This is a genomic window from Micromonospora sp. NBC_01655, from assembly GCF_026339755.1.
Classification (GTDB): Bacteria; Actinomycetota; Actinomycetes; order Mycobacteriales; family Micromonosporaceae; genus Micromonospora.
Genome location: NZ_JAPEQF010000001.1, coordinates 794186 through 850971, shown reverse-complemented (window position 1 = coordinate 850971; position 56786 = coordinate 794186). Strand labels below are relative to the sequence as shown.

Sequence of the window (56786 nt, the reverse complement as noted above, 5' to 3'; positions counted from 1 at the left end):
GCCAGGTTGTCCAGGCCCCAGAGCACCCGGGCGTGTGCGGCCCCGCAGGCCCGGGCGGCGATCGGGGCCGGCGGGCAGAGCGGGTCCCACAGGACCAGGTCGGGGCCCCAGGAGCGGGCGAAGGCCACCAGCTCGTCGGCCATCGCCCACCGCTCACCGCTGTCCGCGGCCACCGGCGGGTAGTACAGCGACAACAGGCCGATCACGTACGACCTGGTGCGCTCCCAGTCGCCGCCGGCGGCGGGATCGAGCGCCAGGGTCGGCCGGTTCGTCTGGTCGGCGGCGGCGTTGACCCTGGCCAACGCGGCCAGCTCGGTCCCGGGCCCGAGCGGGACGGGGGTCAGCCCGGTGGCGGCGATCGTCGCCGTCATGTCAGGCTCGACCACGCCACTGTGGCTGGCCACCCGCACCTCGTGGCCGGCGGCCTGGAGGGCCCAGGCCAGCGGCACGATCGGGAAGAGGTGCGCGGTGGCGGGAAAGGTCACGAACAAGACCCGCAACGGGATCCTCCTCCTCGGATCAGGCCCGCCGGCCACCCGGGGGCAGGCCGGCCAGCGCGACGAGGAAGCCGATCGCGCCGACTGCGGCGATGACGAGCAGAGCGGGCTGGTAGCCGCCGGCGGTGAGGGCCGGCGACGGTGTCGGTGCGCCGCCTGCGGCGACCAGCAGTCCCGCCACCAGGGCGACCGTCAGCGCGCCGGTGAGCTGCACTGCGGTCTGGTACGTGGCGGTGGCCCGCTCCCGCAGGGCGACGGGCACCCCCTCGGTGGCCCGCACGTGCAGGGCCGCGAAGCTGAGGACGAACCCGAGCGACACCAGCAGCAGTGTCGGCAGGACGGCCGTCAGGTAGCCGGACGCCGGATCCAGCCGGAGGGCGAGCAGGTAACCGAGCAGCGGCAGCGCCGCGCCCAGCGCCACCAGCCGGGCGGCTCCGATCCGGCGCACGACCCGGCCCGCCCAGGGGGCGGACAACGCGAGCGGCACGCTCGCCGGCAGCAGCGCCACCGCCGTGCCCAGCGGCGTGCCGCCCCGGACGGCCTGTAGGTGCAGGGTGAGCACCAGCAGCAGCCCCCAGTAGGAGCCGTTGAGGGCGCCCGCGCCGATCGCGGCCTGCGCCAGCGAGCGGTGGGCGCGCAGCAGGGGCGCGACGGTGGCTCCCCCGACGTACCGGAACAGGATCAGCAGGGCCCCGCCCAGCAGCAACGCGCCCGCCGCCCACGGGTCGGTCCAGCCCCGCACCGGCCCGCTCACCAGCCCGTACGCGAGCAGCACCGCTCCGGCGAGGAACACGGGCGCGCTCGCGGCCAGGTGTGCCCCGCCTCCCGTCGGCCGGGGCGGGTCGCGGGGCACGTGCCGGCGGGCGGCCAGCAGGAGCCCGAGCGCGACGGGCGCCGGGAAGAGCAGGGTCCACCGCCAGCTCACCGAGGTGAGCAGTCCCGACAGCACCAGGCCCACGGAGAAGCCGCTCGCCCCGAGCAGGGTGTACACCGACAGCGCCCGGTCCCGGGCCCGCCCGGCCGGGAAGGCCGTGCTGATCATCGCCAGCCCCGTGGTGGCGGTCAGCGCGGCACAGAAGCCCTTGACCAGCCGGGCGGCGACCAGGGCGACGACCGCCGAGGCCAGCCCCGCCACCGCCGAGGCGAGGGCGAAGCCGGCCATCGCGAGCAGGTACGCCCGTCGCCGGCCGAGCAGGTCGACGATCCGCCGGCCGAACAGCAGCGAGCCGCCGAAGCCGAGGGCGAAGCCGCTGACCAGCCACTGGGCCTGCACCAGCGGGAGAGCCAGGTCCGCGGCGATCGTCGGCAGCGCCACGATCAGGACGGCGACCTCCAGGGCGTCCAGCAGCATGTTCCCGGAGAGCACCAGGAGCAGCCCCCAGGGATGCCGTGCCTGGTCGGTGTCGGTGGCCGAGGCGGGTGCCGCGGTCACCGTGCCGCGGCAGCGCGGGCCTGCTGCGCCTGCGCCGTCAGCCGCTCCAGCACCGGCACGGTCTCGACCGGGCTGGGCGTGGCGAGCATGTCCTCGTACAGGGCGTCGGCGCCGCGCTGGAAGGACGGCTCGTCCAGCAGACGCAGCAGGTTCCGGCGGAACTCGGCGACGGAGAAGTCCTGCCCGTCCATCGCCAGCCCGGCGCCCCGGGAGACCACGTGTCGGGCGGTGTTCTCCTCGTCCCACTTCGGGACGGGGATGATGAGGTGGGGCACCCGCTGCTCCACGGCGGCGGCGGTGGTGCCGCCACCGCCGTGGTGCACGATCGCCGAGCAGGTCGGCAGGAGCAGCCGCAGCGGCACGTAGTCGACGGTCCGCACGTTGTCCGGCACCTTGCGGACCTCGGCGAGCTGGGACCGGTTGAGCGTCGCCACCAGTTCGATGTCGAGGTCCGCGATATGGTCGAAGAGCTCCGCGATCGGGAAGCCCCGGTACTTGTTGTAGACCGTCCGCGAGCTGACCCCCAGGGTCAGGCAGACCCGGGGCCTGCCGGGCGGCTCGCGCAGCCAGTCGGGCACCGTGCTGGCTCCCGAGTACGCCACCCGGCGGACCGGGACGTACCGCAGGTCCAGGGGGAGCCGCATCCGGGACGGCACCAGGTCGAGGGTCCACTGGCCGGTGATCGCCTCCTCGTCGAACGCGCACCCGTACTTGTTCAGCAACGGCTCCAGCCAGCACACCAGCGGGTCATCGTAGAGCTGGCCGCCCGGCTGCTCGCGGAACTTCCGGCTGAGCCAGGCCACGTTGTCCAGCCCCCAGAGCAGTCGGGCGTGCGCCGCCCCGGAGGCCTTCGCCGCCACCATCCCGACCGGGTTCAACGTGTCCCAGACGACCAGGTCGGGCTGCCAGCCACGGGCGAAGGCGACCAGGTCGTCGGCCATGGACGCGTGGTCGGCCCCGGGCTCGGGATCGGGGAAGGTGCGGATGAACAGGCCGGTGAGGTAACGGGCGACGGTCCGCCAGGCCGTCTCGTGCGAGTGGTCGAGCACCAGCACGTCCGTCGGGCGCTCCAGCCGTTCCTCCTCCTCGCTGGCCAGTTGGACCGGCCCCCCGGCCGGCACCGCGGTCAGGCCGGCGGCCTCGATGGTGCCGGCGATGTTCGGCGAGGTCGCGACCCTGACCTCGTGCCCCGCGGCCTGCAACGCCCAGGCCAACGGGGTGATCGGGTAGAGGTGGGCGGCAGCCGGAAAGATCGCGAACAGAATTCTCATCAGGTTTCCGTTTCTGGGATCAGGTCCGGCGCCCGCCCGCCGGATCACGAAACGTACGGTCGACGCTCACGCCCCTCGCGCAGCGTCGTGGCCCACCAGCCGAGCTGGTCGAGCATGTACTTGGCGGCCGTGTTGCAGCCCTCGGGATCGATCGGCTCACCGTCCGGGCCGAACTGCTCCCACGCGCCGTGGAAGCTGACCGTCGCCCGGACGGTGGCCGCGTGCAGCTCGGCGAAGACCAGGCGGAGCGCCTCGACGGCCCGCAGGCCCCCGGAGAGCCCGCCGTACGAGACGAAGCCCACAGGCTTGGCGTGCCACTGGGTGGAGTGCCAGTCGATGGCGTTCTTCAGCGACGCCGGGAAGCTGTGGTTGTACTCGGGCGTGACGATCACGAAGGCGTCCGCGGCCTCGATGCGGGGCATGACCTCGCCCAGGGCCTTCCCTCCCTCGGGGGTCGGCTGGGTGGTGATCACGGTGGGCAGGTCGTGCTCGGCGAGGTCGACGACGTCGACCTCGAAGTCGTCCCGCTGCTTCGCCTGGTTGAGGAACCATCGGGCGACAGTCGGGCCGAATCGCCCCTCCCGGGTGCTGCCGATGATCAGGGCGAGGCGGATCGGTTCGGTCGACATGATTGTCCTCTCAGCGTCGATGCAGGCCAGCCGCGGTGTGGAGTACCGGCGGCAACACCGACGCTATGACCTCAACCTATGTTGTGGTCAAGGCATCGTCGCCCTTACATGAGGAGGGTTCCGCCGCTGACGTCCAGCACGCAGCCGGTGAGCCAGCGGCCGTCCGCGGAGGCCAGGAAGGCCACCGCGTCGGCGATGTCCGCCGGCTCGCCCATTCGGCCGAACGCGTTCGTCTTCGCCATCGCCTCGCGCACCTCGGGGACCTGGAGCATCTCGCTGCCGTTGTCCGTGATGCCGGGCGCGACGGTGTTGACGGTGATGCCGCGGGGCGCCAGGTGGCGACCCAGGTGCAGGCCGAGCATCTCCAGCGCGGCCTTGGACATCGCGTACGCCAGCTCCTGTGGCAGCGCCATCCGGGTCAGCGCCGACGAGACGTTGATGACCCGGCCCCCCTCCGGCAGGAGCGGCAGCGCCCGCTGGACGATGAACAGCGGCGCCGTGGCGTTCACCGCCAGCAGGCGGTTGACCTGCTCGGGGGTGATCTCCTCGGGCGCGGTCCCGCCCATGATGCCGGCGTTGTTCACCACGATGTCCAGCGTGCTGCCGCCCGTGTGCTCCTTGAGCCCCGCCTGTAGGCCCTCGAAAAGGGTGTCCACGTCGCCGGGCACGCCCAGCTCGGCGCGGACCGGGAAGGCCCGGCCGCCCGTCGCCCCGATGGCCGCCACCACCTGCTCCGCCGCGTCCTGGTTGCTCTGGTAGTGCACGGCCACCAGAGCGCCGTCCCGCCCGAGGCGCTCGGCGATGCCGCGACCGATCCCCCGGCTCGCGCCGGTCACCAGAGCCGTCTTGCCGGCCAGCTTCTGCACTGTCTTCCTCCAGTTGGTCGATCTCGAATGGGTCTTGGCGTCAGTCCACCGGCAGCGGCCCGGTCCCGGGCGCGCCGAACCAGCGGTGCAGGGCGACCAGGAGCCGGCCACCGCCGGCCGCGCTCCAGGCCACGTGCCCGTCCGGGCGGAGCAGGACCGCCCGCTCCTCGTGCAGCGTGCTGCTGCGGTCGGTCCGGGCGGTCAGCACCCGTACCCGGCCGGCCCAGCCCGCCGCCGCGTCCCGGAGCCGGTCGGCCTGCCGCCGGCCGGCCGCGACGCAGACGAGCACGCCGCGCGCCGGCTGGAGCAGCGCCGTCGTGCTCGACCAGCCACCGGCGGTGAGCAGCACACAGTGCGAGATCCGGTGGCCGACCAGCGGGTGGGGCTGCCGGCCGATCGGGTACCGCACGTCGAGGCCGCTGATCGCGGCGGCCAGGTGCCGCCGCGCGTCGGGGGTGCCCAGCAGCTCGGTCAGCACCCCGCGCATCGCGTCCACCTCGGGACCGCCGAAGAGCAGCAGCGACTGGGCCCGGACGTCCCTGAGCGTGCGGGCGCCGACCGGGTGCCGCTCGTCGTGGTAGCTGTCCAGCAGCCCCGGGGAGGCCCACCCCCGCACCTGGGCGGCGAGCTTCCAGCCGAGGTTGGCGGCGTCCTGGAGCCCCAGGTTGATGGCCTGGCCGCCGACCGGCATCTGCACGTGCGCGGCGTCGCCCGCGAGCAGCACCCGGCCCCGGCGGTACCGGGTGACCTGGCGACTCGCGTCGTCGAACGAGTCGAGCCACACCGGCCGGCCCCCGGCGACGTCCTCGCCGGTGACCCGGCGCCAGACCGCCGCCACCTCGTCGAAGGAGGGGCGTCGCCCGACACGTGCCGGCGGGCGGCCGAACTCGTGCACCATGATCCGGGTGGTGCCGTCGTCCCGGCGCGCCGCGGTGGCCAGCCCCTGCGGGTAGCGGCGCAGCCGCCGCTCGCCGAGGTCGACGCCCGCCAGGTCCGCCCGGTAGAGCAGCCGGTCGGCGGCCGAACCGGCCAGCTCGAAGCCGGCCAGCCGGCGGACCGTGCTCTCCTCGCCGTCGCAGCCGACCAGATAGTCCGCCCGCAGCCGGAGCGGCCCGGACGGGCCGTCCACCTCGGCCAGCACGGCGGACCGGGTGACGGTCATGTCGCGCAGCTCGTGCCCGCGCCGGACCTCGGCGCCGAGTTCCCTGGCCCACTCCTCCAGCACCGACTCGACGAGTGGCTGCCGGACCCGCCAGAGCCCGGCATGCCGGCTGGGCAGGTGGCCGAGGTCCACCGGGACGCCTCCGAAGTGGCTCGTCCGGTCGCACTCGACCGGGCCCAGCCGGCCGAGCAGCCCGCGCTGGTCCAGCACCTCCATGGTCCGGGCGTTCAGGTGCGTCGCCCGCGACTCGCCGGTGGGCGCCCCGAGCCGTTCCAGGACGACCACCCGCGCCCCGCCGAGCCGCAGCTCCCCGGCGAGCAGCAGGCCCACCGGCCCGGCGCCGACCACGATCACGTCGGCGTCCCGCCGGTCCCGGTCCGGGGCGCGCCCGCCCCAGGGGCCACCGCCCGCCGCCGGCTCAGCCATCGCGCTCGGCGTGCTCCTTGGCGTGCCGCAGGGTGGCCAGGCTGTTCGTGCTCAACGCGTTGCGCACGAAGCTCCGGGCCTCCGCGACCCCCGCCTCCGGGCCGAGCACCCGGGCGATGTTCGCCTCGTTGATCACGACGGTGTGCCGGGAGGTGACGGCCACGCCGCCCGGCACGCTCTCGAACAGCCAGTGCCCGGTGTGCAGGGTCATCAGGGCGGGCACCTGGATCTGCTTGTAGACGATCCGCTCGTGCGGGAAGCACACCCGCACCGAGGTGGTGGTGTGGGTGGACCCGTCCTTCGTCAGGGTCTCCATCTCCAGCAGTTGGAGACCGGGGGTGTCCTCACGCAACGACACCCGGGCGACGTGCGGCAGCCGGTCCGACCAGCGGTCGGCCTCGTTGACGAAGTCGTAGACCGCCTTGGCCGGCGCGTCGATCCGGACGGTGTCGTCGAAGACGAGCAGCCGTCCGGTGCCGTCCTCGACCAGCTCCGCGTTCGCCTTCAGCGCGGCGAGCTCGGCCGTGCTGTTCCGGTCGACCGCCCGGTCGATCCAGGCCAGCTTCTCGGGGTCGTCGTCGACGGCCCGGTAGTCGTGCAGCAGCCGGACCCGGCACCGGTCCCCGCCGACCGGCTCGATCAGCCAGGCGCCGCCCATCGCGCCCACCGGCGGCGTCGACACCTCCTGGCGGAAGTCGACCCGCAGGTTGTCGGGGTCCAACCGACGGCGCGAGGTCCAACTCTTCGGCTCGCCGTTCGCCGTGGCCCAGATCCGGATCCGTTCCTCCCGGTCGGACCGCTCGACGTGGTCGACGTGCACGGTCGGCGGGAAGAGCCGGGGCCAGTTCTCCACGTCGACGATCAGCCGGTACGCCACGGCGGCGGGGACCGCAATCTCGATCTCGTGCTCGACCGTCCTCTGGTGCTGTTCAGGCATGCTCGTTCTCCTCGGTCGCGGCGGTGCGGGACGGCGCCCGGCCCGTCAGAAGTTGCCCAGGCCACCGCAGACGTTGATGGCCTGGGCGGTGATCGAAGCGGCGGTCTCCGAGGCCAGGTAGCCGACCATGCCGGCGACCTCCTCGGGGGTCGAGTAGCGGCCCAGCGGGATCTTGGCCTGGAACCGCTTCATGACGTCGTCCTCGGAGACGTTCCAGGCGCCCGCGTAGCCCTGCCGGACCCGCTGGGCCATCGGCGTCTCGACGTAGCCGGGACAGACCGCGTTGACGGTGATGCCGGTGGGTGCCAACTCGTTGCCGAGCGCCTTGGTGAACCCGACGACGCCGTGCTTGGACGCCGAGTACGGGGCACCCAGCACGACGCCCTGCTTCCCGGCGGTCGAGGCGATGTTGATGATGCGGCCCCACCCGCCGTCCCGCATGCGGCCGGTGTTGAGCACCGCGCGGGACATGAGGAAGACGCTGTTCAGGTTCGTGTTGATCACGTCCATCCAGAGGTCGTCGGCGATGTCGGCGGTCACCCCGCCGCCGCTGCGGCCGGCGTTGTTCACCAGGATCCCGACCGTCCCGTAGCGGCTGACGGCGGTGCCGACGAAGTCCTCGATCTCGGCGCCGGACCGGACGTCGCAGGCCGTCCCGTCGACGTCGAAGCCCCGCTGGCGCAGTTCCTTGGCGGTGGACGCGACCTTGTCCGCGTTCCGGGCGCAGATGAACACCTGGTGCCCGGCGGCGGCCAACTGCTCGGTGACCGCGAGGCCGATGCCGCTGGTCGCGCCGGTCACCAGCGCCACCCGTCCGCGGCGCTGCGCCGACTCCTCCTCCCGGGCGGTCACTTGACCAGCCGCTTCTCGATCGACAGCCGGGCGTTGACGGCGGCGAGCAGGACCCGCGGGGTACGTGCCTCGATGACGGTGCTGTCGTCGAGCGAGATGCCGTACTCCCGCTCGATCCGGCTGCCGGTCTCGAGCAGGGCGAGCGAGTCGTACCCCAGCTCGTCGAACGCGGCGTCGTGGATGTCGGTGGTTAGGTGGGTGCCCTCGTCGGCACCGGCCGCGGCGCGCAGGATGCGCCGCAGGTCTTCGATCGTGAACTCGTCGGCCATCGGGTCGTCCTCTCTGAACGGGTGCTACTGCGGATGCGGACTGCGAACGACCACCGCGGAGTTGAAGCCGCCGTAGCCGCGGGCCAGCACCAGTGCGGCCCGGACCGGCAGCCGCCGGGGGCGTTCGGTCACCAGGTCGAGGCCGTGCTCCGCGGCGGGCGTGACGTGCACGGTGGGTGGGACCACGCTGTCCCGGACGGCGAGCAACGCGGTCACGACGTCCAGCGCGCCCGCCCCGGAGCAGAGCCGGCCGGTCATCGTCTTGGGGGCCGTCACCGGCACCCCGAGCGGCCCGAACACCGCCGCGATCGCGGCGGCCTCGATCCGGTCCTGCTCCGGCACGCCGGCCGCGTCGGCGAACACGACGTCGACGTCGTCGGGAGCCAGCCCGGCGTCGGCCAGCGCCAGCTCGATCGCCCGCCGCATCCCCGGCTCCCGGCCGCTGTCCGGGTGCGGGTCGAAGGTGGTGCCGTACCCGGCGATCTCGCCGTAGACGGTGGCCGCCCCCCGGTCGCGGGCCGAGTCGGCGTCCTCCACGACGAGCAGCGCACCGCCCTCGGCCGGCACGTGCCCGCAGGCCCCGGCGTCGAACGGCAGGTACGCGCGGTCCGGCTGCTCGCTCGTGCTCAGTCGCCGGCTGGCGAGCTGGGCCACCCAGCCCCACGGACAGATCGAGGCGTCGACCCCGCCGGTGATCATCAACCGGGTGCCCTGTCGGACGTGCCGGCGCGCCTGAGCCACCGCGTCCAACCCGCCCGCCTGGTCGCTGACCAGCGCGCCGCACGGCCCACGCATCCCGTTGCGGATGGAGATCTGGCCCGTGTTCACCGCGTAGAACCACGCGAACGACTGGTACGCGCTGACATACTGGCTGCCCTGGCTCCACAGGTTGCGCAGCTCGCCCTGCCCGAACTCGAAGCCGCCCGACGAGCTGGCGGTCACCACGCCCATGTCGTACTCGGGCAGGTCGCCCGCGCGAACCCCGGCGTCGGCCAGCGCCCAGTCGGTGGCGACCAGCGCCAGCTGGGTCATCCGGTCGGTCTGCGGCAGCAGCCGGCCGGGCAGGTGTTCCGCGGCGGAGAACCCGCGGATCTCCCCCGCCAGCCGGGCCGGGTACCGGTCGGGGGTGAAGCGGGAGACCGGGCGGATGGCGCTCTCGCCGCGCAGGGTGGCCGCCCAGTACGCGGCGGTCCCGAGCCCGTTCGGCGCGGTGACGCCGATCCCGGTCACCACCGCCCGGGCGGTCACCTCCGGCTCCGGCCGGGCCGGGTCAGCACCATCGCGCTCTGGAACCCGCCGAAGCCGCTGCCGACGGTCAGCACGGTGTCGGTGCGCTGCGACCGGGCGACGCGGGGCACGTAGTCGAGGTCGCACTCGGGGTCGGGTTCGTGCAGGTTGGCGGTGGGCGGGACGACCCCGGTCTCGATCGCCAGCGCGGAGGCCGCGATCTCGATCGAGCCGACGGCGCCCAGCGAGTGGCCGATCATCGACTTGATCGAACTCACCGGGGTCCGGTACGCGTGGTGGCCCAGGCTCAGCTTGAACGCGGCCGTCTCGTGCCGGTCGTTCTGCTTGGTGCCGGAGCCGTGCGCGTTGACGTAGTCGATGTCGCCGGGGTTGACCCGGGCCTCGGCCAGCGCAGCCCGGATCGCCTCGGCCATCTCCCGCCCGTCGGGGCGCAGGCCGGTCATGTGGAACGCGTTGCACCGGGACGCGAAGCCGGCGATCTCCGCGTAGATGTGCGCCCTGCGCCGGCGGGCGTGCTGGTACTCCTCCAGCACGAAGATGGCCGAGCCCTCGCCGAGCACGAAGCCGTTGCGGGTGGCGTCGAAGGGGCGCGACGCGTGCTCGGCGTCGTCGTTGCGCGGGCTGGTCGCCTTGATCGCGTCGAAGCAGGCGAGGGTGATGGGGGAGATCGGGGCGTCCGTGGCACCGGCGATCATCACGTCGGCGGCGCCCTCCCGGATCAGCTCGCAGGCGTGACCGACGGAGTCGAGCCCGGAGGTGCAGCCGGTGGAGACCACGGTGGTCGGCCCCTCCGCGCCCACCGCCCACGCCACCTCGGCCGCGAACGAGCTGGGCACGAAGTGGTTGTAGAGGTGCGGCGGGGCGTACTCGTGGTCGACCAGGTCCAGCCGACCGCCGTCGCTCACCACCCGGTACTCCTGGTCGAGCCCCATCGTGGCACCGACCGCGCTGCCGACGGTCACCCCCACCCGGTGCGGGTTCAGCTCCGCCACGCCGAGCCCGCTGTCCGCGACCGCCTCGCGGGCGGCGACCAGCGCGAGCTGCGCCGCCCGGTCCATCCGCCGCACCTCCTGAGGCGTCAGCCCGCTCAGGTACGGGTCGAAGTCGATCTCCGCAGCGATCTGGGAGCGGAACTGCGCGGGGTCGAAGAGCGAGATCCGCCGGGTTGCCGTCCGGCCGTCGCCCAGGAGGGCCCAGAATTCCTTGACGCCGATCCCACCCGGTGCAAGAACCCCGATACCGGTGATCACTACCCGAGGTCTCACGTGTTTTCCCTCCAGTGGTAGAAGCGAGTCGCCATGGCGTCCTTCGGCGAGCGCCAGGTCGCCGGGTCATAGGCTCCGATGAACGGCTTGAGATCCTCACTGATCGCGACGAACAACGGGTCCGACTTCGCCTGCTCCACGGCTTCGCCGCCGGTTTCCGAATCGAAGTCCTGGAGATGGAAATACAGTCCCCGGTACGCGAAGAGTTCGCGCCGCCGGGTGCCCATGCGGTGCGGCAGGTCGGTCTTGTCGAACTCCTCGAAGAGCCGGCCGACCGCAGACGCCGACTCCGGCGCCATGCGGGCCACGATCAGGGTGCTGTACATGCCTCTTCCTTCCTGCGGTGGCGGCTGGTCAGGCGGGGCCGAACCATCGGTCCAGCGCCGCGGGCAGCTCTCCCGGGCCGGAGTGTTCGCCCGCCGTCCAGGCGACGTGCCCGTCCGGCCGGATCAGGACGGCCGCGGTGCCGCTCAGGGGGCTGCGGGCGTCGGCGTCGTGCGGCACGGCGGTCACGATCTGCACCCGGTCCGCCCAGCCGGCCGCGGCGGCCCGCAGCTCCGCGTCGTCGGCGAGGTCGAGCAGCACGCCCCGGGCCGGGTGCAGCAGCTCCGTGGTGCTGGTCTTGCCGGCCTCGCCGACCAGCTCCTGGTGGGGCATCCGCCGGCCGAGCAGGGGATGGTCGCCCTCGCCGAACGCGTACTGGATGGCGAGGCCGCTCACCATGCCCGCCAGGTGCCGGCTCACGCTGTCGTACGCGATCAGCTCGGTCAGCACGTCGCGCAGCGGCTGCATCTCCTCCCCGCGCAGGAAGAGCAGCCCCTGGGCCCGGGTGTTCATCAGCAGCCGCGCACCGACCGGGTGGCGCTCGGCGTGGTAGGTGTCGAGCAGCTCCGGCGGGGCGGAGCCGCGGACCACGGCGGCCAGCTTCCACCCGAGGTTCACCGAGTCCTGGACGCTGACGTTGAGCCCCTGCCCGCCGGCGGGCAGGTGGATGTGGGCGGCGTCGCCGGCGATCAGCACCCGGCCCCGGCGGTACTGCGTGACCTGCCGGGTGGCGTCACCAAAGGCGCTGACCCACAGGCCGGTGCCGTGGTGGATGCTCTCCCCGGTCAGCCGCTGCCAGGCGTCGGCGACCTCGGCGAAGCTCGGCGGCGTCGTCCGCCGGGCCGGCGGGGTGCCCCGCTCGCAGACGATGATGCGGTCCACGCCGTCGCCCAGCGGGCCGGCCATCACCATGCCGCCCGGGAAGGACTCCCCGATCGGGCGCGGTCGCAGGTCGCAGCCCTGCACGTCGGCGAGGAACATCTCCATGGTCGCCGCGGTGCCGGGGAAGTCGAACCGGGCCGCCTTCCGGACGGTGCTCCGGCCGCCGTCGCAGCCCACCAGGTACTGCGCGCGCAGGGCCGTCGGTCCGGCCGGGGTCCGCACCTGCACCTCGACGCCCCCGTCGTGCTCGGTGAACCCGACGAACTCCCAGCCGCGCCGGATGTCGGCACCCAGCTCGACGGCCCACTCGGTGAGCACGGCCTCGGTGCGCGCCTGTGGCACTCCCTTGGCGCCGAAGTGCGCGCCGTCGAGCACGCTGAAGTCCACCGGCAGCCCGCCGAAGTGGCCCACCGGGCTCGTCTCGATCGGCCCGAACCGGGGCAGCAGGCCGCGCTGGTCGAACACCTCCATCGTCCGGGCGGTGAAGCCCAGGCCCCGGGACTCACCGGTCGGTCGGTCCAGCCGGTCGAGGACGACCACCGGCACGCCGCCGAGTCGCAGCTCCCCGGCGAGCATCAGGCCGGCCGGGCCGGCCCCCACCACAATGACCGCAGCATCCATCGATTCTCCTTCATCGACAGTCAGATCCTCGGACAGGAATTGCCGGGCCCCATTTGGCCGGCGCGGTTGAGGATCAGATATCCGGAAACCGGATTTCGCATCGCCGTGATTCGTCGAATTCGGCCACGCCGCCCGGGGTGCGGGTAATTGGCGGATCCTCGACTCTCCGTCGGGTCAACGGCCAATGCGGCGGATGCTGGGATACAGCTTCTTCGGTTCACCGTCGGACGTCAAGAGACGTCCAATCAATCAATGCACACCGGCGTTACCGTGCCGTCCGGTCCGCACTTCGCCGGGCACGCCGGTCGAACGTCCTGGTCACGTCGGCCGCTAGGTACGTGGTCCGGCCCGCCCGGCTGCGGCGGCCCCACCGCTCCTCGCTGGCGAGCCGGTAGACCGTGCCGGACGGGACCCGCCAGAGCCGGGCGATGTCCGCGGCCGTGAACCAGCGCGCCCCCGGGACGGCGGTGGCCGCCGCGCCGGGGGCGGCGTCTCCCGCGACGGGCCGGCGCATCCGCCGGTGGAGCTCCAGCCACTGGTGGTCGGCCCACCGGTGCCGGGGGTCCTCCCGACACCGGATCTCCGCCGGTGACGGCTCGTGCGGGCGCAGGTGGGCCACGAGCTGGCCGGTGCAGCCGACCTCCACGCAGGACCCGAGCCGCACCTGACGTAGCTGTGCCGGGTACGCCGCTCGGCGCGCCGAGCGGACGAGCTGCGCCACCTCCTCGCTGAACTCGGCCGCCGCCGGGTGCGCCGCCACCCAGCGGAGGTGTCGCAGGAGGAACCGGGCCAGCGGGGTGGCCGACCGGGACGGTGGGTCGACCCGGCGCTCGGTGACGACCAGTCCGGCCCACGATCCGAGCACCCCGACGATGGTCGCCCGGGCCTCGGCGACGACCGGGTTGAACGGCATCGACGGCACCGTCCCGCCGCCGGAGGTGCGCTCGTGCTGCACGCCGGATCCGCCGCCCAGCGCCTGCCCGCAGTCGTCGTACAGGGCGGGGAGCAGGCGCAGGTCCCGCTCGGCGTTCGCCAGGCACGACGGGCACAGCCGGGAGCCCGCCTCGGCCAGCCCCGCCGGCCGGCCGGCGCCCTCGCGCGACCGGCAACCCGCCCCGACGCACACCGCGTCCAGGATCCCGGGTATCTCGCACTCTCGATTCATCTCGGCATCTCTCCTGAATTCCCCGCCCTCGTGGGGCGGATGGTCGACGGGCGTGCTTCTCCGCCGTCGGGACGCCGACGCGCCGACGCGCCGGCTGACCGGGCGGGTCGGGGCGGCCGGCATCCGGCCGGCTGTCACCGGACCGGGGCGAGCCGCCGGTCCGGCCGAAGGACCACGACCGGGGCTACGGGAGCCGGGTGGCCGACGACGAGACCTGCGTCGTGGTCGCCCGCGCCGCCGGCCCGGTGGTACGGATCCTGCGCTCGATGTGTTCCGCGAACTCCCGCCACGTCTCCGCGCAGGCGTCGGCCGCTCCGTGGACGAGAAGCATGGAGTGCGGAGGGATCGTGTCGATCAGCTCGTTCCACTGCTCTCCGCTGATGTTCAGCGCCGCGAGCATCCGGAGCAGGAGCCGGCCCTTCTCGTTGAAGCGGAGGGACGGGTCGTTGCGGAGGCTCGCCGAGATCGCGTTGCGGTCGCGTCGGCTCCGGACCGTGGTCGCGGTGACGTCCCGCGCCTCCGTGCCGTCCGCCGGTTGCCGCTTCGGGCTCCGCCGCGGGGGCGGCACCGGATCGTCGCCGCGGCTCATCCTGCGGCGTACGTCGCGGACGGTGGTCGGGGAGATGCCCGCCGCCCGGGCGATGGTACGCAGCGACGCGTCCGGCTGCTTCGCGATCAGCTCGCTCGCCCGCCGCCGGCCCTCGGCGCTGTCCAGGGGCCGGACCCGGCCGTCCCGGCCGAGGCGCGTGTGCAACTGCGTGCTTTCCCCGGTTGCACGACGCCGGATGGACCCCACCGTCTTCGCCGCGAGCCCGGTGGTGGCGGCGATGACCCGGTCCGACCACTGCGGGTGGGAGGCGATGATGCGGTAGGCGGCGGCCGTCCGGTCGGCCAGCGAGAGCGGCAGCCCGTGCGCGATGTTGAGTTCCACCGCGAGGACGAAGGCCTCCTTCGCGTCGCCCTCGAAGAACTGGACGTCGATGTGCGTGTCGCCCCGTGACACCGCCGCGCGCACCCGGTGCATCCCGTCGACGACCCGCAGGGTCGGCCGGTGTACCAGGATCGGCGGGAACCTCGTCTCCGACTCCACGAGTACGCGCACGTAGTCCGGATTCTCGCCCTCCACCCGTGGGGAGTCCGAGGCGACCAGCAGGTCCAGCGCGACCCGCTCGACCGACTGCGAGACGGGCAGCCGGTCCAGGACCGGCGAGACCCACTCGACCAACTCCGAACCCCGGTTCGGCGATAAGGCAGACTTGTCCGTCACACTGGCCCCCGTAACTGCATTAACTGGATATCGAGATATCAGAACCGGAGCGGCGCGCCTGACGCCATTGCCAGAAAATTACTTAATCGACAGGCAGGCGCCACCGGTTTTGCGGGAATCGCCCTCGATCCCCACCGTCACTGAAGCTCGCACCGTCACTCACCGTCAACCGAAAGGCGACGCGGACAACTGTAAGTAGACCACCGGTAGCTGTAAAGGAGGACGAGGGTGCACACCGGACGCCACCGCAGTGTCGTGATATTGACGCAACATTAGCGGCAACCAATACCTAACGCGCTCTTAACGCGGGCTTGAGCAGCGCATCGACCAGACCTTCCGGTGGGCCCGGCACCGCTCCGACAGGCCGGCGCAGCCGGCCCCGCGCCTGCGGGCCTCCGCCCCACTCCCCTCGCCCGGGCACCTTTCGGCCGCCGTGCCGACGCCCTGGACCGCGCGTTCAGCAGGGACAACGCGGCACGTCGAGCGACCGGGCCAAACGTCTTGGGATTCCCATTCGGCACAAATCGAGAGGAGCGGGAATACGAAAGGCGTCCTAAACCTGCACCGTGACGCTTATCACAGCACCCGGGTGGGGTTGCCGTGACGCTTCCACCCGGATACGAAGGCTCGCAGCCACGCCACGGTGGTGACGGATGCGGCGGCGGATGCCCACTCCGGGAGCCCCCGGTGGACAGCGGGGGCGGCGGCTGATCGGTACCGTCAACGTTCGACCTCTTCGCCGCCCCCGATCGAGAGAAGCCCGCCCGTGTCGCACGTCGAGAAGATCACCGGTGAGCTGCGGGCGCTGACCACCGGCGTCGAACGCGCACAGGGGCTGGCCGCCGCCGCCCACAAGCAGGCGCAGGAGGTGGCCCTGCGCGCCGCCGGTGCCGGCTTCGCCGCCGTCGCGGCCGGCATGACCCGGGTGCAGGCCGCGGTCTCGGAGATCCAGGGCACCCTGAACGGGCTGGCCACGTCCCTGGGCGAAGCGACGAAGACCACGGCGGCGGTCCCCCACCAGGCCACCCCGCAGGAGACCATCGCCGGGCTCACCCCCGTTCGGAGCAGCGTCGACGGTGTCCGCGACACCACGACCAGGACCATCGGTCAGCTCGGCGAGACCCGGCAGCTCGCCACCCTGGTGCTCCAGGGCGGGCAACCTGGCCCGATGCTGTCGACGCTGGAGAGCATCAGGCAGGTCCTGACGCTGGTCGTCCAGCGCACCGCTGTCGCCCGCCAGTCCGTCGAGGCGGCCATCGCCGAGGCACGACAGCTCGGTTCCTCGGAAAACTGACCGGATCTGGCCGCCGGGCCGCTCAACCCCCCAGCAGGCGGTAGCCGAAGTGCACGATCCGGACATCGGGATCCGGGAAGTCCGCCGGCCGCTGCTGCCGCACCGCCACCAGGCGAAGCCAGTGCGCCTGCGGCGTGCCGCGCAGGTTCCTGGGGCCGTCGAGCCGCAGGGTCGTGATGAGCCCGTACGGCTCACCGGGGGCCTGCTGCCACATGTCCTCGTACTTCGACTCGGCGAACATCTCCAGCGGACCGGTCCCGTCCAGGTCGAGAATCGCCACGGACGACCCGAGGTAGTCGTTGGGTTCCGGGCGATCGTTCATCACGCCGGCACCGGCCCTGCGGATCGATCCCACGGCGTTCTGGGTGTAGACGAACGAGCCGGCCCCGGTCGGTCCCGCCGGCGTGCCGGGAATCAGCGTCACCGAACCGGCGTCCTGCACCGTTCCCACGGTCATCGTCATCGCGCCGACCAGCAGGTCCGGTATGCCGTCGCCGGTGGCGTCGCCGGTCGCGAGCGAGTAGCCGAAGAGGCCGCCGGTCGGGTCGTCGTCCACTTCACCGGGAACCCCCGGGGTTTCCTGGTCGATCACCCGGTGCCCAGCCCAGGTGAGCCCGGAGCTTGCCCCACGGAGATAGATGACCAGGCCACCCGATGTCCGGGGAACCCCGAGGACGAGGTCCGCACGCCCGTCCTGGTCCAGGTCCGACAGCACCATCACGTCGACCTGAAGGGTGTGACCGGGGGTGTCCCGCTGGCCCTCGATCTTCGTGACACCGGCGACGCTCGGCCCGCCCACCGATCCGGGAAAGAGCGTCACGATGCCGTGCCGGTCGGATTCGGTCGTCCCGCGCCGGAACCCGCTCACAACGAGGTCGTCGTAGCCGTCGCCGGTGAAGTCACCGATCACCAACTGGGTGCCGAACTCCTCCTCCACCAGGCCCTGCCAGCGGGGCACCACCTGACGAAGCTCCACCGCACCGTTCCTGGTGAGACCGTCCTCGGTGCCCGACAGCACCGTCACCGAACCCCGGAACGGGCCGTCGCGGTCCGGCGTCGCGCCACCGTCACTGACGGCGAGGTCGTCCCGACCGGATCTTCACGCAGTTCCCTCGTCAGGGGTGGTCGGGGGAGATGAGGCTAGTGGATCCCCGAACCGCTGTCACCACGCTGCCGGGCGCAGGCGCAGCCGCGGGCACCGCCTCGATGTGATGCTGTCCCATCGTCCTCCGGAAGGGACCCGCCGGGTTGACGGTCCTGGCATCATGTTCCCGGCTGGGCGACCACGGGGAGAAGATCATGGGCATTCGGGTGCGCTGGTGCACGGTTTCCGCCTGCGTCGCGGCGCTCGTGGGCCTGCTGTCCACGGCGGCCGCCGGAGCGCCGCCGAAGCCCCGCCCGGCCAAGGTCACCCGGGACAGCGCCGGAATCGTCGTCCAGCGCGTCGGCACCTCGGGCAAGGTCGCCACGAAACTCGCGGTCACCGCCGCGGCCTCGTCTCTCGACCTCGACCGCGACGGCAAGGACGAGATGGTCGTGGGGGGCTACCTGTACCGGGGCGGTTACGGGGTCGTCGTCACCTACTCCGGCCTGCCGCAGCGTGACTACATCTCCGCACCGGTCACGTCCCCCACCCGGCCCAACTTCGGCGACACGTTGACGTCCGGCGACTTCAACGGCGACGGTTACGCCGACCTCGTGGTCGGCAACCGCGGTGAGGTGGCTCCCTCCGGCGTCGCCTTCGGCGGTGGTGTCTGGATCTTCTACGGGGGTGCCACGGGCCTCCGCCTCGACCAGCCGCAGCACCTCACCCAGGACACCGACGGCGTACCGGGCGACATGGCCGGGTACGACAGGTTCGGGGCCGCGCTCGCCACCGGGGACGTCAACGGCGACGGCCGGGACGACCTCGCCGTCGGCTCCCCGGGTGAGACGGTCAACGGGGCGGCGTCAGCGGGCTCGGTCACCGTTCTGTACGGCAGCCCGACGGGGCTCACGACCGTCGGCGCCCAACTGCTCACCCAGGACACCCCCGACGTTCCGAGTGAGGCCGAGTCGACTGACATGTTCGGCTCCGCGGTCGCCATCGGCGACATGACCGGCGACGGGTACGACGACCTCGCCGTCAGCGCGCCGGAGGAGGGCGAGTCCGGCGGCCCGATCGAGGGCGGTCTCGTCATGCTGCTGCCGGGCGGTCCCGGCGGGGTCACGACCACCGCGGTGACCTCCTTCACCGGTGCCGGCCTGGGCATCGGCGCCCTGGGCGACGAACTGTCCATCGCCGACATCGACGGGGACGGGGACGGCGATCTGGTCGCGGGTGCCCCCCGTAGCTGGGTGGGCTACATCGTCTACGTTCCGGGCAGCCCCGCCGGGCTGGACCTCGCGCGGTCGAGGACGGTCAGCATGCAGACCCCGGGAGTCCCCGGCGATCCGCTGGTCCACGTCGAGGGCGACTCGCCGCACTCGCACTTCGGCGGCGGCCTGTCGACCGGGGACGTGACCGGCGACGGGCGCGCCGACGTGCTCACCGGGGCGATGCAGTACGACGTGGGCGCAGTGGTGGACGCGGGGGCGGTACTGCTCCTCCCCGGCACCGCCCAGGGGCTGACGGGCGCCGGCTCGGTCATGCTGACGCAGGCTCCGTCGTGGCGGCTCATGCGGGTGACCAGTCTCGGCCCGGTGGCGGCGTACGACTATTTCGGCGAGTCGACCGCGATCCTCAATCTCGACGGCACCGGCCCGCTCGACATGCTCACCGGAACCAGCCGCGACGGCGACAGCGGGCTGGTGGTCGAACTGGACCTCCACTACGGCGCACGCCGGCCCGCCGCCGGATCGGCGGCCACCGCTCTGCGGCCGGTCGGTCGGTGGACCGGCACGGACCTCGGGGCGTACACCGTCGGCCACACGCTTCTGCACCGCTGACGGGAGTTGGCGGACCGGCGGGACCGGCCGCTGCGCCCGGGATCACCGGACCGTTCTGCCATGATTTCAGCCATTCCCCGGCGGCGACGGGACGGCGGCCGGTGCCGTGAGCGGGTCGGGCCGCCGGCGACGACCGTGCCGACCGTTTCGAGAATCCCGGCCGAGATCTGAAACCACACCTCCGGTCCAGGCGTCCCGAGAGTGAATCGCTCGCCGGTCACGGCTACCGCGACGGATGAGCGAGGCGGCCATCCCGGCCGGCCGGACAATCGACCGAAGGAGTGGGACATGTCGATCAACCAGTGGCTAGCCCGTGCTGGGCTGGTGGTACTGACCGGTGCTCTGGGGGCGTGCGGGGCGGGCACTTCGCCCGTTGCGGTGAGCGGGTCGGCGGCCACGTCGGAGCCGGGCGCGGCGACCCCGGCGTCCAGCGCTTCGGTGGCCGACTTCGGGTCGCAGCCGGCGGCGGCGAAGAGTTCCACCCCGCCGGTGCTGACGGGCAAGCGTCAGGTCACGATGGTACGGGTCGGCTCGTTCGAGTCGGGGTTGTCGCTGACCGACGCCGGCCGGCTGGCCGAGGTCGACGACGACAGCGGCCGGCAGCTCTTCGTGCCGACCCCGCTGGGCGGGCAGAAGTTCCTGATCAAGGCGTACGCCAGGACCAGCACCGGGCCACTCTGCTGGCGGGCGCACAACCCGGGCAACCAGCAGCCGCTGATCGTCCGGGCCGCCGCCTGCAAGGCGGAGGACGCCCGCCAGCAGTTCGAGATCCTCGCCACGAACACCGGTGGCACGCAGTCCTACCTGATCAGCATTGGCGGGGCGTACCTGCGGCATTCGTCGCGGTCCGGCCTGATCCTGGAGGAGTTGGGCGACGCGCCGCCGACGAGCAGCTTCCGGTTCATCGACAACGGGCCCGCGCCTGCCGCCCGGTGACCGTACGGCCCGGTCGGGGCCCGACGGGCAGCGCCGACCCGATCCGACCGGGCCGGCGGCGGCTGCCCGGCAGGTGAGGCGGGAACGGATGCGACCGGGCGGGTGGAGAGCTTGATCAATGCGTGACGCCGAGGAGTTCGACGCCTTCTACACCTCGTCGGCCCAGCGGGTGCTGGGGCAGGTGTACGCGATGATCGGCAATCGCACCGAGGCCGAGGACGCGGTGGCCGAGGCCTACGCCAGGGCCTGGGACCGGTGGAGCGCCGTGCGGGAGTACGACAGCCCGGAGGCCTGGGTACGCAAGGTCGCCTACCGGGTCGCGGTGAGCGCGTGGCGCAAGGCGATCAACCGCCTGCGGGCCCACCGCCGTGAGGCGGTCGAGCAACACGTCGACGCGATCTCTGTCGATCACGTCGCGCTCATCGACGCGCTACGGCGCATCCCCGCCGAGCAGCGCCGGGTCGTCGTGCTGCACCATCTGGTCGGCCTCAGCGTGGCCGAGATCGCCACGGAGGCCCGCGCGAACCCGAACACCGTCAAGACATGGCTTGCCCGCGGACGCCGGGCCCTGGCCGCCCACCTGACCGGAGCCGGGCATCAGACAACGGGCGGGAGGAGCTATGAGGCCTGACCACCACACTCTCGAGGAGGCTCTGCGGGAGTTGGCCCAGCATGCCCGGCAGGTCAGTCGGCTCGCCGCCGTCTCCGAGGTCCGTCGGCGCGGCGACACGCTTCGGCGGCGCCGGCAGATCGCGACTGCCGCGCTCGGTGTCAGCCTGCTGGGCATGCTGGGGGTGGGTGCCGCCGCGGCCCACCTCACCAGGGCACCACACGCCACTCTGCCCGTCGGGCCGCCCGGTCCGACCGGGAGCGCCCCCGCGCACTCCCCGGACGTCAGGCCGACAGGCCCGACCCCGAGTCCGCCCACGCACTCCCCGGACATGCAGCCGGCGGGCACGGACCCGAGTTCGCCCGCCGACCCGCCAGAGGCCGCGCCGACGGACATCACCCCGAGCGCGCCGGTGACTTCCGCGAGCGCCGATCCGCTGCGGCTCGGACAGCGCCAGTTCGCCGTCGTACGGTCGTCGGCATGGGAGTCAGCGGTGTCCCTGCTCGACGACGGTCGTCTCGCCGAGGTCGACGGCGACGACGGCCGCAGCCTGTTCGTGTTCGTGCCGCAGGCATCCGGCACCCACCTGGTCCGCACCGCCGAGCCGGACGCCGACGGAACCAGGCACTGCTGGCAGGTCCAGGCGGCGGGCAGTGGCCCCCTCGCCATCGTGGCGGCGCCGTGCTCGCCGGCAGATCCGAGACAGCAGTTCTCGATCGAGCCCCGTGGACAGGACGGTGACAAACCGACCTACGCCATCAGCAACCGGTCCGCCTATCTCCAGCACTCCAGCCAACGGGGCCTGATCCTCGAAGAACTCGGCGACGCGCCCCTGACCACGGTGTTCCGGTTCGTCGACAACGGCCCCGCGCCACACTGATCGGTGACTTCGACGGCGACGGCCACGGCGGCCTGCTCGGCATCGACAGCACCGGGGCCATGTACCTCAGCAACGGCAACAAGGGCTGGAGCGGCCGGGTCAAGCTCGGCTCCGGCTGGAACATGTACAAGGTCATCGTCTGAACCGACCCGCCGAACGCCCCCGGCCGCCGTGACGGCGCCGGGGGCGTTCGGCATTCCGGAGCACGGCGGCATCGCGGGGCTCAGTCGTGTGCGGCGAGGGCCCCGATGTGGGTCAGCAGGGTGCGCACGGCGCCGGCGGGCGGTGTACGGCCGCCCGTCCAGACGGCCCGCAGTTCCCGGTGCAGGTCGAGCCCCGCCAGCGCGACTTGCCGCAGCCGGCCCGACCGCAGGTCGTCGCCGACGGCGAGGCGGCTGATCACCGCCGGGCCGGCCCCGGCCAGAACCGCCGCGCGCACCGCGGCTGTGGTCGACAACTCCAGCGCAGGCGGCGCCTGTCGCCTGGTTCCGCCGAGCACCTGCCGTAGCGCGGTGGCCAGGGACTCCCGCGTGCCGGAACCGACCTCCCGCGTGACGAGCGGGGTCTCACACAGCTCGTCAGCCTCGATCCTGGACGCCCGCCGGGCCCAGCGATGATCCGGCGGCACCACCAGCACCAACTCGTCATGCGCGACGATCCGGCTACCCAACCCCCTGGGCACGCCCGGCCCCTCGACGAAACCCAGATCGGCGCAACCGGAACGGACCTGCTCGATGACGTGGTCGCTGTTGGTGGCCTCAAGCACCACCTGCACCGGCGTCTGGCCGCGACGATGAGTGTCGGCCCGCAGGCTGACCAGCCAACTCGGCAGCAACTGCTCGGCCACCGTCAGGCTGGCGCTGACCCGGATCCGGCTGCGGGTGTCCTCGCGTAACGACGCGAGACCGGCATCGACCTCCTGGGCGACCCTGACCAGGCGGTCGGCCCACTGCGCGACGACGACCCCGGCCGGGGTCAGATCGGCACCGCGGGTCGTGCGGACGGCCAGCCGCACCCCGGTCTGCGCCTCCAACGCGGCCATCCGAGCGGACACCGCCTGCTGGGTCAACCCGATCTCCCGGCCGGCCGCGCTCAAACTCCCGGTGCGGGCCACCGCGAGCAGCACCTCCAACGCCATCAGGTCCGGCATCCGCGCACTCAACACCACAGACCCAGATTGTACCCGCCCACAAGCTTTGCTTGTGGGTTCACAACATCAACCCCGCTACCGGCCGGGCCTGGCCAGCACGATCGTGGTGACATGACCACTTCGACGTTGCCCAGACCGGCCGAGGCCGACAACGCCCCGCGGCGTCCACGACCGCACCCGTTCGCCCGCTTCGGACTGCTGCGCAGCCTGGACCATCCCCGCGACGTGCTGGCGAACCTCACACCGAACTGGTACGCGTCGATCATGGGTACCGGCATCGTGGCCACGGCCGCGGCGTCACTGCCCCTGCGGCTCCCCGGCCTACGGCTGTTCGCCACCGTCGTCTGGGCGCTCGCCGCGCTGCTGCTGCTCGGGTTGACCGTCGCCACGGTGGCGCACTGGCTGCGCCACCCTCGGGCTGCTCGCGGTCACCACGCCGACCCGGTCATGGCCCACTTCTACGGCGCCCCGCCGATGGCGATGCTCACCGTCGGCGCCGGCACCCTGCTGCTGGGCCGCGACGTCATCGGCCTGAACGCCGCGGTCGGCATCGGCTGGGTGCTGTGGTTCGCCGGCACCATCACCGGGCTGGTCACCGCCGCGGCGGTGCCCTACCTACAGTTCACCCGCCACGAAGGCGTCGACCAGCGCAGCGCGTTCGGCGGATGGCTGATGCCCGTGGTGCCACCGATGGTGTCGGCCTCGGTCGGCGCTCTGCTCGTGCCCTACGCCCCCGCCGGGCAAGCTCGGATGACCCTGGTGCTGGCCTGCTACGCCATGTTCGGGCTCAGTCTGATCGCCTCGCTCATCGTGATCACGCTGATCTGGAACCGGCTCATCCTGCACAAGATCGGACCGGCGCGGATGGTGCCGACCCTGTGGATCGTGCTCGGGCCGCTCGGCCAGTCGATCACCGCGGCGAACCTGCTCGGCGGCGTCGCCGCTCAGGCCCTGCCCGGACCGTACGCCCACGCCCTGCAGGCGTTCGGCGTCGTCTACGGCATACCCGTCTGGGGTTTCGCCCTGCTCTGGGCCGGCCTGGCCGCCGCCATCACCATCAAGACCGCCCGCGATCACCTGCCGTTCTCGCTGACCTGGTGGTCGTTCACCTTCCCCGTCGGCACCTGCGTCACCGGCACCTCGGGCCTCGCCCTGCACACCGGCTCGACGATGTTCCGCACCGCCGCCGTCATCTTCTACGCCGGTCTGCTCACCGCCTGGGCCGCCGTCGCCGTCCGCACCGCCACAGGCAGCCTCCGCGGGACCCTGTTCGCCCGCGTTCCAGATGCTCGTACGGTGTGACGACGGCACCTACCGGACCGGGCCGTGGTTGCGGCCGGTTCTTCGCCATTGATGTGTATGGCAGCGGCGCAACTGCGGCTAGCATCCCTACTGTCGATGATGGTCGATTGCCTGCCTCGGCAGGCCAGTCGGAGGTGAGTTCCCTGCGCCGCATAACGCAGACCCTGGTCGCCGCCATGGTTACCTGTCTGGCCATAGCCCTGTCCGCTGTACCGGCACATGCCGCCGCCCAGGTCAGGGTGCATGTGCCCAGCGGGCTCCCGCTCAATATCCGTAACGCCCCGGCGTTGAGCGGGGCGGTGATCGGCAGTGTGCCCAACGGCAGCGTCGTCACCATCACCTGTCACGTTCGAGGGGACGCCGTCCAGGGCTTTGCCGGTGTCACCAACATCTGGAACCGGCTCTCGAGCGGCGGGTGGCTCACCGACGGGTTCCTGGAGACCGGCTCGAACGGTCCCGTCGTCCCACTCTGCGGGAGCAGCTCCGCCCAGTTCAAGCTGCCGTTCCCCGCCGGACGTGCCTACACGATCACCCAGGCGGCGGGCAGCAGCTTCTCCCACAACGATGCCTACAACCGGCACGCCATCGACTTCGGCATGCCGGTCGGCGTACCGATCCTCGCGTCCGCTGCGGGCACCATCCGCTTCGAGGGCTGGGCGACCGGCGGCGGGATCATGGCACTCGTCGACCACGGCAACAACCGATGCTCACAGTACGCACACCTGAGCGCCACGATCATCAATACCGGTGACCGGGTAGCGCAGGGGCAGCGGATCGGAACTTCCGGAGCGACCGGCAACGTGACCGGCCCTCACCTGCACTGGAACATCGTCAACTGCGACTCACACACCAGCCGCGAGATCCCCAACAGCGTCGAGGTTGGCACCAACTACGTGGTGGGCCGCGCTCCGGTCAGCCAGAACGGCTGACCGGCCCCGACCGGTCAGCGGGCGGGGATTCGATGATGTGATGGACGAGGGTGGGTGGACCCCGGTGCGGGCTCGGACTCCAGATAGGACGGTGTCCCAGCCCGCGCCGGGTAGCAGGTCGTGGTGGTCCCAGGGCGTGGGTGACGTCGGCGGCGGCGTCCGGCCGCCTCTCGTCGTCGTCGCGTCGGGTGTCAAGACTGTGGTTGCGCCGTCGGCAATCTGGCCCCCCGGCCAAGCGACGCCCAATAGTCTCCTGTCGGGTCATGAGCTGTCAGCCATCGTTCCAGCGAATCGATCGACGACCGGTGGGACTCCGAACTGACCTCGTGCCACCTGAGCAACAGCAACTCGTGTATCCGGACAGCCCGGCGGGCGAAACCGAGCACCCACGCGTCCACAGCCCGAGCGGCGGCGATCTCTTCGGCATGTCCGCGCAGCAGTGCGGTGCAGTCGATATCCGTAGCGATCTGGAATCCGTTACCGACCGCGAGGATGGCGAACTCGACGGTTCGATCACCCGAGTCGACGTCGACCGTCTGTGCGAAACCTATGACTTCGTCCGTTATGGGCCGAGGCATTCCGTTGCCGGCCGCGCCGGAAGGAACAACGTAGTGCACCCAGAACGTCATGGCCCGGATGCTATCCACCGCCGGGCCCTACGGGTTGACGTCCCGCCGCCGCGAGGTGGGCCACTGGCGTAGCCGCGCGGTGTACAGGGGTGACGAGATCGAGGTCGAGGGCCTGCTCAAGGGGCTCGCCGGTCCCGCCGTCGTCTCCCCGGGGGGCCGCCGTGCAGTACGGTCGCGCCCTCGACACGACGCTGGACGTCCGGACGCACCGCTTCGTCCCGGACCGGGGCGACGTGCGGATCTCCGGGACGTTGCGGATCGGCCGACGGGCCGTGGCGGACAGCCAGACCATCCGGCCTGGCCGAGACGTTATGCTCCGTACTTCGGACCACCTGATCGAACTACTGGGAAGAGACGGACAAGCGGTGCTTGACCTCGCGCAGTTGCTGACAGACACGGAAGCGGTAGCCGACCGGCTGGCGACCAAGGGGGTCGAGAAGTCCCTCGTACTGTCTGCCCGGGATGCGGTGGAACGCCGCCGCGCCGTACGGCTGGAACTCGACGGCCTGCGCGAGGAGATGAACCGTCGTTCCAAGGAGTCCGGCAGGATCATAGCCCGGGGTGGCGACGAGGCGGAGAAGATCCGCCAAGAGCTGATCACCCTGAAGCGGGACGTCGCGGACGCCGAGGTCCGGTTCCGTGAGGCGGAGCAGCATGAGCGGCAACTGCTGCTGGTGCTGCCCAACCTGCCCGCTCCGGAGGCCCCGGTCGGCAACGACGAGAGCCACAATGTCGTCCTTCGGTACGGCGGACCGGAAGCCAAGCCCGTCCCGGGTGCCCGGGCCCACTGGGACGTGGCCAGCGACCTGGGCATCTTCGAGCCGGAGCGGGCGGCCAAGCTGAGCGGCTCCGGCTTCTCGGTGCTGCGCGGTGACGGGGCACGCCTGCTCCGGGCCCTGGTACAGCTCGGTCTCGACCTCAACCGGGACACCTACGAGGAAACCGTCGTACCGCACTTCGTCCGCACCGCCACGATGGTGGGCACCGGTCACCTGCCGAAGTTCCAGGACGACGCGTACTCGACGGTCGATGACCTGTGGGCGGTGCCGACGGGCGAGGTGCCGCTGACCGGGCTGCACCGCGACGAACTGCTCGACGAGGCCCAGCTCCCGCTGCGGTACATGACGCACACCGCCTGCTTCCGGCGGGAGGCCGGCAGCGCGGGCAAGGACACCCGGGGGATGCAGCGCCTGCACGAGTTCCACAAGGTGGAACTCGTCCGGATCTGCCGCCCGGAGGAGGTGGCCGACGAGTTCGCCGCCCTCCTCGCGGACGCCGAGAAGACCCTGCTCGCCCTGGAGCTGCCCTACCGGGTGGTGGATCTGTGCACCGGCGATCTGACGTTCTCGTCGGCCCGGATCTTCGACCTGGAGGTCTACTCGCCGGGCGTCGACAAGTGGCTCGAGGTCTCCTCGGTCGGCGACTTCACCGACTTCCAGGCGCGGCGCAGCAACATCCGGTACCGGGCCGACAACAGCCGGCCACGATTCGCCTGCACCCTGAACGGCTCGGCGTTGGCGACCCCCCGGGTCTGGGCGGCTCTGATCGAGCACGGTCAGACCCCCGACGGGCAGGTCCGGCTGCCCGAGGCGCTCTGGCCGTACATGGGTGGCGAGTTCCTGAGGCCGTCGCCGCGACGGTGAGTCCCGGGCGAGCCGGGATGGTGCCCCGCCGGACGCTCTGCCGCCCGGCGGGGTTCCCCCTCGGTGCCGGCCGTCTCAGCTGGCCAGGTGGGTCATGAAGTGGCCGGGCGGCACCGTGCCGGTACCACTACACGTGTCACCGGGGACGTTCGCGGGCGTGGGTGGCGAGCATCGCGCGCAGTTGCGCCGGGTCGGCCTCGACCAGCCCGCGTTTCGGCAGCACCACTGACACTGCGCCGATGCCCTTCGACGCCAGCAGGACGAACGACCGGTTGGTCTCGATGTAGTAGGGATAGTGCGACCAGGCGGTCGTGGCGTCCCCGGTGCTGGTGCGGAGATGTACGCCGGTGTCGGTCGCCGTGGCGCGGACGGGCTGGGACAGCCAGGGGTTCCCGCGTACGAGGAGTCGAGCCTGCCAGCGATAGATCGCTGCGGTGAGAAGGCGGATCAGCAGGAGGGCGATCCCTGCGATGACGGCCGCCACCAGCAGCCCGATGGCCACCGCAATCGCGGCGGCACCCGCTGACAGTTCCCAGACCTCGGCGGAGACGAATCCCGATATGGCGGCGCCCAGTGCGGCGACCCCGAGCAGGGGAACCAGCCAACGACCCCACAGGCGGCGCTGCTGAGCGGCGACACTGTCGCGCAGATCGTCACGCGTCAGGGTGTAGGCAAGCTCAATCGGGCGGGTCTTGGCGACCTCGGACAACATGGATCAGAACCTTAGCGTGACGGGTCGTGTCGTGGCTCGCGCTGCCCGGAGCGAGTCCGCGCCCGACAGAGACGGCCGGACGGCCGCCCGACCCCGTGGTCCGGGCGGGCGTCCGGCGCTGTGGCGGTGTCACTCGCAGAACACCTGGACCTTGGTCCCGGGCTGGTCGACGTCGACGGTGACGTCGTCGAGTTGCTCGATGAGCTCCTCGATGTGCTGCGGCTTGAGCTGGGTGAGGTCGATCGGCACCCCTGATTTGTTCAGCTCCGCGTTGACCTGGGTGAGCGCCTGCGGAGGGATAAGGCTCGTGAGCCGGACCCCGGCACGCAGCAGCTGTAGCGGGACCCGGATGTTGACCCGGCCTGGCCCCTCGCCGCCGAGGTTGTCCTCCGAGTTCACCAGCACGCGCAGGTACTTGGGTCGGGGTTTCGGGCGGGGCGTGGCTCCCGGCGGCGACTCGGGCTGTTCTCGTTCGAGGGCGTCGATCAGCCGCTCGGCCTCGTCCGCGGTGATCTTCCCCTCGGCAAGCATCTGCAGGATCTGGCGGCGCTGCTCGTTCATTGCTGCTCCCCTCACTGACTCATCTGACGCTTACCAGCACGGCCGTTCGGCCCTGCTCAACCTCGATCCGGGTGCCGGGCAGCGCCCACAGCAGTTGCCCGGTGCCGCGCAGCGCGCCCACCGGGCTCACCCGGGTGGCGAGGCATGCGACCAGTCCGACCAGCACGACGAGCAGCAGCAGCGGTGACAGCACCAGCAGTACCGGCAGGACCGGGACGTACAGCCGCAGCCAGCGGCCGTCGGGACGGCGATGGCCCACCGTCACCAGATGCGGGATCATCGGGACCTCTCCAGCTCGGCCAGGGCCTCCTGGACGCTGATCTCCCCCCGCCGCAGGCGGTCGACGACGTCGGCGCCGGTGGGCGCCGGGTCGGTGTCGACGAAGTCGAGGTGCTCGGCGATCCGGTTCAGCCGGGACTTGATCGTCGGGTAGCTCACCCCGAAGATCCGCTCCATCTCCTTGATCGAACCGTGGGACCGTACGAACGCGGCAACGAACACCTGGTCGTCGATGCTGAGCTGAGCCAGCTGCGGCGGCTCGAACTGACCCTCGACCACGACGCCGCTGCCGGCGAGGCGGACCCGCTCGACCACGAACGGCTGTCCGTGCGTCAGGTCCGTCAGTTCCTGCCAGTCCACCCTCGGCTCCCTTGCGCTCGGCGACGCACCTACCATTCATTTGTATCTTGATTTTCTTAAGGCGTCAACGCGTAAATCTTGATTTTTCTAATTTGATCTTCAATTCTCGGCCGCCGACTCCTGCGTGCGGGCCGACGATCCCCTGGAATCGATCTTCTAGGCCGCTGCCGTCCCGTCCCCCGACTGGACCCGACGCCACCACTGCCTCTTGTCCGTGTCGCGTACGACGACACCGAGCTTGGCGAGTTCCTCGCGCAACTCCGCAACGTTCTTCTTGTCGTCCTTCTCCAGCGCCCGCTCCCGCGCTTTGAAGAGGGCGTTACTGCCGACGGGCTGGCCCGGCATGTCCTCGACCCATCGCTTGTAGTCGCCCTCGTAGGGGTCGCCGCCAGGGAGCCACGGATACCCGTGCGCCCGGAACGCATCCGCGAGCAACCGGTTCCCGGGCAGGTCGGCACCCTCGCTCTTGTTCTGTACGGCCAGTTCCTCGCCTCGCGCGCCAAGCACCACCAGCCGCTTGGCGTCGGCGAACACCCCGTGCACGGCGGTCCTCGGCACCCGCTGCGTGGAGTTGCCGCGGGCGACCGTCACCCGATCGTGCTCGATGGTGACGGTCACGTAGTCGTGTTCGGCCAGGAAGACGATCACGATCCCGGCCGTCAGTCCCACCAGCAGGCTGACGACCGTCACCCACGGCTCGGGGGCGTTGTTGATCAGGTCGACTGGCCCCTCCCACGGAACCCAGGGCCACGAGGCAGCCCAGTTGGCCAGCAGCTTCACCAGCCATCCGGCCAGCGCGCCCAGCAGGGGGAAACCTACTGCCACCAGCAGCCGGTCGGACCTCTTGTGCCGTACGACGGTCACGTCGCCCACCTCACGCACCTCTCTTCCTGCCGCGTCTCATCCACCTCAATAAACTATCACTTTCAAACCTATCGTACCTGATACGATAGGAGCGATGATCTAAGGTTTCGGCGGAGCGAGGGCGGGTCAATGGGCAAGTCGGGAGGCCCGATGCCGGGTGGTGCACGCGTGGAGCTGCGGCGCGGGGTTCCGTCGGGTAGCGAGGCGCGGGTGGCGGAGCTGTACTGGGAGGCGTTCGGGCGCAAGCTCGGTGCCGCACTCGGGCCGCCGGACAGGGCGCGGGCCTTCCTCGCGGCCCACGTTCATGCCGACCGGGGCCTCGTCGCCCTCGTGGGCGGAGAGGTCGCCGGAGTGGCGGGCTACCGGCTCGGCGGACACGCTCTGATCGGTGGTGGCGCACGGGACGTGCTGTCCGCGTACGGAACCGTCCGCGGGCTGCCACGGGTCGCCCTGCTCGCACTCATGGAACGTCGCGGCGCCCCCGGCGAACTCCTGATGGACGGCATCGCCGTCGATGCCGGGCAGCGCGGGGCGGGGATCGGCGGCCTGCTGCTGCGGGAGGTCGCGGCGGTAGCGGCCGACGCCGCCTGCCACCACGTCCGGCTCGACGTCATCGACGTCAACCCGCGCGCCCGCGCCCTGTACGAACGGCACGGCTACACCGCCGTACGTACCCAACGAACTCCATGGCTGCGCCGCCTCATGGGCTTCGGCGCCGTCACCACCATGCACCGGCCCGTCACCCCGGCCGACTCCGCCCGACGTGTGCAGGAGGCACCATGAACAGCCCCGCCCCGGCTGCGGACGCGGCCCAACCGCCCGTTCCCACCCGGATGTTGGTGCACGCCCTGATCCGTGCGGACGGCACCGTCGACGCCGGCCAGCTCTACACGGTCGCCGGGGTGCTCGGGATGTCCGACCAGCAGGTCCGGCTCTGCCTCAAACGCCTCGTCGCCGAGGGCCTGTTCACCCACGAGGGCCGTGGCCGCAAGGCCCTGCTCCACGCAGCCCCGGACGCCACCGGCATGGTCGTCCCGGAAGTCGGGTACGTCCGCCACGCCTACCGGCAGGACCTCGGACTCGCCCCCTGGGACGGCACCTGGCGGCTGTTCGCCTTCGCCGTGCCGGAGGCCAGCAGGACTGCACGCGACGCCTTGCGCGACAGCCTCCTGCGGCTCGGCGCGGCACCGATCCAGGGCGGCCTCTACGTCAGCGCGAACCCCATCGGCGACCTCGTCGAGCCCCAGGCCCGCCACCTGGGGGTCGCCGCGTCGGTGACCTACTTCACCAGCAACGACCTCCGCATGGGCGACCTGAGCGACCCGCCCTCCCTGGCCGCCGCGCTATGGCCGCTAGCCGACATCGCAGCCAGGTACCAGCAACTCGCCCACCTGGCACGCCACCTCCTGGATGCGCTGACCCGGCTCGACTCCGCTGTCCCGGACCGCGTCGACGGCCCTGGCGGTCATGCCGGTTCTGAGAGGCTCGCCATGACCGTCCGCCTCGCTGCGGCGTTCACCCACGCGATGGAGCCCGACCCCCTCCTGCCCCCCGAACTGCTGCCCCAGCCCTGGCCGGGCACGACCGCCCGCCGGCTCGCCGCGGACTGCTGGTCCGCACTCGCCGAGTCCGACCGCCGGAACACCGAGAGCGGCCCGCCCCCACGCCTCTTCACCCTGTACGAGGACCTGGTGCCCCGTTAGGCGGTGGGCCTCACCTCCCAGGGCAGCCAGCATTCGGTGCCGCCTGTTACCGGCCAGGCCAGTCGACTCCCTCTCTCGGGTTACCGAGCCACGCCGCTCATCCCCCCACTCGGTGATTGCGGCGCGGGCGGCCCGCTGGTCGGCCAGAGTCGGAGTGAGCACTGACCGGGTGCTGGGCGGGAGCGGATCGGGCGATCATGGCGAGGCCGGCCGAGAGCAGCCACGACGGGCGCCTGCGCGGCGGGCCGGGGCGGGTGGTCGCGCGAGCGACGGCTCGACTGCTCGGCGGGCCGGGCCGCGCCCGCGTCGTGTTGCTGCTGGGTGCGGCGCTGGCGCTGAACAGTGCGGACACCGGCACGCTCGGAGCGGCCGCGAACCAGTTGGAAGCGGACCTCGATATCAACCACGCCCAGCTCGGCCTGTTGGCCTCCGCGTCCTCCGGGGTCGGGGCCATCGCCTCCGTGCCGCTGGGCGTGCTCGCCGACCGGACCAACCGGGTGCGCCTGCTGGTGATCACCACCGCGCTCTGGGCAGCCGCCATGGTCCTCGGCGGTCTCGCGCCCAGCTACGAGTGGCTGCTATTGTCCAGGCTGCTGCTCGGCGCTGCCCTGGCCGCGGCCGGGCCCGTGGTGGTCTCGCTGATCGGCGACTTCGTCCCACCAGCCGAGCGCGCCGGGGTGCTCGGCTGGATCCTCACCGGCGAGCTCGTCGGCGCTGGCACCGGTCTGCTGGTCGGCGGCGAGATCGCGGCGGCGTACTCCTGGCGGTACGCGTTCTTCCTACTCGCGGTGGCGAGTGCGGGCCTGTCGGTGGCGCTGTGGCGGCGGCTGCCCGAACCCGCCCGGGTTGGCGCCGGCTGGCTGCCCGCCAACCGGAGCGCGTCCGAGCCCGGACCGCGACCGGATTCCGGGCAGCAGCCGACCGACCGGGCACGGGCGGCGGTGTCCGCCCGTGGGGTCGTGCCGGCGAGCGATCGGGTGCTGACCGGTGATCCGAGCGGACAGTCCCTGGCCCGCGCGGCCGGGTACCTGCTCTCGATCCCCACGAACCGACTGCTGATCGTGGCCTCGGCGATGGGCTACTTCTTCTTCGCGGGTATGCGCACGTTCATCGTCGTCTTCGCCGTTCGTCACTTCGGTATCTCGCAGACGGCGCTCGGCGCCCTCGTGCCGGTCATCGGGGTGGTGGCCGTGACCGGCACGGTGCTCGCCGGCCGGCTCACCGACCGTGCGCTGGCCCGCGGACACACCAACGTCCGCGTCGTTGTGCCGGCCGCCGGCTTCGTCGCCGCCGCACTCCTGTTCGTGCCCGGAGTGTGGTTCACCTCGGTGGCGGTGGCGCTTCCGCTGATCGCGCTCGGAGCTGGCGCGCTCGCGGTGTCCAACCCGCCGCTGGACGCTGCCCGGCTGGACATCGTCCCCGGCCGGTTGTGGGGGCGGGCGGAGAGCCTCCGGACAGTCCTGCGGCTCGCCGCCGAGGCGACCGCCCCGGCCACCTTCGGCTGGCTGGCCGACCAGCTCGGCGGCGCGGCGGGACGATCCAGCGGCGTCGGCCTGCGCAACGCCTTCCTGATCATGCTGGTCCCGTTGGCGGCCAACGGCCTGATCATGATCGCCGCACGGCGCAGCTATCCGGTTGACGTGGCCACGGCGGCGGAGTTGGACCGGGTACCGAACGGCTGATCGGAGGCCACCAGCCAGCCGACACCGCCGCCCGGTCGGGGTGAGGCATAAATGCGATTTCAAGCGGTAGAGGGTGATTAGCCTGGTTATGCTCGTTTTGCAGATGTTCCAGGTAGCTCCATCGTCCACGGCGCCGCCCGCACCACCCTCGGTCGGATCCACCGCATCGCGGCAGACAGTGCAACGTTCCGCTGTCAGGGGTGCCGCACGGCGACCGGGCCGATCTGTCCGCCGAGTACGGCCTGGACGCCCACGGCAGTTGCGCGGACGCGCTGCGCCGGTTGTCGTGGCCCGGCACCGGCAGCCGGGTTGCGGCGCGGCGGGTACGGGCGAGCGTCTGGGGCGGGCTGACCCAGCTCGCCGGTCGAGCTTCCGCTGTTCACGCCCAGAGGAACGAAGGAGAGAACCACGGATGGGTCCACCAGCCATCGCCCCTGACATACGTCGGGTGGAGCAGGCCCGGGCGCGGGAGAACTTTCCGGTCGCCATGCGGGTGCTGCCGGCACGGTACCGTCGTCACCTCGTCGCACTGTACGGCTACGCCCGCCACGTCGACGACCTCGGCGACGAACCGCTGGACGGCGGGCACGACCGGCTCGCCGCCCTGGACCATGTCGAGGCCGAGCTTCGCAGCCTCTACGCGGGCGCCGACGTGCACCACCCGGTGCTGCGCGCCCTCGCACCCACCGTGGCCGAGTGCCGGTTGCCGCTGGACACACTCGTCCGGCTGATCGAGGCGAACCGGGTCGACCAGCACGTCACCCGCTACGCCACCTTCGAGCAGCTCGTCGGCTACTGCACCTTGTCGGCCAATCCGGTCGGCGAGCTGGTCCTGCACGTCTTCGGGCAGGGCACCCCGGCGGCCGTCGCGTTGTCCGATCGGATCTGCACCGCCCTGCAGCTCATCGAGCACCTGCAGGACGTGGCCGAGGACCACCGCCGTGGCCGGGTCTACCTGCCGGCGGCCGACCTGGAGCGGTTCGAGGTTACCGAGGCGGACCTCGCCCGCCCCAGCGCCGGACGCCAACTGCGGGAGCTGATCGGATTCGAGGCGGAACGGGCTCGCGCCTGGCTCGACGCCGGGGCTCCGCTGGTGTCGGCGCTGCACGGCTGGGGCCGGCGCGCGGTCGGCGGCTACCTGGCCGGCGGCCGGGCCACGCTCGACGCGCTGGCCGCCGCCGACCACGACCCGTTGGCGGTCACGGTCCGGCCCCGCCGCCGGCGCATCCTCGGCAACTGGCTGGCCGCCACCGTCCGGGGTGCCGGATGACCACGACGACCACCCGGACCGAGGCCGCGTACCGGCACTGTGAGCTGATCACCCGAGCCCAGGCGGCCAACTTCGCGTACGGCATCCGGCTGCTGCCTGCGCCGAAACGGCGGGCGCTGTCGGCAATCTATGCCGCCGCCCGCCGCGTCGACGATATCGGGGACGGCACACTGCCTCCCGACGAGAAGCTGGACGCGTTGGCCCGGACCCGGGCCGCCCTGCACCGGCTTCCCGAGGACAGCGGTGGCGACCCGGTGCTCGCCGCGCTCGGCGACGCCGCGACGCGGATGCCAATCCCGCTGACGGCCTTCGACGAGCTCATCGACGGTTGCGTCGCAGACGTGACGGGCCACCGCTACGACACCTTCGACGACCTGCTCTGGTACTGCCGCTGCGTGGCCGGATCGATCGGCCGGCTCTCCCTCGGCGTGTTCGGGACCGGCCAGCCGGACCGGGCTGCTCTGCTGGCCGACGCGCTGGGCGTGGCCCTGCAGCTGACCAACATCCTGCGCGACCTGGTCGAGGACCGGGTCGGCGCTCGCGTCTACCTGCCGGCCGAAGACCTGGACCGGTTCGGCTGCACCCTCCGCCTGGACGGGGCCGGCTTCGCCGATCCACCGGAGCGGCTGGTGGAGCTGGTGCGCTTCCAGGCCGCCCGGGCCGAGCGCTGGTACGACGTCGGGCTGCAACTGCTGCCCATGCTGGACCGGCGCAGCGCAGCCTGCACCGCCGCGATGGCCGGCATCTACCGTCGTCTGCTCACCCGGATCGCGGCCGATCCGCTGGCGGTCACCCGCAGTCGCGTCTCGTTGCCCGGCTGGGAGAAGGCATGGGTGGCGGCGCGCGCCCTCGTCGGCCGGGACGCATGACCGGGCCGGCCGCGCAGCCGGGGGGCGGTTCCGGCACGGTGTGCGTGATCGGCGGCGGGCTGGCCGGGATCGCGGCGGCGATCCGGCTCGCCGATCTCGGCCTGTCCGTGACGCTGCTGGAGGCCCGGCCGGAGCTGGGCGGCGCGACCTACTCCTTCCGCCGCGACGGCCTCAGCGTGGACACCGGCCAGCACGTCTTTCTGCGCTGCTACCACGCCTACCGACGGCTGTTGGACCGGCTCGGCACGGCCGGCGACACCAACCTGCAGCCGCGGTTCACGGTGCCGGTGCTGCTGCCGGGACGCCGGCCGCAGGTGCTGGTCCGGGGCCGGCTGCCGGCCCCGGCGCACCTGCTGCCGGCCCTGGCCGGGTACCGGCTGCTCAGCCCGGCGGAACGGCTCGCCGCCGTTCGGGCCAGCGCCGCGCTGCGGCACGTCGACCCGGACCTGCCCGCCACCGACGGGCGCAGCTTCGGCGACTGGCTCGCCTCGCACGGGCAGAGCCGCCGGGCGGTCCAGCGGCTGTGGGATCTGATCACCGTGGCGGCCCTGAACCTGCCCAGCACTCACGCGTCGCTGGCGCTGGCGGCTCGGGTGTTTCGAACCGGGCTGCTGGAGGCCGCGGACGCCGGTGACATCGGCCGGCCGCTCGTCCCGCTGACCGACCTGCACGGCGTTCCCGCCCGTCGGCTGCTCGGCCGGCTCGGCGTCCGGGTCCACACCAGGGCGCGGGTGCGGTGGATCCGCCCGGAGGCGACCGGCTTCCGGATCGGTGCGGACGACACCGAACTGGACGCGGACAGCGTGGTGCTGTCCGTGCCGCACCAGGCCGCCGCGGCGCTGGTGCCGCCTGTCGCCGCGCCCACCGCCGAGCAGTGGCGCCGGCTGGGCGCGGCGCCCATCGTCAACGTGCACCTGCGCTACGCCGCCAAGGTCACCGACCTCGGCATGGCCGCCGCCGTGGAGTCCCCGGCACAGTGGATCTTCGACCGGTCGGTGCCGGGCGGGAACGGCGAGCAGCATCTGGTGGTGTCGCTGTCGGCCGCCGACGCGGAGATCAACCGGCCGACGGCGGAGCTGGTGTCGGCGCAGCGCCAGGCGCTCGCCGACCTGTTCCCGGCCGCGCGACACACCCAGGTACGCGACGCGTTCGTGACCCGGGAGCCCAGAGCCACCTTCCGGCAGGCACCCGGCACCCGGGCGTACCGGCCGGGTGCGGCCACCCGCCTGCCGCGGCTGGTACTGGCCGGCGCATGGACCGACACCGGCTGGCCGGACACGATGGAGGGCGCGGTACGCAGCGGCGAGGACGCCGCCGACGTCGTCGCCCGTCAGCTCCTGTCCCGGCCCCGACACCATTCGGAGGCCGCATCATGACCGTCGCACGCAGCCGCGACATGGAGCAGATCCAGACCTTGGTCAAGCCGGCGATCTGTGCCCTACTGGACCGGCTGGATCCGGGCAACCGCCTGGTCGGGGGCTACCAGCTCGGCTACTGGGACGCGGACGGGTCACCCGCCGCCAGCCACGGCAAGGGACTACGTCCGGCGCTGGCGCTGCTGTCGGCCCGGGCCACCGGCGCCGAGCCGACCGCCGGGGTGCCTGCCGCCGCCGCCGTGGAACTGGCGCACAACTTCTCCCTGCTGCACGACGACCTGATGGACGGCGACACCGAGCGCCGCCACCGGCCGACCGCGTGGACCGTGTTCGGGGTCGGCCCGGCCATCCTGGCCGGCGACGCCCTGATCGGGTTGGCCTACGAGGCGCTCGTCGAGACCCCCGGGGGTTGCCCGGCCGCCCGACGGCTCGCGCTGGACATCCGGGCCCTGGTCGCCGGTCAGGCGGCCGACCTGGACTTCGAGCGGCGCGACGACGTCACTCTCGACGAGTGCCTGCGGATGGCGGAGCAGAAGACGGCCGCGTTGCTGGCCGGCGCGTGTGCCCTGGGCGCGATTCTCTGCGGCGGTCCACCGAACCTGATCGACGGACTGTCCCGCTTCGGACGCCACCTCGGACTGGCCTTCCAGCTCGTCGACGACCTGCTGGGCGTCTGGGGGGACCCGCGACGGACCGGCAAGCCGGTCGGCTCGGACCTGCGGGCACGCAAGCGGAGCATCCCGGTCGTACGGGCGGTGACCAGCGGTCAGGCCGCCGGCCGGGCCCTGGCCGAGCGGTACCGGTCGCCGCAGCCACTGACCGACGAGGACGTGGCCCGCGTGAGCGCGCTGATCGAGGCGACCGGTGCCCGGGACTGGACCGCGCAGCGGGCAGCGCAGGAGACGGAGCGGGCACGGGCGGAACTCGACGCGCTCGACCTTCCCGACGACGTACGCGACGAGTTCGCCTGTATCGCCACCTTCACCACCGGACGGGACCATTGATGACCGAGCTGCTGTCGTCGAAGCCGAAGCCCACCACCACGACCCAGGCGGGCGGGACGACGTCCGACCCGGCCTGGGCGGCCCTGCGCCGGGCCCGGGAGCACCTGCTCGGGCTGCAGGACGACGCCGGCTGGTGGAAGGGGAACCTGGCCACGAACGTCACCATGGACGCCGAGGACCTGCTGCTGCGGCAGTTCCTGGGCATCCGGACCGCCGAGCAGACCGCCGAGTCGGCCCGGTGGATCCGCTCCCAGCAGCGCCCGGACGGCTCGTGGGCCACCTTCCATGGCGGGCCGGGAGACCTCTCCACCACCATCGAGGCGTACCTGGCCCTGCGGTTGGCCGGAGACACCCCCGACGCGCCGCATCTCGCGGCCGCGGCCCGGTTCGTCCGCGCCGGGGGCGGGCTGGCGGCGAGCCGGGTGTTCACCCGGTTCTGGCTGGCCCTGTTCGGCCACTGGCCCTGGTCGCAGCTACCGGCCGTCCCGCCCGAGCTGGTGCTGCTGCCGCACTGGATGCCGTTCAACGTCTACGACTTCGCGTGCTGGGCCCGGCAGACCATCGTCCCACTGTCCATCGTCCGTGCGCTGCGCCCGGTGCGGGGCCTCGGCTTCACCATCGACGAACTGCGCACCCCCGCAGCAGCACCGCGACCGCCGCGGCTGCGGTCCCGGGCCGGGGTGCTGCATCGGCTGGACCGGCTCGCCAACGGCTACGAGCGGATCGCCCGGGGACCGGTACGGCGACACGCGCTGCGCCGGGCCGCCGAGTGGATCGTGGCCCGCCAGGAGGCCGACGGCTCCTGGGGCGGAATCCAGCCGCCATGGGTCTACTCGCTGATGGCGCTGCGCCTGCTCGGCTATCCGCTGGACCACCCCGTGCTCCGCGCCGGGCTGGAGGGGCTGGAGCGGTTCACGGTGCGCGAGCAGACCGAGGACGGCCCGGTTCGCTGGCTGGAGGCGTGCCAGTCACCGGTGTGGGACACCGCGCTCGCGGTCACCGCGCTGTCGGACGCCGGACTGCCGGCCGGGCATCCCGCCCTGGTCAGGGCCGGCACGTGGCTCCTCGACGAGGAGATCCGGGTGCGCGGTGACTGGTCCGTCCGCCGGCCGGCGACCCCCGTGGGCGGCTGGGCCTTCGAGTTCCACAACGACGGGTACGCCGACACCGACGACACCGCCGAGGTGATCATGGCGTTGCGGCGCACCGGCGTATCGGCGGAGGCCGCCGTGCTGCGGGGCACCCGCTGGCTGCTCGGCATGCAGTGCCGCGATGGCGGCTGGGGCGCCTTCGACGCCGACAACACCCGGGCAATCGTCGGCGATCTGCCGTTCTGCGACTTCGGCGAGGTCATCGACCCGCCCAGCGCGGACGTGACCGCGCACATCGTCGAGGCGCTCGCGGCGGAGAACTTCGCCGGCACGCCACCGGTACGCCGCGGCGTGCAGTGGCTGCTGCGGGCCCAGGAGCCGGACGGTTCCTGGTTCGGCCGCTGGGGCGCCAACCACGTCTACGGCACCGGGGCGGTGGTGCCCGCCCTGGTGGCTGCCGGGGTCAAGCCCGGCCACCCGGCGATCCGGGCGGCGGTCGACTGGCTGCTGGCGCACCAGAACCCGGACGGCGGATGGGGCGAGGACCTGCGCTCATACCGGGACCCGTCCTGGATCGGGCGGGGCGAGTCCACCGCGTCGCAGACCGCCTGGGCGCTGCTCGCGCTGCACGCCGCCGGGCACGGCTCCGGCGAGCCGGCCCAGTGCGGGGTGCGCTGGCTGGTCGACACCCAGCGCGCGGACGGCGGCTGGGACGAGCCGCACTACACCGGGACCGGCTTCCCCGGCGACTTCTACATCAACTACGGCATGTACCGGCTGGTCTTTCCGATCAGCGCGCTTGGCCGGATCCTGAACGCGCGGAGCGGCCTGACCGCCGAGGTGGTGCCGTGACCGAGCCAGCAACGTCCGCCGGTCTGGCCTGGACCCTGTACGCGCCGATGCGGCTGGAGGCGACGGCGCTGCGGCGAGGGCTGACCGGCCTCGACCCGGGACGGTGGCCGGCGCTGCGGCTTACTGGCACCGGAGCGCGCCGCGCCCGGTCGGCCGCCGCCACCCGGCCGACCGGGACGACCCCGGTCGCGGTCGCCGGTATCGGCGGTGGGCTGGTGCCCGGGCTGGCCCCAGGCGACGTCGTGGTGGCCACCGAGGTCCGCACCGACCCTCGCGCCGGACGCCCAGGACCGCAGGTGCTGCCGATGCCGGCCGCCGCCCTGCTCGCCGCCGCGCTGCGCCGCCGCGGGCTGCGGGTGCACCTCGGTCCGGTGCTGACCACGACCCGACTGGTCGATGGCGCGGCCAGGGCCCGGCTGGCCGGGACCGGCGCGCTGGTCGCCGACCTGGAGTCGGCGTGGCTGCTGGGCGGATGCGGCGACCGGCCGACCGCCTGCGTCCGGGTGGTCGCCGACACCGCAACCGGACCGCTGTACCGACCGGCCACGCTGCGCCGGATCCGCACCGCCCTGCGGGTGCTGTCCGCGGTGGCAGCGGCACTGGCCGAGTGGGCGGCGGCGGCAGGCAGCGTCGACCAGGTCCTGCTGGCCTCGCCCCGCTCGTTCTGCGCCGGGGTGGAACGGGCGATCGCGGTGGTGGACCAGGCGTTGCGACGGCACGGGCCGCCGATCTACGTCCGTAAGCAGATCGTGCACAACGCCCGGGTCGTGGCCGACCTGCAGGCCCGTGGCGCGGTCTTCGTGGACGAACTCGACGAGGTCCCCGACGGTTCGCTCACCATCTTCTCCGCGCACGGAGTGGCTCCCGCGGTGCGCCGGGAGGCCGCCGACCGGCACCTGCCGGTGATCGACGCCACCTGCCCCCTGGTGACCAAGGTGCACGCCGAGGCCCGCCGGTTCGCCGGCCGGGGCGACACGGTGCTGCTGATCGGGCACGCTGGCCACGAGGAGACCGAGGGCACTCTCGGCGAGGCGCCCGAGCGGATCCGGCTGGTGCCGGACGCGGCCGCCGCCGAGACGGTGCAGGTGACCGACCCGTCCCGGGTGTCCTACCTGGTGCAGACCACGCTGGCGGTGGACGAGGCGGCGGGGATCGTCGACACGCTGCGCCAGCGCTTCCCGGCGCTGACCGGGCCCGGCTCCGACGACATCTGCTACGCCACCACGAACCGGCAGGGGGCGATCACCGCGGTCGCCGAGCGGGCCGACGTCGTGCTGGTGGTCGGATCGACCAACTCCTCCAACTCCCGTCGGCTGGTCGAGGTCGCCGAGCGGGCCGACGCGCGTTCCCACCTGGTCGACGACGTGGGCGGCGTGGACCTGCGCTGGCTGGCCGGCGCGACAACGGTCGGGGTGACCGCCGGCGCATCGGCACCGCCCGGCCTGGTCGACGAGCTCGTCGCGGCACTCACCGCGCTCGGTGCGCGGGAGGTGAGCGAGCACACCACAACCGTCGAAGACGTCAGCTTCACCCTTCCCAAGGAGGTACGCCAGCCGTGAGCATGCCCGTGCGCCAGAGCCTGCGGATCGCCAGTTACCTGATCGAACAGAAGCTGCGCGGCCGGAAACGGTTTCCGCTGCTACTGGAGCTGGAGCCGTTGTTCGCCTGCAACCTCAAGTGCGCCGGCTGCGGCAAGATCCAACAGCCGGCGAGCCTGCTGAAGCGCCGGATGCCGGTGGAACAGGCACTGGCCGCCGTGGAGGAGTGCGGAGCGCCCATGATCTCCATCGCGGGCGGTGAGCCCCTCATGCATCCCGAGATCGACACCCTGGTTGCCGAACTGGTGCACCGGAAGAAGTACGTCTTCCTCTGCACCAACGCGGTCCTGCTGCCCAAGAAGATCGACAAGTTCCGGCCGTCGCCGTACTTCGCCTTCACCGTGCACATCGACGGCCTGCGCGAGCGGCACGACGCGGCGGTGTGCAAGGACGGCGTCTTCGACGCCGCGGTGGCGGCCGTACGGGAGGCCCAGCGGCGTGGCTTCCGGGTTACCACCAACACCACCTTCTTCAACACCGACACCCCGCAGACCGTCATCGAGGTGCTCGACTACCTCAACGACGACCTGCGGGTGGACGAAATGATGATCTCCCCGGCGTACGCCTACGAGAAGGCGCCGAACCAGGACCACTTCCTGGGCGTCACGGAGACCAGGGAGCTGTTCCGCAAGGCCTTCGCGGGTGGCCGGCGGGCCCGCTGGCGGCTCAACCACTCGCCGCTGTTCCTGGACTTCCTGGAAGGCCGGATGGACTTTTCCTGCACCGCATGGGCCATCCCGTCGTACTCGCTGCTGGGCTGGCAGCGACCCTGTTACCTGATGGCCGACGGGTACACCACCACCTACCGGGAGTTGCTGGACTCCACCGACTGGAACAGCTACGGCCGGGGTCGCGACGCCCGCTGCGCGAACTGCATGGCGCACTGCGGGCACGAGCCGACTGCGGTGCTGGCGACGATGTCCTCGCTGCGGCAGTCGCTGCGGGCGGTACGCGGCGGCTGAGGCCCGCGCTACCGCCGAGCGCCCGGTTCACCCGAACCGGGCGGCCAGGCGACGGTACAGTGCGGGCAGTAGCCCGTGTACCGCCACCGGTAGGCGCAGCCAGTTCGGGACGTACACCTCGGTGTGGTTCCGGACGATCGCGTCGGTCAGCGCGGCGGCCACCCGCTCCGGTGGCAGCGGTCGGGGTCGGCGGCGCCGGTAGGGCTGGCCCCGGCGGACGAAGAACGGGGTGTCCACCACCGCGGGCACGAGCGTGCTGACGGTCACCCCACGGCCGGACAGTTCCAGCCGGAGACTCTCGGCGAAGGCGTCCAGCCCGGCCTTGGTGGCCGCGTAGACCGCTTCCCCGGCCACCCCGAGTCGCCCGGCGATCGACCCGACGAAGACCAGGTGGCCGCCGTGGTGGCACATCCCGGGCAGCAACGCCCGGGTCAGCTCGATCGGCGCGCGCAGGTTCACCGCGAGCAGCTCGTCGGCAAGCGGGTCGGCCATCCCGGCGAACGGGCCGGCCCAGCCGACTCCGGCGTTGTTGACCAGTACGTCCACCCGGGCGTACCGGGCCAGTGCCCGCTCGGCCAGCTCCCGGCCGGCGCCGGGCCGGGTCAGGTCGGTCAGCAGCACGGTGACGCCGGTCTCGGCGGCGAGTCGGGCCAGCCGCTCGGGATCCCGGCCGGCGGCCAAGACCTGACTTCCCGCGTCGGCCAGCCGCCGGACGAGGGCGGCGCCGATACCCGACGACGCTCCGGTGACCAGGACTACGGCGCCGGTCAGCCGCACCGCGGGGGCCCCGGTGGCGTTGGCCCGCGCCGGGACGGGCCAGAATCGCCCACCGCCGAAACGTCGACCGGCCGCTCGTCGGTGACCGGCGCGCTGTCGGCCTCGGCGAGCAGTTGGGCCAGCTCGGCGTGCAGGGCGGCGACGAATGCGGGGCCGGTGTCGGCCAGCGCCCCGTCCAGCAGCACGCCGACGTTGAGGGTGTCGCCGAGGCGCAGCACACCGACTCCGATAGGAACCCCCTCAGCGAGCGCCACCACCGGGGTGGCCGCCGTGAGCGGCGCGCCGGCCAGCACCTGCGGGCGCATCAGGGCCGGGACGTAGGAGACGATCACGTTGAGGTGCCGGCTGTTGTAGAACCGTCGGGCCAGGGCGGCGTGCAGCGGCGCGGGCAGCGCGCCCATCGCCCGCATGACCAGGCCGGCCGCCTCGGGTTCCCCGCTTCGCAGCGCGGTGCGCAACGACTGCCGGACCATGGCGACCCGGATTCGGGGCGGGATACGTCGCACTGGGAGGTCGAGCGTGACGGCACCGGTCCAGTTTCCCTGCGTGGGTGCCCGCCGCCGGGGGGTGTGGGAGACCGCGAACATCGCCCGCAACCGGGGCGGCGCCGACTCCGGGTGGACCCGACCCAGCGCCCCGGCGGTCAGCGCCAGCATGACTTCGCTGGCGTGCGCCTGGCAGGTGCGTGCCGCGCGGGACACCTCGGCGGCGGGCAGGGTAGCGGTGACCATGAGCCGGCGCGGTGAGCCGAGCGGGCGGTTGAGCACGGTGGCCGGGGCCCGGCCCTGCCCGACCAGGCGGGCCAGCCCGCGTGTGGTGCGAGCGACCCAGCGTGCCGTGTGCCGGACCCGGTCACCCGGCACCGCCCGGTCCCGGCCCGGCGCATGCCCGCCCGGTTTCACGGGGCGGGTGGTGGCCGGGTCGAGCAGCCGTTGCAGAACCCCGATCACCGACATCCCGTCGCCGAGGCAGTGGTGCAGTTTGACCGCTATCCGGGTACGGCCGTCGGGGAGTCCGCCGACCAGCATGATCTGCCAGGGCGGCCGGTCCAGGGCCAGCGGTTCGGACCAGAACCGGTCCACGGCGGCGCTGCCGTCGTCGCCGGGCACGACCCGCACCTCGGTCAGGTGGGCGGCGGGATCGACGTGCCGGTCGACCACCCAGCCGGGCCGGCGCCCCCGCCCCCGGCTCACCAGTCGGCGGCGCAGGGTGGTGATGGCGGGTAGCCGCCGCGCCAGCAGCGCGGCCAGTTCCGCGCAGGTGAGTGCCGTCCCGTCGGGCCGGGGCCCGAATTCCAGCACCACACCGATCTGTTGCGCCACCGTGGCCGACTGCACGTACCGGAAGAACGCGTCCTGCGGGCGTAGCGGCCAGCTTGCCGTGTCGGTCGGGCGCTCCCCGTCGGCTTGCGGTGCCTCGACCGACGACCGCGCGCCGGCGACGGCCGCCAGCCCGAGGTCCGGCAGGTATGGGTGGGACGGCGCAAGCAGCGGATGGGGCGGGTGCCGGCCGACCAACCGGGAACGGACGACGGCGACCAGCGCGGCCGGGTCGCGGGCCACCTCGGCCAGCCCGACGGCGGTCATCAACGCCGCGTTGGCCACGCCGTGCGCGGCGATCGGCCGGTACATCACCATCGGCGTGCCGGTGGCCCACGCCTCCAGAGCGGTCGCTCCGCCCGCGTTGGTGACCAACAGGTGCGCGGCCCGCAGCAGCGTGGGCATGTCGTCGACCCAGGTCCGCACCAGCAGCCGCCCGGGCGGGGCGTCCAGGCGTGCCAACCGGTCGGCCAGTTGTTCGTTGCGTCCGCAGACCGCGACCACCTGCACCGCGTCGCCAATGTCGACCAGCGGGGCGATTGCCTCTTCGACCGAGCCCAGGCTGTAGGAGCCGCAGGCGACCACCACCGCCTTGCGGTCCGGGTCGAGACCACAGCGCCGGGCGGCGTCGGCCCGGTCGCCCGGCCGGAACCGCGCGAGCACCGGCGGCGCGCAGACCCCGAGCGCCGCGCCAGGGGCGGCGACCGCCGCCACCGGCAGCGCCGCCGGGTGCACCACCACCCCCAGATCCAGCTGGGAATACACCCAGAACGGGTGCGGGGCGAAGTCGGACACCCAGGCTCCGACCGGTACGCCGAGACCACGGTGGCGGCGTAACCAGGCCAGCCCGGCACTGCCCAGCGGATAGGTGGAGAGGATCAGGTCCGGGTCGAACGCCTCGATGACCGGGGCGAGCCGGCGGCCGGCCCAGGATCCGGTGAACCACTTCGAGGCGTCGGAGAACCACCGGTGCCGCCACAGCGAGGACCAGAAGAACTCGTACAACCAGGGCGTCGCCGCGACGTTGGTCAGGTAGGTGTGACGAAAGGTCGGACCGACCCCCGGGCCCATCGCGTCGAGGGTGTCCACCCAGCCTACCCGGCTGCCCGGCCAGAGCCCGTGGACGCGTTCCTCGAGCGCCCGGCCGGTGGCGTCGTGCCCGCCCCCGATGTCAGCCGAGACGATCAGCACCCGTCGCGCGATCGACTCAGTGGGATCCGACGGTCGGACCGGGCCGCCCGACCCGTGCTCCGGCGCGGTCATCACAGGCGCGCCGGATTCCGGTGGCACCGGGCGCGAAACCCCGGCGCAGGTGGGTATGCCAGGGGAGCTTCGACCCGACCTGGTGCCGACGATCCCGGGACTTCCTCATGGCCTTCGGTTTCCTGCTGGCGATCCTCGCCGCACTGTGCAGCGCCACGGCGGCGATCGTGCAGTCGATCGGCACGCGCCGGGTGGCGGCCACGGCACACCTCGACCCGAGGCTGTTGTGGCGGCTGGCGCGGACCGGACCGTACGCGGCCGGACTGGCTCTGGACGGTGCCTCCTCCGGGCTCACCTTCACCGCGCTGCGTAGCGTGCCGCTGTTCGCGGTGCAGGCGTTGGGCGCGGCAAACCTGAGCCTGGTGGCGCTGATCGCCATGCTGGTGCTGCGGCTCCGGCTGACCGCCCGGGACTGGGTCGCGATCGGTGGGGTGGTCTCCGGCCTGGTGCTGCTCGTGATCTCGGCCAGCAGCAGCCCGCCGGCGGAGGCGACGGCGAGCGTCGGCTGGGCGCTTCTCGGCACGGTGCTCGTGCTGGCCGTGGGCGCGTATCTGGGCAGCCCGCAGATGCGGGGGCCTGCCCTGCCCGGGCTGCTGGCCGGGCTCTCCTTCGGTGCCGCAGCGGTCGGCGCCCGGCTGCTCGGTCGGGTCACCAGTCCGAGTGCCCTGCTGGTCAGCCCCGTCAGCTACACGATGGTGCTCGCCGGACTGACCGGCCTGCTGCTCTACGCCACCGCTTTGCAGCGTGGCTCCGTCACAGTCGCCTCCGCCTCGACCATCCTCGGGCAGACCATGGCCCCGGCGGTGGCCGGCTGGCTGCTGCTCGGTGATCGGGTGCGGCCCGGCACCGAGCCGGTGGCGGTGCTGGGTTTCGTCCTCGCCGTTGCCGGCGCGGTCACGCTCGCCCGGCACGCCCAGCCGCACCATTCGCGGACCGACTGACCGTCGGACCGTTGGCGCCTGGCACGGGGGCGCGGTCGTTGACATGTCGTATGCCTCCAGCGACGAAAGACCGGAGCGCCACCAGCCACTGCTCCTCGGGATAAATGAGATCTTACCGACGGGTTTCTCCCTATCTAGGGTATTTTCAGACAACTGCTGGCTGGCTGACTGCCAGTTCGACGGGACGAGGGAGGAGGCGGATGGCTGCGGGAAGAGCCGCCCGGAAGGACCGTCCCCCTACCCCGCTGGCTCGACCGGCCGCCCCACGGCGACCGTCAGGTCCACCCAGCCGGGCGCCAGATCGGGCCGCCGGGCGCGCACCTCTGTTGGGCAGCGGGTGGGTCCGGATGATGGGGGTGGACCGCCCATGCTGAGTGGCGAGGTGCTGGCCGGAACACCCCTTGCCCTCGGCGCGGCCGCGGCGTTCGGGGCGTCCTCGGTGTTACAGTTCCGCGCCTCCCACCGGACACCCAGCCAGCCGGCCGGGCGGCCCGCCCTGCTGCTGCACCTGGTACGCCAACGGGAATGGCGCTGGTCGGTGGTGCTCGCCGCCGGGGCCTTCGGCCTACAGGTCGCCGCGCTCAGCCTGATACCGCTGATCCTGGTGCAACCGCTGCTGATCACCGGCCTGCTCTGGTACGTCCTGCTGTATTCCTTGGCCGAGCGGACGCGCCCGGACCTCAGGACCATGCTGGAAGCGGTCCTCTGCCTGGTCGCGCTCTCGGCCTTCCTGTTGATCGCCCGACCGGCCGTCGGGCGGGGGCAGGGGCTCAACTCGTTCTCGTCGGCCTTGCTGCTGGGCGTCGCGGTGGCCGGGGCGGTGTCGCTGTGTCTGGTGGCCGCCGTCGGGCTGGGCCCGAAGTGGCGGCCGCTGCCGCTGGCCCTGGCCGCTGGCGTCTGCTACGGCGCCACCGCCGGCCTGGTCAGCAGCCTTGCCTTCCACTACAACGGCAGCCCGCTGAGCGTGTTCGGGCAGTGGCAGACGTACGCTCTCGTCGTCCTGGGCCCGTTCGGCGTGCTGCTGAGCCAGAACGCCTACCAGGCGGGCCCGCTGGGAGCGCCGGCCCTGGCCACGATCATCGTCGCGGACCCACTGGTGTCGCTCGGCGTCGGCTTGCTCTGGCTGGACGAGCGGGTCAAGACGGGACCGTGGGAGATAGCCGGCCAGATCCTGGCCCTGGCTACGCTGGCCGGCGCCGTCTTCCTGCTCGCCCAGCGGGCACCCCACCTCGACCACGGAACCGCCGACTGAAGCTCTCTTGCACACGTTCCGCCCGCACCGCTACTGCCAGCGCAACACCATCGAACGGCTGATGAATCGGCGCAAGCGGTTCCGCGCCGTTGCCACCAGGTACGACAACTCGCTTGCCGCTACCCGCCGCCCTACAAATCGCCGACATCCTCATCTGGCTATGCGCCAACCCGGACCACTCCAAGCCATGATCCAGGAGACACGGCCTGGGACTCAGCAATGCTGATGCCGGCCACCGCCTTGTCACAGCCGGACCAGCGCGACGTCCCATTGACCGTGCGGCGCACTCAGCCACGAGCGCCAATCGTACGGCGACGGCATCACGGGTTGCCGGTTCGTCCGGCGCCATGCTCCCACCGCATCGCGCGGCCACTTTCAGGCAGGCCGCCCGCACCCTCCTGGTGCGGCATCGCCTCGATCCGCACCCAAGCCGATGATCACGCCACCATCCACTACGTCGCAGTGTCATCGCCGGCAACAACGATCCGATTCGCGCGTACTCAACCTCGGTCAGCTCGAACCACCACTCACGACAGACGTCGACAACCGAACCACACTGCCGCCCGATGGTGCGCGGTTACTCGTCGATCGGAGGCGCTTGAGTTCAGGCGCGCTCGAAGGTGAGGTCGAAATCCTTCCGCCAGGACTTGCCCCCGTCCTCGGACGCCTCCCAACGGCCGAGGATGCGGTCCTTCTCGACCTCGGCGATGAAGCGCTGGTGGAAGTCCGGGTCCTCACGGGTCATCGTCCAGCGTCCGCCGTCGAAGGTCATCGAATACTCGCGGCAGACGCCGCGGTCGTCCTGGTAGAGCGCGACGAACCGGTCGTTGGCGTCGCTGCGGCCGAGGACGAGACTCATCTCGGAATGCGCGTGCTGGCCCCCGCCGAACTCCGACCGCACCACCAGTAGCGACTCCCCGAGCCACTCGATACTGGTGGCGCCCGGCACCTCGGTGCCTGGCGGTTCGAGGAAGAAGGCGTCGGAAATCGTCGTCGTCCATTCGCCAACGAGGCCGCTGAGCTTCCCCATCTCGGTGTTGCGCATCGTTTCCTCCGATCGGTCCGACGTGACTCGACGCGTCGGCGAGCAGGGCCAGCGTATGGCTCGCGGGAACGACGGGCCATCGCGCCAGGCCGGTCGGGACCGATGACCGGGTCGGTGTGCTCGCGCCGGCGTGGCTCCGCGACGAAGGTGCCGTTGCCGCAGCCGACGTCCACGATCGTCTCGGTCCGGGTCAGCGGCGCCAGATCGAGGACCATCGAGTGCAGGGCAGGGGCAGTGCGCGGGCGCCCACACACAGCAGGGACGGCCAGACCTCGGACGCGCGGCCGAGCGTCATCAGTCCCTCGTGCTGACGGATGGTCGCCGGCCATCGGCCATCGAGATGGTCGAGCAGCTTCGCCTCACTGCGAGCCAGCCGCTCACGCTCGGGTGTCGGTGGTGATCGGCTGCCTGAGAATGGTGCGCCGCCTGTCGGGTGCGACCTTGCGGAAGTCGCTGAGGTAGATCTCATGGTGAGTGCCGGCCATGCGAAGCCCGTGGCCAGGGATGAACTCATGATGCAGTTGCGCGAGCACGTCGGCCTCGTCGTCGAAGGAACCGACGTGCAGCGTCTGCACGCACCGCCCCTCGGTCAGCGTCTGGAGGCGGACGTCGTCGAGACGAGTTGGTTTGTGCTTCGCCCCGGTCTGCTCGACGGCGGTCGTGAACATGGTCTGGTCGATCCAGTCCGGGACCATGAGCATCAGCGTCCAGTCCCACCGTGACTTGTCTCGTACCTTGGTGAAGGAGTCCATGTCCTCGGCCCACCAGAGGCCTTCCAGGGGCGGGACGACGTAGTCGCGCCCGAGGGCTCGCTTGCTGGCAAACTTCAACCTGTACGCCACTGGATAGAGCGCCTCGACCGCCTCGGTGAAGGCGGGCGAGGTGTTGGGGTCGCCGTGACCGTCGGTCATGAGGTACTGCATGGCGGGTACGTCGACTATCCGGAACCGGCCCCGTTGCGCTTGATAGGCGTCAAGGGTCTTCTTGAAGTCGGTCTTGTCGTCAGTCTTGCTCGTCACCGGGCACCTGGGCTCGGCTGGCGAGCCACTGCCTTTCTGCCTCCATGAGGCTCAGGGAGTAGGAGAAGACCTCACGCGCCGCGAGCGGGAGGGTGGCTTCTGCCTGCTGCACCCCCTGGACGGCCTGGACCGCGGCGATCCGGGCTTCGATCTGCGCCAGCCGGGTGCGCAGCGCCTGCACGTACTGCTGCGCCGAGAGCAGGGACAGGTTGGCGACACCGACCAGCAGTGGGTGTGGGGTCGGCCGCGCCTCGGCGACGAAGGCCAGGGCGTTACGCGCCGCAACCCTGCGGCCCTCGGCGGTGGCGTGGAAGACGCGGCGGGACTTCGCGGCGGCCGGAGCCTCCGGGACATGGAGCAGACCGCGCTGCTCCAGCTTGGTGAGCAGGTAGTAGATCGACGAGAACCCGATGTCGGTCCACTGCCGTATGCCGCGCTGCTCGATCACCTGCTCCAGGTCATAACCGTGCTGCGGCCGTTCGATGACCAAGCCCAGCACGGTCAGCTCGGCGGGGGTCAACTCCATGAATGCACTCTAGCACTAGAATAGTGACTTCCGGTTGAACGGGGCGGTGATCTGTTCGGCCCAGGTCCAGGTGACGGGGATGCGCAGCCAGCGGCGGCGTTGGCCGCGCACGAGGCGGGCGGTGGTGTGCAGGATCCGGTAGCGCAGCCGTTTCGGTTCAGCCTTCGCCAGGTCGCCGTCGAGGCCGATGGGCTGGAGCCACGCGATCAGGTCGACCGCGATCACCGCGGCGGTGCACCAGACCTCGTTGATGGCGAACCCGCGACGGCCGGCTGAATCATCGGCAGGTCAGGATGCCCGAGCGTCGAGAGGCGCCGACCACCCGCAGCGAGGGGCGACGCGCGGCTGATGCGCCCGCTCAGCGGCGTCCGCACCGAGAGCACTGCCGTGCGGAGGTGTCAGCCGTGTTCCCGGCCGGGGAGAGGATCGCCGCGAAGGAACGCCTCGTACGCCGGGCGGACGTCGTCGTCGATCTGGGGCCGGATGCCGCTGTAGCGCGTGTCAGCGCGGTCGCGGTGTGGTCCGGAGAGCCAGTACTCCTCGCCGGTATCGACGTCGTAGAAGTTGGCGTCAGAAAGGCCGCGATCGCGTCGGAGCCTCTTGCCCTGCCAGTAAGCCGTCTGCCAGCTCTTACTGAACCGCACGCGGCTGATCCACGCCGGCCCTTTGTCGGTGCCGTGGCCCGTCTTCAGCTGAACGAACATCACCCGGTCCGCCATAGCGACCATGTTGCCAGCGACGGCCTGACGATGCAGCTCCAATTCGGAGACCGTCGGAGCACACATCGTCAGGGCCGGATACGCGGGCCTCGCCGCACGGGCCCGTCGTCGCGCCATCGGCGGCGCGAAGCACCGGTTCGGATTTACCGGCCCATCGGGCAGGTGGATGTGAACGGCTCACAGCGTGCCCGTCCAGATCTACCTGGCCTTTTCTGCGATGCCCGGCGCCCCGGGGAGCTGGTCGGAGACCTGCCCGACCACGACCCGGCCGGGCAAGTTTCCGAGCTGTACGTCGAACTCCACGTGCCGTTCGCTGTGGGCATTGGCCTCGTGGCCAGGTTGGTTCGCTTTAGCGGAAGTCGGGGGCCATGCTGTCGCTGGCGTGCCGGCCGCCTTTACCAGCGCAGTAGGCATACGACCAACCTCCGGTCGCGGCGTTCTTCCACTGCCCGGTGGCGAGAGTTTCGTTGGCACACCGAGCCAGCGCGCGCACCTCCGTGCCGCTGGTGTATCCGCTGCAGGTGACCCCGTAGGTGTTGGCGTCCCACCATTCTGTGCAGCTAGGTGCTGCTGAGGCCGGTGCGGCACCGGTTGCCAGGAGGGTGCCGGTCGCCAGGGCGATTGAGGCCAGAGCTGTTGCTGCACGTCTGCGAACCATGATGCTCCTCAATGAAAGAGATGCCGCTACGTAGATCTGCTTGAAGATCGCAATCCAGGGGCGCCAACGGAAGTAGATCGTGCCATTCCGGCCTCTGATGCGCTATAGCGTCGGGGGGTCAGCGCTGACGCCGGTGGTCAGGACTGCGGACTGGCCAACTTGTCCGAACCAGACACGGACCTGTCCGGTCCGAGCCGAGGTGGCCAGCGTTGGTGCCGATGACCTGGTGCTGGCCAAGTCAACCTGGCCCCTCCGGAGCCTCAACGTCCGGATCAACTTGCCTGGCTCTGTGGCGCACCCTTCTCGACAGTCGTCAGCGGGGCGACGTCCGGGGGCCGGAGGCGTCGGGACGTCGCGTTAAAGATCACGCAACTGCGGCTGGAGTAACGCCACTAGGCCGTGTTTGGTAAGGGTCATAGCCATTGGTTGATCGCGGCGATGGTGATGGTGGCTTCGTAACGGACGGCGAGTTTGTCGTACCTGGTGGCCATGGCGCGGTGTTGTTTGAGCTGGTTGATGCCGCACTCGACGGCGTGACGCTGCCGGTAGACGACCGGATCGAACGCGGGCGGTCGGCCGCCTTTGGATCCCTTGGCCTTACGGTGGGCGTCCTGGTCGGCTTTGCTCGGGATGCACGCCTTGATCCCGCGAGCGCGGAGGTGACCACGGTTGCCTTTGCTGGTGTACGCCTTGTCAGCGAGGACCTGGTCCGGGCGAGTCCGCGGCCGGCCACCGCCGACCCGCTTCACGCGGATCTTGCGCAGGACCGGGATGAACTGCGGGCTGTCACCGCGCTGCCCGCCGGTGATCACCATTGCCAGGGGTTTGCGGCCCTGCTCGCACGCCAGATGCGTCTTGGTGGTCAGCCCGCCCCGGGACCGGCCCAGCCCATGATCGGCGGGTTCGGTCCGCAGCCCGCCCGGCGGTTCCTTCTGCAGGTGGCCGTCGCGGCGGGCGCCGGCCGCGTGCTGGTGCGCTCGGCTGACCGTCGAGTCGACGCTCACTGTCCAGTCGATTCTCCCGGCGGCGTCGGCGTCAGTTTGCAACTCGGCCAGGATCTTCGCCCAGGTGCCGTCGCGCTGCCAGCGCCGGAACCAGTCGTACAGGGTCTGCCAGGGTGGGTACGCTCCGGGCACGTCGCGCCACGGGGTTCCCGTGCGCACTCGCCACCGGATCCCGTCGATGATCTGCCGTTTGGTCCACTTGGGCGGTCGTCCCTTGCCCGAGCTGGCAGGCAGAGCGGGCTCCAGCACCGCCCACTGCGCGTCGGTGAGATCGTGCCGCCTCGTCGCCGCTACGCTGGGCACGAGGTCTCCGGTCGGTCTTCGGTTTGCTTGGTCGCTAACCGATCTACCGGAGACCTCAACCTTTATCGATCACCGCCACGCCGAAACCTCACGCCGACCCCTTACCAAACACGGCCTAGACCTACCCGAACCGACCCGGGCGGCCACCAGTCAGCGACGATATCCATCGGTTGAATTGGTGATCATCGGCCCTGACACCGACTGGACCGGGCCGGACGCCAGCGGAACCCAGGACTGGGCGGGACGCAGGGGGTGCTCGTCGGACGAGCAGCCACCGAGCAGCCACGAGCCGCCAGCCACGCCCGGCACGGCCGAGTTCACCGCATCACTCGATAGCGCGCTGCGGTAACTTTGTCTCGCAAGTGGCTCGGGGTGTTCATGTCCGACTCGAGTCGGGCTCTGTCTGTCAGGGTGAGTTGAGGCCAGCGGCTCGTAGCAAGTCCGTCAGACAGGGCCTCAGAATCCCGAAACGCCGAAACTCATCCTACGGTCGATATCGGTTCAGAAGTGGCGTAGCCGCACAGGGGCAAGCCAGGCCACAGCGGGCATGATTCGGGCGTTGTCTCTGCTCAGGCTACTCGCTGACAGGATATCGGGTATGGCGGACACATCGAGCGACGACACTGCCCGGCGGGTGGTGGTGGTCGGGTACGAAGGCTCCGAGCTGCTCGACATCGCCTGTGTCACCTCCACGCTCGACCTGACTGTCCGCCTCGCGGGGCGGACGCTGTACCGGACTGAGCTGATCTCGCCGAACGGGCAGGCGATCCGCTGCGACTCCGGCCTGGAGCTGCACAGCAGCGGATCGCTGCAGCGCGCCACCGGGCCGATCGACACGCTGGTCGTGTCCGGGGGTCGGGGACACGAGGCCGCCGCCGCCGACGCGACAGTCGTCGCGCACGTGCGGCGGCTTGCCACGCTGGCCCGCCGCGTCGCGTCGGTGTGCACCGGCGCCACCGTGCTCGCGGCGGCAGGGTTGCTCGACGGGCGGCGGGCGACGACGCACTGGCACTACGCCGACGTGCTGGCGCGGCGGTACCCTGCCGTCCACGTCGATCCGCGGCCGATCTTCATCCGCGACGGGCGGGTCGCCACGTCCGCCGGTGTCACGAGCGCGCTGGACCTGACGCTGGCGCTGGTGACCGAGGACTGCGGGCCCGACCTGGCCCGGGTGGTGGCGCAGGCGCTGGTCACCTATCTGCAGCGGCCGGGCAACCAGGCGCAGATGAGTGTGTTCACCGCGCCGAATCCGGACCACGTCCTGGTCCGCCGGGCGGTCGCGCACGTGACCACGCACCTGGCGTCGACGCTGGACACGGCGACGCTCGCCGCGCAGTGCGGGGTGAGCGCGCGGCAGCTGCACCGGTTGTTCGTCGAGCACCTGGGCATGCCGCCCGGGCAGTTCGTGCGCCGCACCCGGCTGGACACGGCCGCGCGGATGCTGGCGACCACCGGCCACCCGATCGGCATGATCGCACGGTGGTGCGGCTTCACGTCGCTGGAGACGCTGCGGCAGGCGTTCGTCGCGCAGTACGGGGTGCCGCCGTCGCAGTACCGGACCGTGTCGTCGACGACCGTGGGCGCCGGTTCGGACCCGTGACGCAGGTTCCGTGCCGGAAGTGCCAGGATTTCTGACGCGCTGCCGGGTTCGGCTCGGCACCGGCGTCCGGCGCGGCCAGAGTGAGGGGCATGAACCCCGCATCCTCGTGGCTGTCGCGCCGCTGGCCGACTGCGGCCGGTCTCGCCGCGGCCATCGCCGTGCTGGTCACCGTCGCCGACCGGGAGACGGCCGTCACCTGCGTGTGGGTGGCCGCGCTCTGCTACCTCGCCGCGGCCGCGCTAGACCGGCCGTGGATGGCGTGGGTGGCCGTACCAGCCGGCAGCGTCGTCATCGCCGTCGGGGAGATCACCGGCGTGGGTCGATGGGTGCTGCTCGGCGCCGCCGCGGCGATGCTCGTCGTCGTGGCCGTGGTCGTCGGTGCCCCGCGCCGCCAGGTGTCCGCGCAATTCGTCGGCGGCACCGTGTACGCCGGTCTCGCGCTCGCCGCGTTGGCGCTGGCCCCGGACGCCGGCCTGGTCGTGGCCGGGCTGGTGCTGGCCTCCCACGCGGTGTGGGACGCGGTGCACTACCGCCGCCGGGCGGTCGTGTCCCGTTCGCTGGCCGAGGCCTGCATGGCGCTGGACCTGCCGCTCGGGCTCGGCCTGGTCGGGCTCGGCCTGGCCACGTGACGCCCTGGACAAGAAGCCTCTCGCCGGAAGGAGCACCGATGGGCAGGGTGATCTGCGACCTCGCGATCTCGGTCGACGGCTACGCGGCCGGGCTCAACCAGAGCGAGGAACGCCCGTTCGGCGACGACGGCGGCGGCTGGGGTGACAGGCTGCACGCCTGGTACGCCGACCCCGACGCGAACCGCGCCGAGATCGAGCGGATAACCGCCGCCGAGGCGTTCATCATGGGGCGCAACATGTTCGGCCCCGTACGAGGCGGGTGGGATCGGCAATGGAACGGCTGGTGGGGCGACGACCCGCCCTATCACGCCCCGGTGTTCGTGCTCACCCATCATGCCCGTGCGACGCAGCCGATGACCGGCGGCACCACGTTCCACTTCGTTACCGACGGGATCGAGTCGGCGCCGGCGCAGGCGCGCACGGCGGCCGGCGCCGGCGATGTCGCGGTCGTGGGCGGCGCGGCCACCATCAACCAGTACCTCGCCGCCGGCCTCATCGACGAGCTGCGGCTGCACATCGCGCCGCTCACCCTGGGCGCCGGCACGCGACTGTTCGACGGCGTACCGCCGCTGGACCTGCAGCAGGTCAGCGCACGCGCCACGACGGCGGTCACGCACGTGAGCTACCGCGTCCAGTCCTGGGCGCCCTCACCCGAACGCTCGACGGCCACCTTCACGAAGGAGTCATCATGCTCAATGCGCAAGCGACACCGCACCGCCGGGGAAGGCGCGTGCTCAACCTCGCCGTGTCCCTCGTAACGGCCACGTCCGTGCTGCTCGCCAGCTCGGCGTCGCCGGTCGCGGCAGCACCACCGGACACCCTCACCGAGGACCGGATCCGATCGATCCTCGCCGGTGACCCGCACGCGACCAGGCTGTCGGCCAACCAGGTCGCCTGGCCCGACGACGGCGTGGTCCTCACCCTCACCGACGGGGACGCGGATGCCGCCGGCAGCTGGTGCGGCACCGGACGGGCCTGCGTCCACGCCGACGCCAACCGCGGCGGTTACGGTTACGCGTTCTACTACTGCCAGGTCTACCGGCTGCCGTCTTACGGGTTCCCCACCGGCGAGCGCGCCGGCGCCTCGTCCTGGTACAACAACCAGACCGGCGGCGCCAAGATCAAATTCGAGGA

Annotated in this window: 55 protein-coding genes and 1 pseudogene (2 of these 56 running past the window's edge); 25 read left to right on the top strand and 31 right to left on the bottom strand. The window is 71.9% G+C overall.

Annotated elements, in window-relative coordinates; translation table 11 throughout:
• The 15 genes from OOK41_RS04130 to OOK41_RS04060 all read right to left on the bottom strand — a co-directional run.
• A protein-coding gene (locus OOK41_RS04130; RefSeq protein WP_266263025.1) for an activator-dependent family glycosyltransferase crosses the window boundary here: on the bottom strand, positions 1-500 show its beginning. The gene continues 832 nt to the left of window position 1, outside the view; 500 of the gene's 1332 nt are visible here — the first part of the coding sequence; its start codon is at positions 498-500; the stop codon falls past the left edge of the window.
• Positions 501-519: 19 nt separating this feature from the next.
• Positions 520-1929 carry an MFS transporter gene (locus tag OOK41_RS04125; protein ID WP_117673189.1) on the bottom strand — a complete coding sequence of 470 codons (1410 nt, stop codon included), beginning with the start codon at positions 1927-1929 and terminating at the stop codon, positions 520-522.
• Complete coding sequence (locus OOK41_RS04120; protein WP_117673191.1) at positions 1926-3200, bottom strand: activator-dependent family glycosyltransferase; 1275 nt, start codon at positions 3198-3200, stop codon at positions 1926-1928. The genes OOK41_RS04125 and OOK41_RS04120 overlap by 4 nt, the downstream gene beginning before the upstream one ends.
• 44 nt (positions 3201-3244) lie before the next feature.
• Positions 3245-3829 (bottom strand): NADPH-dependent FMN reductase, encoded by a 585-nt coding sequence (locus OOK41_RS04115; protein WP_117673193.1) that lies wholly within the window; start codon positions 3827-3829, stop codon positions 3245-3247.
• A 104-nt stretch (positions 3830-3933) separates the two neighbouring features.
• Entirely contained in the window at positions 3934-4695 is a 762-nt protein-coding gene (locus OOK41_RS04110; protein ID WP_266263024.1) for an SDR family NAD(P)-dependent oxidoreductase, read from the bottom strand.
• 40 nt (positions 4696-4735) lie between these two features.
• Entirely contained in the window at positions 4736-6283 is a 1548-nt protein-coding gene (locus OOK41_RS04105; protein ID WP_266263023.1) for an FAD-dependent monooxygenase, read from the bottom strand.
• Complete coding sequence (locus tag OOK41_RS04100) at positions 6276-7220, bottom strand: aromatase/cyclase (RefSeq protein ID WP_117673195.1); 945 nt, start codon at positions 7218-7220, stop codon at positions 6276-6278. The genes OOK41_RS04105 and OOK41_RS04100 overlap by 8 nt, the downstream gene beginning before the upstream one ends.
• A 45-nt stretch (positions 7221-7265) precedes the next feature.
• Positions 7266-8072, bottom strand: a complete 807-nt coding sequence (fabG, locus tag OOK41_RS04095) for a 3-oxoacyl-ACP reductase FabG (RefSeq protein ID WP_266263022.1) — start codon at positions 8070-8072, stop codon at positions 7266-7268.
• The gene (locus OOK41_RS04090; RefSeq protein WP_117673199.1) at positions 8069-8341 is read right to left on the bottom strand and encodes an acyl carrier protein; all 273 of its coding nucleotides are present in this window, start codon (positions 8339-8341) and stop codon (positions 8069-8071) included. The genes fabG and OOK41_RS04090 overlap by 4 nt, the downstream gene beginning before the upstream one ends.
• Positions 8342-8365: 24 nt before the next feature.
• Positions 8366-9589 (bottom strand): ketosynthase chain-length factor, encoded by a 1224-nt coding sequence (locus OOK41_RS04085; RefSeq protein ID WP_117673201.1) that lies wholly within the window; start codon positions 9587-9589, stop codon positions 8366-8368.
• Positions 9586-10854 carry a beta-ketoacyl synthase gene (locus OOK41_RS04080; protein ID WP_266263021.1) on the bottom strand — a complete coding sequence of 423 codons (1269 nt, stop codon included), beginning with the start codon at positions 10852-10854 and terminating at the stop codon, positions 9586-9588. Before OOK41_RS04080 ends, OOK41_RS04085 begins: the two co-directional genes overlap by 4 nt.
• On the bottom strand, positions 10851-11180 hold the full coding sequence (locus OOK41_RS04075) for a TcmI family type II polyketide cyclase (RefSeq protein WP_117673205.1): 330 nt from the start codon (positions 11178-11180) through the stop codon (positions 10851-10853). The genes OOK41_RS04080 and OOK41_RS04075 overlap by 4 nt, the downstream gene beginning before the upstream one ends.
• A 28-nt stretch (positions 11181-11208) precedes the next feature.
• On the bottom strand, positions 11209-12681 hold the full coding sequence (locus OOK41_RS04070; protein WP_117673207.1) for an FAD-dependent monooxygenase: 1473 nt from the start codon (positions 12679-12681) through the stop codon (positions 11209-11211).
• Positions 12682-12946: 265 nt separating this feature from the next.
• A complete protein-coding gene (locus tag OOK41_RS04065; RefSeq protein ID WP_266263020.1) occupies positions 12947-13846 on the bottom strand; it encodes a hypothetical protein in 900 nt (299 codons plus the stop codon).
• A 184-nt stretch (positions 13847-14030) separates the two neighbouring features.
• Positions 14031-15071 (bottom strand): ParB N-terminal domain-containing protein, encoded by a 1041-nt coding sequence (locus tag OOK41_RS04060; protein ID WP_207892945.1) that lies wholly within the window; start codon positions 15069-15071, stop codon positions 14031-14033.
• Between the two features lie 808 nt (positions 15072-15879).
• Here OOK41_RS04060 and OOK41_RS04055 point away from each other — a divergent pair.
• The gene (locus OOK41_RS04055; RefSeq protein ID WP_266263019.1) at positions 15880-16407 is read left to right on the top strand and encodes a DUF6244 family protein; all 528 of its coding nucleotides are present in this window, start codon (positions 15880-15882) and stop codon (positions 16405-16407) included.
• Positions 16408-16429: 22 nt separating this feature from the next.
• On the opposite strand, the gene OOK41_RS04050 is transcribed toward OOK41_RS04055, so the two are convergent.
• On the bottom strand, positions 16430-17383 hold the full coding sequence (locus tag OOK41_RS04050; protein ID WP_266263018.1) for an FG-GAP repeat protein: 954 nt from the start codon (positions 17381-17383) through the stop codon (positions 16430-16432).
• A gap of 323 nt (positions 17384-17706) precedes the next feature.
• Here OOK41_RS04050 and OOK41_RS04045 point away from each other — a divergent pair, with 323 nt between their 5' ends.
• The 4 genes from OOK41_RS04045 to OOK41_RS04030 all read left to right on the top strand — a co-directional run bounded on the left by OOK41_RS04045 (position 17707) and on the right by OOK41_RS04030 (position 21761).
• Positions 17707-19335 (top strand): FG-GAP and VCBS repeat-containing protein, encoded by a 1629-nt coding sequence (locus OOK41_RS04045; protein WP_266263017.1) that lies wholly within the window; start codon positions 17707-17709, stop codon positions 19333-19335.
• A 288-nt stretch (positions 19336-19623) separates the two neighbouring features.
• A complete protein-coding gene (locus OOK41_RS04040) occupies positions 19624-20271 on the top strand; it encodes a hypothetical protein (protein WP_117673218.1) in 648 nt (215 codons plus the stop codon).
• A gap of 118 nt (positions 20272-20389) precedes the next feature.
• Positions 20390-20902 (top strand): SigE family RNA polymerase sigma factor, encoded by a 513-nt coding sequence (locus OOK41_RS04035; protein ID WP_266263016.1) that lies wholly within the window; start codon positions 20390-20392, stop codon positions 20900-20902.
• Positions 20892-21761, top strand: a complete 870-nt coding sequence (locus tag OOK41_RS04030; RefSeq protein WP_117673222.1) for a hypothetical protein — start codon at positions 20892-20894, stop codon at positions 21759-21761. The genes OOK41_RS04035 and OOK41_RS04030 overlap by 11 nt, the downstream gene beginning before the upstream one ends.
• Positions 21762-21984: 223 nt before the next feature.
• On the opposite strand, the gene OOK41_RS04025 is transcribed toward OOK41_RS04030, so the two are convergent.
• Positions 21985-22929 carry a LysR family transcriptional regulator gene (locus OOK41_RS04025; RefSeq protein WP_266263015.1) on the bottom strand — a complete coding sequence of 315 codons (945 nt, stop codon included), beginning with the start codon at positions 22927-22929 and terminating at the stop codon, positions 21985-21987.
• Between the two features lie 93 nt (positions 22930-23022).
• On the opposite strand from OOK41_RS04025, the gene OOK41_RS04020 reads away from it, so the two are divergent.
• Together OOK41_RS04020 and OOK41_RS04015 are read left to right on the top strand one after the other, a co-directional pair.
• Complete coding sequence (locus OOK41_RS04020; RefSeq protein WP_117673226.1) at positions 23023-24213, top strand: TDT family transporter; 1191 nt, start codon at positions 23023-23025, stop codon at positions 24211-24213.
• Positions 24210-25142, top strand: coding sequence for a peptidoglycan DD-metalloendopeptidase family protein (locus OOK41_RS04015; RefSeq protein ID WP_266263014.1), 933 nt, complete (start codon positions 24210-24212; stop codon positions 25140-25142). Before OOK41_RS04020 ends, OOK41_RS04015 begins: the two co-directional genes overlap by 4 nt.
• A gap of 191 nt (positions 25143-25333) precedes the next feature.
• On the opposite strand, the gene OOK41_RS04010 is transcribed toward OOK41_RS04015, so the two are convergent.
• Positions 25334-25771: a hypothetical protein gene (locus OOK41_RS04010; RefSeq protein WP_266263013.1), complete on the bottom strand. Its 438-nt coding sequence runs from the start codon at positions 25769-25771 to the stop codon at positions 25334-25336.
• A 365-nt stretch (positions 25772-26136) separates the two neighbouring features.
• On the opposite strand from OOK41_RS04010, the gene serS reads away from it, so the two are divergent.
• Positions 26137-27414: a serine--tRNA ligase gene (gene serS, locus OOK41_RS04005; RefSeq protein ID WP_117668360.1), complete on the top strand. Its 1278-nt coding sequence runs from the start codon at positions 26137-26139 to the stop codon at positions 27412-27414.
• A 136-nt stretch (positions 27415-27550) separates the two neighbouring features.
• On the opposite strand, the gene OOK41_RS04000 is transcribed toward serS, so the two are convergent.
• From OOK41_RS04000 to OOK41_RS03980, 5 genes are all read right to left on the bottom strand, one after another.
• Complete coding sequence (locus OOK41_RS04000) at positions 27551-28126, bottom strand: YcxB family protein (protein WP_117668359.1); 576 nt, start codon at positions 28124-28126, stop codon at positions 27551-27553.
• Positions 28127-28255: 129 nt separating this feature from the next.
• Positions 28256-28687, bottom strand: a complete 432-nt coding sequence (locus OOK41_RS03995) for a hypothetical protein (RefSeq protein WP_117668358.1) — start codon at positions 28685-28687, stop codon at positions 28256-28258.
• A gap of 19 nt (positions 28688-28706) precedes the next feature.
• Positions 28707-28967: a hypothetical protein gene (locus tag OOK41_RS03990; RefSeq protein ID WP_117668357.1), complete on the bottom strand. Its 261-nt coding sequence runs from the start codon at positions 28965-28967 to the stop codon at positions 28707-28709.
• Positions 28964-29326, bottom strand: a complete 363-nt coding sequence (locus OOK41_RS03985) for a DUF2089 domain-containing protein (protein ID WP_117668356.1) — start codon at positions 29324-29326, stop codon at positions 28964-28966. The genes OOK41_RS03990 and OOK41_RS03985 overlap by 4 nt, the downstream gene beginning before the upstream one ends.
• Positions 29327-29482: 156 nt before the next feature.
• Positions 29483-30190, bottom strand: coding sequence for a hypothetical protein (locus tag OOK41_RS03980; protein WP_266263012.1), 708 nt, complete (start codon positions 30188-30190; stop codon positions 29483-29485).
• 168 nt (positions 30191-30358) lie between these two features.
• Between OOK41_RS03980 and OOK41_RS03975 the strand changes: the two genes are divergently transcribed.
• The 11 genes and pseudogenes from OOK41_RS03975 (at position 30359) to hpnH (ending at position 42597) form a co-directional block, all read left to right on the top strand.
• A complete protein-coding gene (locus OOK41_RS03975) occupies positions 30359-30973 on the top strand; it encodes a GNAT family N-acetyltransferase (protein ID WP_266263011.1) in 615 nt (204 codons plus the stop codon).
• On the top strand, positions 30970-31893 hold the full coding sequence (locus tag OOK41_RS03970) for a PaaX family transcriptional regulator C-terminal domain-containing protein (protein ID WP_266263010.1): 924 nt from the start codon (positions 30970-30972) through the stop codon (positions 31891-31893). The genes OOK41_RS03975 and OOK41_RS03970 overlap by 4 nt, the downstream gene beginning before the upstream one ends.
• Before the next feature lie 197 nt (positions 31894-32090).
• Positions 32091-33575, top strand: coding sequence for an MFS transporter (locus OOK41_RS03965; RefSeq protein WP_266263009.1), 1485 nt, complete (start codon positions 32091-32093; stop codon positions 33573-33575).
• Positions 33576-33987: 412 nt separating this feature from the next.
• Positions 33988-34845 (top strand): squalene synthase HpnC, encoded by an 858-nt coding sequence (gene hpnC, locus OOK41_RS03960; RefSeq protein WP_266263008.1) that lies wholly within the window; start codon positions 33988-33990, stop codon positions 34843-34845.
• On the top strand, positions 34842-35714 hold the full coding sequence (gene hpnD, locus OOK41_RS03955; RefSeq protein ID WP_266263007.1) for a presqualene diphosphate synthase HpnD: 873 nt from the start codon (positions 34842-34844) through the stop codon (positions 35712-35714). Before hpnC ends, hpnD begins: the two co-directional genes overlap by 4 nt.
• On the top strand, positions 35711-37090 hold the full coding sequence (gene hpnE / locus OOK41_RS03950) for a hydroxysqualene dehydroxylase HpnE (RefSeq protein ID WP_266263006.1): 1380 nt from the start codon (positions 35711-35713) through the stop codon (positions 37088-37090). Before hpnD ends, hpnE begins: the two co-directional genes overlap by 4 nt.
• Positions 37087-38094, top strand: a complete 1008-nt coding sequence (locus OOK41_RS03945; RefSeq protein WP_266263005.1) for a polyprenyl synthetase family protein — start codon at positions 37087-37089, stop codon at positions 38092-38094. Before hpnE ends, OOK41_RS03945 begins: the two co-directional genes overlap by 4 nt.
• The gene (gene shc / locus OOK41_RS03940) at positions 38094-40037 is read left to right on the top strand and encodes a squalene--hopene cyclase (protein ID WP_266263004.1); all 1944 of its coding nucleotides are present in this window, start codon (positions 38094-38096) and stop codon (positions 40035-40037) included. Before OOK41_RS03945 ends, shc begins: the two co-directional genes overlap by 1 nt.
• 47 nt (positions 40038-40084) lie before the next feature.
• Positions 40085-40627: pseudogene (locus OOK41_RS03935) on the top strand (hypothetical protein); the annotation flags it as partial.
• A 9-nt stretch (positions 40628-40636) separates the two neighbouring features.
• Positions 40637-41596, top strand: coding sequence for a 4-hydroxy-3-methylbut-2-enyl diphosphate reductase (gene ispH, locus OOK41_RS03930; protein WP_266267725.1), 960 nt, complete (start codon positions 40637-40639; stop codon positions 41594-41596).
• Positions 41597-41598: 2 nt separating this feature from the next.
• On the top strand, positions 41599-42597 hold the full coding sequence (gene hpnH, locus OOK41_RS03925; protein ID WP_266267724.1) for an adenosyl-hopene transferase HpnH: 999 nt from the start codon (positions 41599-41601) through the stop codon (positions 42595-42597).
• 27 nt (positions 42598-42624) lie between these two features.
• Here hpnH and OOK41_RS03920 read toward each other — a convergent pair whose 3' ends face one another.
• Together OOK41_RS03920 and OOK41_RS03915 are read right to left on the bottom strand one after the other, a co-directional pair.
• Entirely contained in the window at positions 42625-43374 is a 750-nt protein-coding gene (locus OOK41_RS03920; RefSeq protein ID WP_266263003.1) for an SDR family oxidoreductase, read from the bottom strand.
• The gene (locus OOK41_RS03915; protein ID WP_266263002.1) at positions 43365-45884 is read right to left on the bottom strand and encodes a wax ester/triacylglycerol synthase domain-containing protein; all 2520 of its coding nucleotides are present in this window, start codon (positions 45882-45884) and stop codon (positions 43365-43367) included. Before OOK41_RS03915 ends, OOK41_RS03920 begins: the two co-directional genes overlap by 10 nt.
• Before the next feature lie 179 nt (positions 45885-46063).
• Here OOK41_RS03915 and OOK41_RS03910 point away from each other — a divergent pair, with 179 nt between their 5' ends.
• Both OOK41_RS03910 and OOK41_RS03905 read left to right on the top strand, forming a co-directional pair.
• Complete coding sequence (locus OOK41_RS03910; RefSeq protein WP_266263001.1) at positions 46064-46897, top strand: hypothetical protein; 834 nt, start codon at positions 46064-46066, stop codon at positions 46895-46897.
• Positions 46898-47264: 367 nt separating this feature from the next.
• Positions 47265-48149, top strand: a complete 885-nt coding sequence (locus OOK41_RS03905; RefSeq protein ID WP_266263000.1) for a DMT family transporter — start codon at positions 47265-47267, stop codon at positions 48147-48149.
• Positions 48150-48753: 604 nt separating this feature from the next.
• On the opposite strand, the gene OOK41_RS03900 is transcribed toward OOK41_RS03905, so the two are convergent.
• The 6 genes from OOK41_RS03900 to OOK41_RS03875 all read right to left on the bottom strand — a co-directional run bounded on the left by OOK41_RS03900 (position 48754) and on the right by OOK41_RS03875 (position 53423).
• Positions 48754-49194, bottom strand: coding sequence for a hypothetical protein (locus OOK41_RS03900; protein ID WP_117668341.1), 441 nt, complete (start codon positions 49192-49194; stop codon positions 48754-48756).
• A gap of 377 nt (positions 49195-49571) precedes the next feature.
• On the bottom strand, positions 49572-50213 hold the full coding sequence (locus OOK41_RS03895; RefSeq protein ID WP_266262999.1) for a GyrI-like domain-containing protein: 642 nt from the start codon (positions 50211-50213) through the stop codon (positions 49572-49574).
• A complete protein-coding gene (locus OOK41_RS03890; RefSeq protein ID WP_266262998.1) occupies positions 50197-50739 on the bottom strand; it encodes a PadR family transcriptional regulator in 543 nt (180 codons plus the stop codon). The genes OOK41_RS03895 and OOK41_RS03890 overlap by 17 nt, the downstream gene beginning before the upstream one ends.
• A gap of 15 nt (positions 50740-50754) precedes the next feature.
• On the bottom strand, positions 50755-50964 hold the full coding sequence (locus tag OOK41_RS03885) for a hypothetical protein (protein WP_266262997.1): 210 nt from the start codon (positions 50962-50964) through the stop codon (positions 50755-50757).
• Positions 50965-51137: 173 nt separating this feature from the next.
• Positions 51138-51500, bottom strand: coding sequence for a hypothetical protein (locus OOK41_RS03880; protein WP_266262996.1), 363 nt, complete (start codon positions 51498-51500; stop codon positions 51138-51140).
• A gap of 1029 nt (positions 51501-52529) precedes the next feature.
• Positions 52530-53423 (bottom strand): IS5 family transposase, encoded by an 894-nt coding sequence (locus OOK41_RS03875; protein WP_117673546.1) that lies wholly within the window; start codon positions 53421-53423, stop codon positions 52530-52532.
• A 598-nt stretch (positions 53424-54021) separates the two neighbouring features.
• Between OOK41_RS03875 and OOK41_RS03870 the strand changes: the two genes are divergently transcribed.
• The 4 genes from OOK41_RS03870 to OOK41_RS03855 all read left to right on the top strand — a co-directional run.
• Positions 54022-55023: a GlxA family transcriptional regulator gene (locus OOK41_RS03870; protein ID WP_266262995.1), complete on the top strand. Its 1002-nt coding sequence runs from the start codon at positions 54022-54024 to the stop codon at positions 55021-55023.
• Positions 55024-55112: 89 nt separating this feature from the next.
• A complete protein-coding gene (locus OOK41_RS03865) occupies positions 55113-55652 on the top strand; it encodes a hypothetical protein (protein WP_266262994.1) in 540 nt (179 codons plus the stop codon).
• A 38-nt stretch (positions 55653-55690) separates the two neighbouring features.
• A complete protein-coding gene (locus OOK41_RS03860; RefSeq protein WP_266262993.1) occupies positions 55691-56410 on the top strand; it encodes a dihydrofolate reductase family protein in 720 nt (239 codons plus the stop codon).
• On the top strand, positions 56383-56786 hold the 5' portion of the coding sequence (locus tag OOK41_RS03855; RefSeq protein ID WP_266262992.1) for a hypothetical protein. It continues 100 nt past the right edge of the window; the window shows 404 of its 504 coding nt (coding positions 1-404); its start codon is at positions 56383-56385; its stop codon lies beyond the right edge, outside the window. Before OOK41_RS03860 ends, OOK41_RS03855 begins: the two co-directional genes overlap by 28 nt.

Coding starts and splice junctions, on each gene's coding strand:
- OOK41_RS04070 (WP_117673207.1), bottom strand. CDS start 12,681: ATGGATGCTGCGGTCATTGTGGTGGGGGCCGGCCCGGCCGGCCTGATG.
- OOK41_RS04045 (WP_266263017.1), top strand. CDS start 17,707: ATGGGCATTCGGGTGCGCTGGTGCACGGTTTCCGCCTGCGTCGCGGCG.
- hpnH (WP_266267724.1), top strand. CDS start 41,599: ATGCCCGTGCGCCAGAGCCTGCGGATCGCCAGTTACCTGATCGAACAG.
- OOK41_RS04000 (WP_117668359.1), bottom strand. CDS start 28,126: ATGTTGTCCGAGGTCGCCAAGACCCGCCCGATTGAGCTTGCCTACACC.
- OOK41_RS03860 (WP_266262993.1), top strand. CDS start 55,691: ATGGGCAGGGTGATCTGCGACCTCGCGATCTCGGTCGACGGCTACGCG.
- OOK41_RS03905 (WP_266263000.1), top strand. CDS start 47,265: ATGCTGAGTGGCGAGGTGCTGGCCGGAACACCCCTTGCCCTCGGCGCG.
- OOK41_RS04065 (WP_266263020.1), bottom strand. CDS start 13,846: ATGAATCGAGAGTGCGAGATACCCGGGATCCTGGACGCGGTGTGCGTC.
- OOK41_RS04030 (WP_117673222.1), top strand. CDS start 20,892: ATGAGGCCTGACCACCACACTCTCGAGGAGGCTCTGCGGGAGTTGGCC.
- OOK41_RS03995 (WP_117668358.1), bottom strand. CDS start 28,687: ATGAACGAGCAGCGCCGCCAGATCCTGCAGATGCTTGCCGAGGGGAAG.
- OOK41_RS03865 (WP_266262994.1), top strand. CDS start 55,113: ATGAACCCCGCATCCTCGTGGCTGTCGCGCCGCTGGCCGACTGCGGCC.
- OOK41_RS04035 (WP_266263016.1), top strand. CDS start 20,390: ATGCGTGACGCCGAGGAGTTCGACGCCTTCTACACCTCGTCGGCCCAG.
- OOK41_RS03910 (WP_266263001.1), top strand. CDS start 46,064: ATGGCCTTCGGTTTCCTGCTGGCGATCCTCGCCGCACTGTGCAGCGCC.
- OOK41_RS04010 (WP_266263013.1), bottom strand. CDS start 25,771: ATGACGTTCTGGGTGCACTACGTTGTTCCTTCCGGCGCGGCCGGCAAC.
- OOK41_RS03870 (WP_266262995.1), top strand. CDS start 54,022: ATGGCGGACACATCGAGCGACGACACTGCCCGGCGGGTGGTGGTGGTC.
- OOK41_RS03945 (WP_266263005.1), top strand. CDS start 37,087: ATGACCGTCGCACGCAGCCGCGACATGGAGCAGATCCAGACCTTGGTC.
- OOK41_RS03900 (WP_117668341.1), bottom strand. CDS start 49,194: ATGCGCAACACCGAGATGGGGAAGCTCAGCGGCCTCGTTGGCGAATGG.
- OOK41_RS03970 (WP_266263010.1), top strand. CDS start 30,970: ATGAACAGCCCCGCCCCGGCTGCGGACGCGGCCCAACCGCCCGTTCCC.
- OOK41_RS04090 (WP_117673199.1), bottom strand. CDS start 8,341: ATGGCCGACGAGTTCACGATCGAAGACCTGCGGCGCATCCTGCGCGCC.
- OOK41_RS03990 (WP_117668357.1), bottom strand. CDS start 28,967: ATGATCCCGCATCTGGTGACGGTGGGCCATCGCCGTCCCGACGGCCGC.
- hpnD (WP_266263007.1), top strand. CDS start 34,842: ATGACCACGACGACCACCCGGACCGAGGCCGCGTACCGGCACTGTGAG.
- OOK41_RS03965 (WP_266263009.1), top strand. CDS start 32,091: ATGGCGAGGCCGGCCGAGAGCAGCCACGACGGGCGCCTGCGCGGCGGG.
- OOK41_RS04120 (WP_117673191.1), bottom strand. CDS start 3,200: ATGAGAATTCTGTTCGCGATCTTTCCGGCTGCCGCCCACCTCTACCCG.
- OOK41_RS04020 (WP_117673226.1), top strand. CDS start 23,023: ATGACCACTTCGACGTTGCCCAGACCGGCCGAGGCCGACAACGCCCCG.
- OOK41_RS04100 (WP_117673195.1), bottom strand. CDS start 7,220: ATGCCTGAACAGCACCAGAGGACGGTCGAGCACGAGATCGAGATTGCG.
- OOK41_RS04040 (WP_117673218.1), top strand. CDS start 19,624: ATGTCGATCAACCAGTGGCTAGCCCGTGCTGGGCTGGTGGTACTGACC.
- OOK41_RS04075 (WP_117673205.1), bottom strand. CDS start 11,180: ATGTACAGCACCCTGATCGTGGCCCGCATGGCGCCGGAGTCGGCGTCT.
- shc (WP_266263004.1), top strand. CDS start 38,094: ATGACCGAGCTGCTGTCGTCGAAGCCGAAGCCCACCACCACGACCCAG.
- OOK41_RS04115 (WP_117673193.1), bottom strand. CDS start 3,829: ATGTCGACCGAACCGATCCGCCTCGCCCTGATCATCGGCAGCACCCGG.
- OOK41_RS04105 (WP_266263023.1), bottom strand. CDS start 6,283: ATGGCTGAGCCGGCGGCGGGCGGTGGCCCCTGGGGCGGGCGCGCCCCG.
- hpnE (WP_266263006.1), top strand. CDS start 35,711: ATGACCGGGCCGGCCGCGCAGCCGGGGGGCGGTTCCGGCACGGTGTGC.
- hpnC (WP_266263008.1), top strand. CDS start 33,988: ATGGGTCCACCAGCCATCGCCCCTGACATACGTCGGGTGGAGCAGGCC.
- OOK41_RS03890 (WP_266262998.1), bottom strand. CDS start 50,739: ATGGAGTTGACCCCCGCCGAGCTGACCGTGCTGGGCTTGGTCATCGAA.